Origin of the sequence: Streptomyces sp. NPDC048411 (assembly GCF_040704695.1) — a bacterium.
Classification (GTDB): Bacteria; Actinomycetota; Actinomycetes; order Streptomycetales; family Streptomycetaceae; genus Streptomyces.
The window spans coordinates 1-57671 of record NZ_JBEZKL010000022.1 but is presented as its reverse complement, the minus strand read 5'-3'; the positions used below and the strand labels follow the sequence as shown (position 1 = coordinate 57671).

Here is a 57671-nt window from a genome sequence, read left to right as displayed (position 1 = left end):
CGGCCAGGTCGTCCGCGAGCGGGCCGGCGACGAGGTGCGCGTCGCGACCAAAGTGCCGCCGAAGAACGGCACATGGCCGGCGCCCGACGGCCTTGACCCGGTCGAGACGTTCCCGGGCGAACACATCCGCGCAAGCCTGGAGACCAGTCTGCGCACCAGCGGCCTGGACCACTTCGACGTACTGCAGTTCCATGTGTGGAGTGACAACTGGGTCGGCCGTGGCGACTGGCTGGAGACGATCGCCGAACTGAAGCAGGAGGGAAAGATTCGCCTGTTCGGCGTCTCCATCAACGACCACCAGCCCGACAACGCACTCGCACTCGTGCGCAGCGGCGCCGTGGACAGCGTGCAGGTCATCTACAACGCCTTCGACCAGACGCCCGCCGACGCGCTGCTCCCGGCCTGCGAGGAGCACGGCGTCGGTGTCATCGTGCGGGTGGCCCTGGACGAGGGCGGCCTCACCGGCCGGATCACGGCGGGCACCACATTCCCCGAGGGTGACTGGCGCAACCGCTACTTCCGCGATGACCGCCCGGCACAGGTCGAACAGCGGGTGGCCGCGATCGTCGCCGACCTCGGTATCGCCCCCGATGAGATCGCCGAGACCGCGTTGCGGTTCGTGCTGAGTTCGCCGGCCGTTTCCACCGTCATCCCCGGTATGCGCACCGTACGCAACGTCGAGCGCAACACGGCCCTGAGCGACGGGCGCCCGCTCACCGCCGACCAACTCGCGGTGCTGGCCAAGCACCGTTGGCAGCGCAACTTCTACTCCTGATCCGCGGGCGGGCGTCGCCCGTCCCGGCATGCGAAGCGGCCCGCGGAAGAGTTTCCACGGGCCGGTTCGTTCATGCCCTGCCGAAGCGGTCAGTCGGCTTGGATGGCTGGCGTCGCACCGGGAAAGTCCGGCGGCACCGCCCCGGTGACCAGTCCGGCCAGGTACTCCGTCAGGGAGCACAGTGACTGCGCCTTGATCCGGTCGTCGGTGAGCTGCGCATACGATCGCGCATATGCGGCCCGTGGACCGACGGGCAGCCGAGTGCCCCTCCCGGATCGACCGCACCTCCGTCTCCGAACGCGACCTGGCCATCGCCCGTACGGCGGACGCCGTGGCCAACGAACTCGGTGTGCCCTCGTGAGGTGCGGTGTTGCGCAGCCGTTGCATCGGCCGGTGCATCGGCAGACCCACGGGGACCGCCGACACAGCCGGCTCAAGCATCGTGGGGCATGCGCCCGGAAGAGGCCCGCCGTTCGACGGCGTCCAACGCCGGGGCGATCACCTTGAAGGCGCGGTCGGTCAGCTCAGCGGGGTCCTCGGCACCCTCACTGCCGCTCCACCGTTGCAGCACGGCGCCGAATGCGGTCAGCGCCATCCCGGCGGCCATCGGCGGGTACAGATCGGTGTCGGGGTCGAGCTCCAGACGGCGCGCCAACTCCGCCGTCAGGTCGTCGCGCCACTGCGCCTGGCGCTCCAGAAAGCGTGCGTGCAGGGCGGGGGTACGCAGAATCAGCTGCACCACTCGCAGGGCCCTGTCGGATGGGTCGCCGCAGGCAGCCAGGGAGACCCAGACGGCGTGCTGCAGCGCCACGGAGGGCCGTTCCTCGATGGGGCGGGCCGCCAACTCCGCGTGCATGCCGATGCCCATGTCGGCCAGAAACTGGACAACCACGTCCTCCTTGGACGCGAAGTACCGGAAGAAGGTGCGCTTGGACACTCCGGCCGTGGCCACGATCTCGTCGATGGTGACCGCGTCGAACCCCTTCAGCGCCAGCAGCTGCAGCGCCGCTTCGGTCAGCTCGTTCGAGACGAGCTGACGTTTGCGCTGGGCCAGGCTGATTTCGGGGTGGGAACTCACCGGTCAATCGTAGCGCGATGCCGCGCATGGCACTCAGGAGCATCTTGACACCAAGTGTCACGCGCGGCAGCGTATGCCATATGACACAGGAGCAGCGCTGGACTGTCGAGCGGATCCCGGACCAGACCAAGCGGGTGTTCGTCGTCACCGGAGCCAACAGCGGCCTCGGGCTGGCGACCACCCGGGCGCTCGCCCGCCAGGGCGGGCACGTGATCCTCGCGGTGCGCGACGAGGGAAGAGGTCACCGAGCGGTCGCAGAGATCACCGCCGAGCAGCCGGGCGCCTGCCTCGAAGTGCGCCACCTCGACCTGGCCGATCTCGACTCGGTCCGCGCCTTCGCCGATCAGTTGCAAACCGACCATTCGCGGCTGGATGTGCTCGTCAACAACGCCGGTGTGATGGCGCCGCCTCGACGCTTGAGCGCACAGGGCCACGAGTTGCAGTTCGCCTGCAACCACCTCGGCCACTTCGCGCTCACCGGGTTACTGCTTGACCTGCTGGCCGTCGGGCGCGACCCCCGCGTGGTCACGGTGAGTTCGATCAACCACCGACAGGGGCGCATCCACTTCGACGACCTCGCCGGCGAGCGCAGCTACTCGCCCATGGCCTTCTACAATCAGTCGAAGTTGGCCAACGCCGTCTTCGGATGGGAGCTCCACCGGCGACTGGCCGAGGCCGGCAGCCCCGTGCGCAGCCTGCTCGCCCATCCCGGCTATACCGCCACCAACCTGCAGATGAGCACGCCGGTCGCCGTGTGGCGGGTGATATTCGGCCGCATCGGCAACCCGCTGTTCGCCCAGCCCCCGGCCCGCGGCGCGTTGCCACAGCTGTACGCAGCGACCGACCCGAATGCGGAGAGCGGTCAATTCATCGGGCCGAACGGCCTGGCCGAGCTGCGCGGCGGACCGACGCGGGTGCGGATCTCCCCTGCGGCGGCCGACGCCGAGACCGGCCGCCGTCTGTGGGAGCTGTCGGAACACTTGACCGACGTGCGGTTCGTGTTTCCGACTCCTGACTGATCAGTTGGGGTGCTCACACCGGCCCGCACGAGGAGCGGCGGCGCCGGGGCACAGTTCAACGGTGACGGTGCCGGGCTTGCGCCGTCGAGTCTGCGTACGAGGACGTTGCGCTCATCGAGGTTTTCGCTGGAGGTGCTGTCGAAGGTCCGGTCCCGGGTCGCTACACGCCGGGACCGTTCGGCCCTCGTCCCCCGCGCATGCCGGTCGCCGACCGCGTACGGGTGGCCTTCGCCTGCGTGGATCCCCGTGCCCGCTGAAGAGCCTGATGGACCGACCAGACGACGGACACCAGCGGAACAACCACCACCGCTCCGAGCACCCCCGCCGCGATCGCGCCACCGATCACCGAGAGTGCGACCACGACTGGATGCAGGCGGACTGCCCAGCTCATCACGATCGGGTGCAGCAGGTGCCCCTCGATCTGGCCGATGATGACGATCAGCGCGATGACAACGACCGCTACGAACGGGCCCTTGGACGCCAGAGCCACGACGGCAGCCGCTGCGAGAGCGATGGGTGAACCGATCAGTGGGACGAAGGCGGCGAAGAACTCCAGCAGCGCCAGCGGAATCGCCAGCGGCACCCCGAGTACGAAGAGGGCAAGTCCCACGAGTACGGAGTTGGTAGTGGCCACCACGACGATGCCGTGGGTGTATCCGGTGAACGTCCGCCACGCCGCTCGGCCCGCGATCTCCATTCGCTCCCGCGCCGTCGCCGGAAGCTGTTCACACAACCAGTCCCACTGCCGGTCGCCCGAGTGGATGAAGAAGACCGAGCAGAACAGCGCGAGAGCGAACACGGTCATCACCTCCACCAGTCGGCCCACGCCGCTGAGCGCCGTGCTGATCAGGGTGGACCGATGGCTGGACAGGTACTGTCCGATCCGGACCTGCAGGTCGCTGAGTGCCCCGGGGTTCAACCGGAACGGTGGCTTCTCCAGCCACCGCTCGATCCTGGCAAGGCCCTCGCTGAACTGCCGCTCCAGCCCGGCACGTTCTCCGGCGACCGCCTCACCGACCAGGGACAGCACGCCGAGGACCAGGACGATACTGCCGAGGAGCGTCACCGCCACCGCGAGTGGCCGCGGCATCACACGAGCCAGGAGGTCAGCCGCCGGGCGCAACAACGCGGTGACGACCAGGCCGAGGAAGACTGCTACCGCAACCTCGTGGAACCGTCCCAGCACGGAAAAGACGGCGTAGACGACAGCTCCCACGACGAGCGTCCGCCAGGCGTAGGCAGCGGCCGTCCGCAGCGCGGCGGGCACATGCAGGTCCTGCGTCGGGTCGACCGCTGCGCGCTGCGAGCCCGGGTCCCGAGGCGCGGGACCCCTGATGCCACGCATCGCCTGGCGCGACGCCGCACGGACCAGATGCCTCCGCCTTCCAGGCCGGGAGCCAGGGTCCGGATTGTCGGGCTGGAGATGCGATCGCCTGGGCATTCCTTGCTGGTACCAGACGGCGTCGCGTCCCCCCGGCTCCCGCGGCTGCACACTCGCGAAGTCACCCGACAGGCGCAGTCGCTGGTTCCCTGCGGAGATCGCAGGCTGATTGCCCGCAAAGGACGGCCACGGGTCACACAGGCGGGGCCGGGACGGAACTGCGGCGGCAGCCCGGCTGACCACACCATCGTCGGTGAACTGTCGGTCCAGGAGCCGCACTTCCGGCCGTGGTGGGCCTCCCACCAGGCCGCCGTCATGGACCCGGTCCGCATCCGGGGTGTCCCTTGCGCGTTCCGCCGGGTGGAGCAATCGACTGGTTCGGTGCCGGATGCCGACCAAGACTGGTCCCGTCAGGGTCGGCCGGTTTCCGGCCCGCCATTGGGGGAACCGACCCATCGAGCCTGAGGGAGCACCTGTGGGCCTCACGATTCTGCGAGCCGGTCAGGGCACGTGGCTGTTCCTCGTCCTCGCGAGCTGCACGCTCGTACCGCAGAGCGCTCCCGGCGCGCTGCCGGCTTCCGGGCAAGCAGCGGCGGACGTCAGGCGCGGAGTCGGTGGCATGCAGTCGGCGGAAGCGAGATGAGACCGTGCCCAGGTCCGCGCACACCCAGCTGATCGTGCTGCGGCACGCCAAGTCGGCCTGGCCGGAGGGTGTATCCGACGATGAACGTCCGCTCGCCGGGCGGGGCCGCCGGGACGCCCCGGCGGCCGGGCGGTGGCTGCGCGAGGCTCGGTGTGTGCCCGATCTGGTCATCTGCTCTACCTCCAGGCGTACCCGTGAGACATGGGAGCTTGTCGCGGCGGAACTCGGTGCGGTACCGAAGGTGGTCTTCGAGCCGCGGGTCTACGAGGCAACCGCCTCCGCCCTGCTCGATGTGGTGCGTGCGGTCCCGGAGCGACGGCGGACCGTGCTGCTGATCGGCCATCAGCCAGGCGTACAGGACCTGGTCCTGTCCCTGGCCGGAGAAGGTGACGACCAGGCACTCGCACGGGTCCACGGAAAGTTCCCGACCTCGGCCATCGCCGTGCTCCTGTTCCCGGGGCCGTGGGCCCGGCTCGGACCCGATACCGCGGCACTCACCGCCTTCGCGATTCCCCGCGGCCTGACCGTCGGGCGTTGAGCACCCCCGCCCCCAGCAGGCCGAACCAGCGCTCCGACGACGATCCGGTCGTTGACGAGGGCATGGGAGGAGCGCTGCCGATCGGCCCGCCTCGGCCTCACGCGGCCGGCCGGGGTGTGGCCACCCGGCGGAGAGGCTGAGACGCGGCCTGCCCCTCCGCGCCGTCTGCCGCCACCCGGAGGCCCTGGGCATTCCTGCCCGCGCGCTTGGCGGGTTCACCTGACGCACGCGTCCTGCTCACCAGTTGGGTGAGTGTGAGCTGCCTGGCCATGACCCCTCGGGCCGGCCGACGCCGACGGGGCTGGTGACGGGGCGTGTGGCAGCCCTCCGCCGGGGCGGGCACGTACAGGTGCTGCCGTCGGCCGGTGTCGCGGGCGAGAGCATCGCGGAGCAGGGGCAGGTGCGCGCTCACCGCTGCGAGGCAGTCGTGTTCGTCCCGGCAGGCGGGGCAGGTCGTCAGGTGGGCGCGGACCCGAGTGGTTTCGTCGGCGGCGAGGGCATTGAGTGCGTATCCGGCCAGCAGCTCACGGATCGTGCTGCATTCCTGGGGTGTGGTGAACATGGCGGGTGTCCTCTCGGTGCGGGGGCCGCGCGGTCGGTGCGGCCATGGGGTTCAGTCGCGGGCGTCATCCTGGTCCTGCTCGGTGACGTCCATGGCGGAAGTGGTCTGTTCGGCGGTGCTGTCCTGGTGGGTGCGGGTCGCCTTCGATCGGCGGGGCCTGCGCTCTGCGGGCCGGCCCGGCGCCGGGAGAGGAAGACTGTGGCTGCGAACAGCAGCGGGAAGATCCAGGAGGTTCAGCCGTGGATCGGGGATGCGGTGGGCGGGCGGCGCAGCGAATGGTGCGCGGTGCCGTGGGCGCCGGGGCCGCGGCCCGAAAGTGTGGTGATGGGCGTGTCCCTCACCATCTGCCCCCGGTGCGGGACGAACCTGTGGCGCTGTTGTGCGGCTTCGTCCTGCGCCGGTCAGGCGTCGCGTCGCTTGAGGAGCAAGGCCGCGAGGCCCAGGAGGGCCGCTGCGTATCCGGCGAACAGTGACAGACCTGTCCAGGGGGCCATCGCGGGATCGGGGACGACGGCGAGCACGGCTTGTCCGGCGTTGCTGGGCAGGTAGGGGTCGATGTGCTGAGCCCAGTCGGCCGGCAGCAGGGCGCCCAGTCCGGGCAGGACGAGCAGGATGCCCACCAGCGTGGCGATGGCTCCCGCAGAGCTGCGGATGATGGCGCCCAGGGCGACGCCGAACAGTCCGACGACAGTGAGGTAGAGGGCGGTTCCGAAAACCACACGGGCGACGCCGGGTTCGGAGAGATGCGTGTCCAGGTGAGCGGAGGACAGGACAGCCTGGCCACCGAAGAAGGCGGCGAAAGCGGCTGCGGTCATCAGGACGAGGACGACGCCGGTGAAGACGGCGGCCTTGGCCACCAGCATGGGCAGCCGCCTGGGGACGGCCGTGAGCGTGGCGTGAATCATTCCGGTGGAGTACTCACCCGTGAACACCATGACGCCGAGGACACCGATGGCCAACTGTGCGGGCCGGTACATGCCCAGGCTGACCTCGGCTCCGTTGAAGTGCGCCAGCTCCCGCGCGTCGAGGTGGCCTGCCCGCAGGTGACTGACCAGCATGCCCAACCCGACCATCGCTACCACGGCGGTCAGCAAGGTGATCGACGTGGAGCGCACGGTGCGCAGCTTGATCCATTCGGACTTGAGGACCCGCCGCAGGGTCACCTTGCCGGGGCGCGCTGCCGAGTCGAGCGGGTACGTAAGGACCGTAGTCATGACGTGCTCCTTACCTCGACCGGCTCGTCGGTGCTGTTGGCGCGGTACTCGACCGCGTCCCGGGTCAGTTCCATGAATGCCTCCTCCAGAGAGATCCTCTGGGGGGAGAGTTCGAGCAGGGTGAGCCCGTGCCCGGCGGCGACCGAGCCGATGTGGTCACTCGTCAGGCCGACTACCTCCAAGGTGTGGGGCGCGCAGGAGGTGAGGGTGACGTCCGGGCCGGCCAGCAGACGTTTCAAGCGGCCGATTTCCGGACACCGCACGCGCACCACGGTGCGGGCCGCGCCGCGGGTGAATTCCTCGACCGAGGTGTCGGCGATGAGCCGGCCACGGCCGATGACGACGAGATGTTCGGCGGTGAGCGCCATCTCGCTCATCAGATGCGACGAGACGAACACCGTGCGCCCCTCCCCCGCCAAGCTCTTGAGGAGATTTCGGATCCACCGGATGCCCTCCGGGTCGAGGCCGTTGACCGGCTCGTCGAGGATGACCGTGGCAGGGTCGCCGAGCAGCGCGCTGGCGATGCCGAGACGCTGGCCCATGCCCAGGGAGAACCCGCCGGCCCGCTTGTTGGCGACCTCGCGCAGGCCTACGAGGTCGATGACCTCGTTCACGCGCCGGCGGGGGATACCAGTGGTGGCGGCCAGGGCCAGCAGGTGGTGGTAAGCGGTGCGGCCGGTGTGGATGGCGCGGGCCTCCAGCATCGCCCCGACCTCGCGCAAGGGCGCTTCGTGCATGGCGTAGGGGCGGCCGTTGACGGTGACATGCCCCGCGGTGGGGGCGTCCAGGCCGAGGATGAGCCGCATGGTGGTGGATTTGCCGGCCCCGTTGGGACCGAGGAACCCCGTCACGATGCCGGGGCGGACCGTGAAGGACAAATCCTCGACGGCGGTTCTGTCGCCGTACCTCTTGGTCAGGCAGTGGGCTTCGATCATTGCGAAACCTCCGTTCACCACCTCACTTTCGCCCGAGGACGGCCCCTTGCGCATCGTCCCCGTGTAGCGATTCCGGGGTACCACGTCCGTGGTAGGAAGTCCGCCGGCCTACAGCGGGGACGGAACTCGGCACGTACCTGTGCCGGCGATTACGCGGATGTTGCCGAGCGAGTCGGCTCCATCGCCGGGCTGACCAGGCCACTCTGGTAGGCGATGACCACGAGCTGGGCCCGGTCACGAGCCGCCAGCTTGGTCATGGCGCGGTTGACGTGGGTTTTGGCGGTCAGCGGGCTGATGAACAGGCGATCGGCGATCTCTTCGTTCGACAGGCCCAGCGCGACGAGCGCCAGGACATCGCGTTCCCGTGGTGTCAGGCACTCCAGCCGCTCGTGGATGGCTGCCGGGCACGCTTCGGGCTGCGTCAGGAATCGCGTGATCAGCGCTCGGGCGGCAGACGGGCACAGCAGCGCTTCCCCGGCGGCGACCGTGCGGACGGCCTCGAGAAGCTCCTCGGGCCGCGCGCCCTTGCCGAGAAAGCCGCTCGCACCCGCGCGCAGCGCCTCGGCGACGTACTCGTCCTCCTCGAAGGTGGTGAGGATGAGGACCTTCACCCCTGCGAGGTCTTCCGACTCGCCGATCAGCCGCGTCGCGGCGAGGCCGTCCATCTCGGGCATGCGGATGTCCATCAGGAGCACATCCGGGTGCTGCGCATGGGCCAGCTCCACTGCCTCGCGGCCGTTGGACGCCTCGCCCACGGTCTCCATGTCGTCCGCAGCATCGAACAGCATCCTGAAGGTGCCCCTCAGCAGGGCCTGGTCATCGGCGAGCAGCACGCGGATCGTCATACCCATCTCTCCTCGGCGGTCCGTTCGTTGCCGGACCGCCCGTGGCCGTTGTGGCTCGCAGAGGCAGATCGGCAGTCACAGCGAACCCACCCTGCGGGCGGGCTCCCGCGTACAGCGTGCCCCCGACGATGGCAGCCCGCTCACGCATCCCGATCAGCCCGTGCCCCGTTCCCTGGGTCGGCTGGTGGTTCGGTCCGACGCGTCCGTCGTCCTCGATGGTGATCGTCAGCCAGTCGGGGCGGTAGTGCAGGAACAATCGGGCGTGGTCCGCGCCGGCGTGCTTGTGCACATTGGTCAGGGCCTCCTGCACGATGCGGTACGCGGCCAGGTCGACTGCCGGCGCCAGAGGTTCACTGACACCCCGCTGACTGTGCCTGACAACCAGGCCTGCGCCTTCGAACGACGCCAGCAGAGCCGGTAGCTGCGTCAGACCCGGCATCGGATCGCGCGGCGCCGCCGGATCACCCGACTGCCGTAGCAGGCCGACGGTCACGCGAAGTTCATCCAGCGCCGACCGGCTGGTGTCCCGGATGTTCTCCAGAGCGGCGAGTGTCTGCTCCGGCTGCCGCTCCGCGAGATGGACGGCGACGCCTGCCTGAGCGTTGATCAAGGCGATGTGGTGCGCGACGACGTCGTGCAGCTCCCGCGCGATCCGGACCCGCTCAGCCGCGACCCGCTGCTGTGCCTCCTGCTCACGGGTCCGCTCCGCGTTCTCCGCCCGTTCCTCCACGGCTGCCACATAGGCACGGCGTGACCGCACCGCGTCCCCGATGGCGGCCGACAGAGCCGTCCACGCCAGCATCACCGCCTTCTCCGGCTCCAGCCACGATCCCGGGGCGAACACCACGGCCGCCCCCACCAGGACGGCGGCCGTGATCGACGTCGCGGTCCAGGTGGTGCGCCGGTCGGTCTGCACCGCCACGGTGTAGACGGACACATCGACCGGGCTTGCCACCACCGGGCTCTCCCGGAATCCGAGCACCTGAAAAAGCACCCCGCAGCCGACCGCGACAGCCAGTACGCCGAATGGGTGACGGCGCCGCCACATCAACGCCGAGCAGCCGACCGCCGCCAGCACCACGCCCTGCCACCGGTACTCGATCCGGTGCTCGTCCGGCACAACAGCAGAAGCCACAACCGACAGCCCGAACAGCACGGCCGACAACAGCGCGTCCACCACGCCAGGCCTGGCTCGTGCTTCCCGCCTCCAACCGTTGATCACTGCCATCTCACCACCGTAAGCGCGGTGGCCGGGTCAGGCATCGTGTCGGTTCGGCGGGGCGGCGCCGGGCACGGCGCCGTTGACCGGGTTACGTGAGGGCTTGAAGGCCGGGACGGCGGCCTCCATCGGGGTGGCCACGCCGGTACGCTCCGGCCAGCGGCACAGGCTGCGGGCTTCTCCTTCGGCCCGGCCGGGCGCGGCCCGCCCTGTTTGCTTCCCCCCACCACGGAACCGCGGACCACGACGCCGCCTGCCCCTGACTGGCGAGCGCCACGCCAGAGGCCGGTGCGAGGCAGCGCCCCGTGCCGGTTCGAGTCCGGCCCCGGGGCGCGCCTGTCGTTTCTGACGGTTACGGGACAGGTTGTTGCTGCGTGACGCAGTGGATGCCGCCGCCTCCGGTGCCGAGGCGGTCGATGTCGAGCTGTTCGATGACTCGATCAGGGTAGAGCCGGGCCAGGGTTGCCTTCGCTGCGGCGTCTGCCTGGGTGTCACCGAAGTGGGCGCAGATGACAGCGCCGTTGCACAGGTAGAAGTTGGCGTAGGAGGCGAGGAAGTCCCGGCTGGTGGAGCGGATCTTGTTGTAGTCCGGGCCCTGGAGTTGCATCACGTCCATCGGCCGGTCGGTGGCTGTCGTCGATTCGCGCAGGATGCGGTACTGCTGACGCGCGTCCCGGGCATAGGCGTCGTTGTCGGACGCCGGCGGCATCTGGACAAGTGCTTCCCCGGGGGAAAGGAAGCGCGACGTGGCGTCGACATGGTCGTCCGTGATGTCCTGGCCGTACACGCCGTCGAACCAGATGACCTTGGAGGCGCCGTACGCTGCGCACATCGCGGTCTCGAGCCGGCTCTGCGACATTCCGGGGTTGCGGTTGCGGTTGATCAAACTGCTGCGGGTCGCCATGAGGGTGCCGTTGCCGTCCTGTTCGACAGCACCGCCCTCGCCGACCAGATCGGCGTGGGTGAACGGCACACCGGCGTATGTGGCGATCCGCTCGGCGACGAGTGCGTCCCTGGCGTGGGTCTGCTTGTTGCCCCAACCGTTGAAGTTCAGGCCGATCGCGTCCAGGCCGTCGGCGCCGTCGGTGCGGAAAACCGGGCCCGTGTCACGCATCCAGCAGTCATCGACCGGGATGGAGCTGATGACCGTGACCGAGGATCCGCACATCGACCGCGCCCTGGCGGCGCTCGCGGAGTTGGCGCACATGATGACGGGTTCGTATGTGGCGATGGTCCGGGCGATCAGTGCGATGTCCGCCTGGACTCCGCTGAGCGCGCGGCCCCAGATGGCGGTGCTGTCCGGCCAGGCCATCCAGGTGCGAGTGTGACGGACGTCCTCGACCGGGACGATGAAGGAGCCTGCCGGGGCTGTGGTCCCGCTCGGTCGGGACACGGCCCCGGCCCGTCCCTGGGCTGCCGCCGCCAGGGTCGCTCCCATTGCGGTCAGCCCTGCGGCTGCCAGGAAACTGCGCCTGCCCGGGCCCGATCCGGAGGGTCGGCCCGCTGCGTGATCGTTCACTTGTGCCTCCTGTGACGAATGTTCGCGGAGTGTCCGCAGTTGAGTGGAAAGCCTTGGAGGAGCTACTAGGGCATTTCGGCAACGCAGCGAGCGTGCGTGCCAGACGTCGCGCACCGGGCGCCCAGTTTGTGAGCTCCTCTAAGAGCCTGTCGGGTGACCTTCGATCGGAAAGCGGACGCGGTCTGGTGCGTGCGATTCCAAGGCGCCGGAAGGCTCTCGTAGCGGAGCTACTAGGGCATTTCGGCAACGCGGGAAGCGTGCGTGCCAGGGCGTGGGCGCCCGATCAGAGGTCACCCGACAGGCTCTAAGGTGGCCGAGGCGGTGACGGTCTGTCACAGAGCCCGTCGGGCTGACGCGATCCGTTCCGGGTCCCAGCCGGGATGGGGCACGGACTCAAGGAGGAGCCGGGTGTAGGGATGCTGGGGCGCGGCGAGCACCTCGGCGGTGGCGCCTGCCTCGACGACGCTGCCGTGGCGCATGACGATGACGTCGTCGGTGACGCACCGGACCACGCCGAGGTCGTGGGTGATGAACAGATAGCCGATCGACGTCTGTTGCCGGATGTCGGCCAGCAGGTTGAGGACCTGCGCCTGCACCGACACGTCGAGTGCGGCAACCGCTTCGTCCAGGACGAGAACGGCCGGCTCCACCGCGAGGGCCCGCGCGATGGCCACACGCTGGCGCTGGCCGCCCGACAGCTGCCTGGGCAGCGCGTCGGCTGCGCGTGTTCCGAGGCCCACCTGGTCGAGGAGTTCGCACACACGCCGGGCGTGGTTCATGTCGGGGAAGTGCAGGCGCAGAGTCTCGCGCAGGACCGCCTCGACGCTCGTCCTCGGATCGAGGGACAGGTAGGGGTCCTGGAAGACCATCTGGACCTCACGGGCACGGGCGAGACGCTGTGCGCGGCCCCGTACGCCACGGGGCCGGGATCGGCCCCGTACGAAGACCTCACCGGCGTCGGCTTGCTCCAGGCCCACGACGATCCGGGCGGTGGTGGTCTTGCCGGAGCCGGACTCGCCGACGATGCCGAGGGAACCGCCCACCGGCAGGGTGAAGGACACACCGTCCACGGCGCGCACTGTTCCGAAGGTGCGTCTCAGGTCCACGGTCTGCAGTACGTGCTCAGACATCGACGGCGCTCCTGTCGAGCCGGTCGCTGTGGTGGCAGGCGGCCTGGTGTCGGGGCTGCCCCGGGACGGGCTGGGGTACGGGGGTCTGCTGGTCGCAGACCTCGGTGGCGAGCGGGCAGCGGGCGGCGAAGGAGCAACCGGTCAGAACCGCGCGCAGGTCGGGAGGCTGGCCGTCGATGGCGGCGAGTCTGCCGCCGGGAGTCGTGAGACGGGGCGTGGAGGCGAGCAGGGCCGCCGTATAGGGGTGACGCGGGTGTGTGAAGAGGGTTTCCGCGGGGCCGCTCTCGGCGATCCGCCCCGCGTACATGACGGAGACGCGGTCGCTGATGGCGGCGGCGAGGTCGAGATCGTGGGTGACGAACAGCAGTCCGGTGCCGAAGCGTTCGCGCAGTTCGGCGAGGAGGGCCACGACCTCGGCCTGCGTGGTGACGTCCAGGGCGGTGGTGGGCTCATCGGCGAGCAGGAGGGCCGGGTCACCCATGAGGGCCGCTGCGATCATGACGCGCTGCAGCATGCCGCCGGAGACCTGGCTGGGGTACTTGTGCAGGGCGGAGGCGTCCAGCCCGACCGCCCGGAGCAGCTCGGTGGCCCGGGCGGTCGCGTCCACCCGGTTCATGGTCCGGGTGCGGCGGACGCTTTCGGTGAGGAAGTCACCGATGCGGCGCAGCGGGTTGATGGCGGCACGCGGATCCTGGAAGATCATGGCCACTGTGCCGGTGCGTAGGGCGCGCAGCTGATCGGTGTGCATGGTGAGCACGTCATGGCCGTTGACGCGGACGGCGCCCTCGGCGGTGGCGCCGGGCGGTAGCAGGCGTAGTGCGCTGCGGGAGGTAAGGGTCTTCCCGGAGCCGGACTCACCGACGAGGGCGACGGTCTCGCCGGCGGCGACGGTGAGGTCGACACCGTCGAGGACCGGGCGGGCGGTGCCGGGCAGGGTGATCCGCAGCCCTTGGATGTCGAGTGTGTTCATCGCTCTCTCCTGGCGACGCGGTCGGCCCAGCGTTCGCCGACCACGTTGAAGGCGACCACGGTCAGCACGATGAGGACGGAGGGCAGAATCGCGGACAGCGGGTAGCCGTACTGGATGGCGGTCTGTCCGTCGAAGACCATGCGGCCCCAGTCGGGGGTGAGCGCGGGCACGCCGAGTCCGAGGAAGGAGAGGCCGGCGAGGTCCATGAGGGCGTAGCCGAAGTTGATGGTGGACTGGGCGAGGGCGACGGGGGCGATATTGGGCAGGATGTGGCGCAGACAGATCTGAATCGGCGCATGGCCCTGGACCTGATAGGCACTGACGTAAGGGCGTTCGCGTTCCGCCAGGACCAGGGAGCGGGTCAGGCGGCTGACGTAGGGGAGGTAAGCGATGGCCAGCGCGATGACCGGGGCGAGCAGCCCCTCGCCGTAGACCGAGATGATCAAAATGGCCAGCAGCAGCCCGGGGAAGGCGAAGACCAGTTCCGTGCTGCGCGAGAGGGCGGAGTCGATCCACCCGCCTTTCCAGGCCGCGGCCGTACCGATGGCCACGCCCGCGACGGTGGAGAACACGACTACCCCGAGGGGGCCCAGCAGCGAGGTGCGGGCTCCGAGGAGCAGACGGGAGAGGGTGTCGCGGCCGGCTGCGTCCACGCCGAGGGGATGCCCGGCAGAGGGTCCGGCGAGTGCGTTGCCCAGGTCGATGCTGTTGGGGTCGTAGGGCACCGCCCAGGGGGCGAGCAACGCGGCTGCGACGACGAGGGCGACGAAGCCCAGACAGATCACGTAGAGCGGTGACCCGGCGGAGCGGATCCTGGAGAGGCCGGGCCGGCGGGTGAGGACTGCGGTCATGCGGAGGACCTCCTCGATCCGAGGGTGATCCGCGGGTCGACCAGGGGCAGCAGCAGGTCGACGATGAGGTTCACGATCATGAACAGGGCGACGATGATCAGGGAGATGGCCTGAACGGTGGGGAAGTCCTTGGTGGTGGTGGACAGTTCGAGGAGCTGGCCGATGCCTCCGATGCTGAAGGCACTCTCCACCAGGATCGTGCAGACCAGGAGCGTCGAGACGATCAGTCCGCCGGTGGTCAGGACGGTGCCCATCGAGTTGCGGAACACATGACGGCTGATCACCTGACGTTCGGGGACCCCGCGGCTGCGAGCCACCGTGACGTGCTCACTTCCGAGGGCTTCGAGCATGGCGGAGCGGGTGACCCGGGCGAGCATGCCGATCAGGTAGAGCGCGAGCGCGATTGCCGGGAGAGTCAGGTGCCAGACCATGTCACCGAAGCCCTCGCCCGCTCCACTGCTCGGGAACCAGCCGAGGCCGACGGCGAACAGGCCCTGGAGCAGGACTGCCGCGACGAAGGACGGGGTGCCGACGGCGAGCGTAGTGGTGACCAGGATCGCGGAGTCGGTGGCGCCGCCGCGCACGGCGGCGAGCCGGCCGAGCAGCAGTCCGACGACGACGACCACGACCAGCGCCATCGCGACCAGCAGCAGGGTGGTGGGAAGGCGGTCGGCCAGGAGGCGGGACACGTCGGTGCGGTAGGTGATCGAGCGCCCGAAGTCGCCCTGCATCACGTCGCCGAGCCACCGGAGGTACCGGATGAAGAACGGGTCGTCCAGGTGGTACTGGGCGTTGATCGCGGCGAGCGCCTCCGGCGAGGCCGAGCGGCCCGAAAGCAGGAAACTCGCCGGGCTGCCCGGCGCAAGGTACATCGCGCCGAAGACCACGAACGACGCACCGAGCAGAGTGGCGGCCATCTCCGCCATCCGTCGCACCGCGAATCTGACGAAGTTCACGTCGCGGCCCCCACATCGGCGGCCCACGGGTAGTACATGTACGAGATGGTCGTGGGAGCGCCTGTGATCCTCTCGTTGAGGAACACTGCTGTGGGCCACTCCGCGACCGGGATCCACAGCAGCTGCTCGGCGGCGCGCTTCTGGAGTTCGGCCTCCAACTGCAGCCGACGGTCCGGGTGGTAGACGGCGGTGGCCCGGTCGATCAGCTTGTCGTACGCCTTGTCACTGAAGCCGGCGAAGTTCAGGTAGGCGCCGGTCTTGAAGTTCGTCAGCAGGTCCAGCGGGTCGGTGATCGAGTCGTAGTAGGTGAGCGGGAACATGTCGATGCCCTCGCGCGCCTTGGGATCGGTGAACAGCGCGGTGAACGCGTTCGGCGCGATGGTCTTGAGCTGGATTCTCAGGCCGATCCGGGTGCCGGCTGCCTGGACCGCGGTGGCCAGGAGGGAGACGTCCTGGCCGATGGAGCTGGTGGCGACGGTCAGGGTCCTGCCGGTGGCGCCGGCCTCCTTGATCAGTGCCTTGGCCTTCTCGATGTCCTGGGTGGCCGGCGGCAGACTGTCGAAGGCGGCCTTCCTGGTCTGTTCCGAGGATTCGGCCCAGGCGGCACGGGTGGTGAGCGAGTTGGTGACGGTGCCGGCGCCGCCGAGGCCGGCCTTGACGAACCCGGACCGGTCGAGGGCCAGGGACAGTGCGCGGCGTACGCGGATGTCGCCGAGCGGGCCCTGCATGTCGGTGATATTGACGTTGACGGTGCTGAGGCCCTCGCCGAAGTACAGGGTGCCCGCGTCGCTGTTGCGCAGCCGGGCGTAGCTCTCGGTGGGGATCAGATATCCGCCGTCGGCTTCCCCGCTGAGCAGGGCGTTGGTACGGGCGGAAGGGTCGGTCAGGAAGCGGAACACTACTGTGCCGGACTTGGCCTTGGTGCCCCAGTAGCCGTCGAAGCGATCCAGTTCGATCGACTGGCCCTTGTTCCAGGTGCCCAGCTCGAACGGACCGGTGCAGGCGAGGCCGCCGGAGGTGCCGTAGTCCCTGCCTGCTGCCTCGACACCGGCCTTGGAGGCCACCACGCCCGCGGCGGTAGCCATGTACTGGGGGAACTGGGAGTCTGCCTTCTTGAGCTTGACGGTGACCTGGAGCGGGCCGGTCTTCTCCACGGAGGCGACGTTCTGGAACACCTGGGCCCAGGCGGCGGCGTTGTCCGGGTTCATCTGCCGGCCCAGGCTGAAGACCACGTCGTCGGCGGTCATCTCCTTGCCGTCGTGGAAGCGCACGCCCAGGCGCAGATCGTAGACCCAGGTGGTGGGGTCGGGATTCGATGCCTTTCGGGCCAGACCCGGCTCGGTGGTGAGTCCCGGTGTCCAACGCATCAGGCTCTCGCACACGTTGGAGAGGATCGTGTTCTGCGGGTAGTCGAACGCCACGGTGTAGTCCAGCGTGGGCGGCTCGGCGTAGACAGCCCAGGTGAAGGAGTCGATGTTCCCCCTGGCCCGCGGTGTTCCCGGCGACAGAGCGAAGGAGGTACCGGGGGTGTCCGCCCCGCTCCTGGGAGGGCCGGCGCAGGCCGCGAGCAAGGCGAACGAGGACAGTGCGGCGGTTGCCGCGGCGAAGCCGCCGCGCACGCCGCGGCGCCGTCTACTGGTGCAGGGTGGGGGTGGTGTGGTCATCGTGGCGCTTTCTCTCCGTTCGGCGGGGTGGCCGACGGGCCGTGGGGCCGGCCCGTCGGCCAGGTTGATTCCGGTTTCATGCGATGGGGGGCGCCAGGGGGATCTGCTGGGTGATGCAGTGGACGCCGCCGCCGCCGAATGCGATCGCGGGTGCCGGAACGCCGACGACCTTGCGGCCGGGGTAGGCCGAGGCGATCACGGCGAGGGCGTCCTCGTCCTGGGGCAGACCGGCCACCGGGACGACGACACCGCCGTTGGCGATGTAGTGGTTCAGGTAGGACACCTCGACCTGGCCGCCGGGGGCGTGGGCCAGGTCGACGAACGCCGCCTGGGGGACGTCGATGATCTCCAGCGGTCGGCCCTGGGCGTCGGTGGTGACCTCCAGCACCGCGCGGTTGGCGCGCATCCGGGCGAAGTCGGGATGCGCGGGGTCGTCAGGCAGGGAGACCACGACCTTGCCGGGGGCCGCGAAGGCGCAGACGCCGTCGACGTGACCGTCGGTCTCCGTGTCCAGCAGACCGCCGTACGGAAGCCAGATCACCTTGCTGACGCCCAGACGGGCCCTCAGCTCCGCCTCGATCTCGTCCCGGTTCATGCCGGGGTTGCGGTTGGGGTGGAGCAGGCACTGCTCGGTGGTGATCAGCGTGCCCTCGCCATCGACCGTGATCGACCCGCCCTCCAGGACCATTTCGGAGTGGATCCGCTCGATGCCGAGACGGTCCAGAAGCAGGCCGCTCACGCGGTCGTCGGCGTCGTACGGGTGGTGCTTGCCGCCCCATGCGTTGAAACGGAAGTCGACACCGGCGCGCCGACCGTCGCCGTCGAGGACGAACAGCGGGGCGGAGTCGCGGAACCACGAGTCGTCCAGCGGCAGCTCCACCACGGTGACGTCATCGCCGCAATAGGTGCGGGCATCGCCGCCGCAGCCGGGCGGGGCGACCATGGTGACGGGCTCGAACTCCGCGATGGCCCGGGCGACGTTCGCGTACTCCTCCTTCGCGGCGTCAAGGACACTGCCCCACAGGTCCGCACGGGTGGGCCAGGCCATCAGGCAGCCCTCGTGCTCGGACCATTCGGCGGGCATACGGAACGCGGTCATCACGTATCTCTCTTCTTTGAGTGGATGGAGCAGCTCTTGACTGAAAATTCAGTCAAGAATGGAGTCACAGAAAATAGAGGCGCCCGAGGGAGACCTCGTGCGCCGGCTCGGAACGCAAGGGCGCTCCGTCGAGGGTGACCAGACCGCTGCGCGCGTCGACCTGGACCTCTCCCAGGCGCGCGTTGCCGACCATGTCCGCGGGACCGATACCGCGTGTGCCGCGCACGGCAACGCGTCGACGGCGGGTGGCCAGAGCGTCATAGGGCCTGCCGGACGACCCGGACTCCGCCGCGGCGCGGCTGACGAACGCCACCGAGAGGTCCGCCGGTGCGGCCCCGTGGGCCCCGAACAGCGGTCCGAGCACGAGTGGTTCGCAGGCATCGGTAGCGGCGTTGGGGTCGCCGGTGACGCCGTAGGCGGGGAATCCGCTCTTGATGACCATCTGCGGTTTGGCACCGAAGAACGGGGGTCGCCAGAGCACGATGTCGGCCATCTTGCCGACCTCTATGGAGCCGACCTCGTGCGCGAGGCCGTGGGCGATGGCAGGGTTGATCGTCAGCTTGGCGATGTAGCGCAGGACACGCGCATTGTCGTCTCCCTCGCCGTCGCCCTCCATCGGCCCCAGCTCGGCCTTCATCTTGCCGGCCATGGCGAAGGTGCGGCGGATGGTCTCGCCGGCCCTGCCCATGCCCTGCGCGTCGGAGGAGGTGATCGCGATGGCGCCCAGGTCGTGCAGGACGTCCTCGGCCCCCATCGTCCCGGCCCTGATCCGGTCCCGGGCCATCGCCTCATCGCCGGGCAGGTCGGTCTTCAGGGCGTGGACGGAGACAATCATGCGGTAGTGCTCTTCGACGGCATCCCGGCCGAAAGGCAGGGTCGGGTTGGTGGAGGAGCCGATGACGTTCGGCACGCCCGCCATCTTCAGGACGTTCGGGACGTGGCCGCCGCCGCAGCCCTCGATGTGGAAGGCATGGATCGTACGGCCGTCCAGAACGCTCAGGGTGTCTTCCACCGACAGGCACTCGTTGAGGCCATCCGAATGCAGGGCGACCTGCACGTCGTGGTCGTCGGCCACCCGCAGCGCCGTGTCCAGCGCCCGGGTGTGTGCGCCGAGATCTTCGTGGACCTTGAAGCCGCAGGCCCCGCCCTCCGCGAGTGCCTCGACGAGGGGCGTCGGCTCGGAGGAGGAACCGCGGGCGAGAAAGCCGATGTTGACGGGCCAGGCGTCGAACGCGTTGAAGGCGTGCTTCAGTGCCCAGGGAGAGTTGACGCCGACTCCCCACATCGGCCCGAACTCCTGGCCGATGATCGTGGTGACACCGCTCGCCAGCGACGCCTCCATGATCCGCGGCGACAGCAGGTGCACGTGGGTGTCGATGGCACCCGCTGTCGCGATCAGCCCCTCCCCCGAAATGATCGTCGTCCCGGTGCCGACGACGACGTCCACGCCGTCGAGGGTGTCGGGGTTGCCCGCCCGGCCGATCGCGTGGATCCGGCCCTCGCGGATGCCGACGGACACCTTGCGGATGCCCTGCACGGCGTCGATGACCAGGACGTTGCTGATGACGACGTCGCAGGTCTCGCGTACGGCGGCGGCCTTGAGGTGCAGTCCGTCGCGGGCGGTCTTGCCGAATCCGGCCAGGAACTCGTCGCCGGGCCGCTGCGCATCGGACTCGACGCGCACGACGAGACCCGAGTCCCCGAGCCGGATCCGGTCCCCGGCGCGGGGGCCGTGCACGGTCGCGTACTCGTGCGCGTCGATGTGCCGGCTGCCCGGCGCACAGTGATCGCTGTGCCTGGTCGGCTTGCTCATGGGTTCGTTCCTTCCGGGCCGTGGACACCGTCCGCGCCGAGGTAGCCGCAGGCCGCGGCCTTGCGCAGGGCCTCTTCCTTCGCCCCCGGGGCATCGAGGGGGCCGTCGACGAGACCGGCGAAGCCGATGGCGATGCGGTCGCCGCCCATCGGCACGAGGCCGACCTCGACGGCGCCGCCGGCGTCGAACCGCGTGGAGGACCCGGTGGGCGCGGCCAGACGCATGCCGTAGGCGGCGGCACGGTCGAAGCGCAGGCGCGGGTTGGCCTCGAAGAAGTGGAAGTGGGACGTCACGCTGATCGGCACCGCGGCGGTGTTGCGTACGGTCAGCGTCGTGGCCGGCGTCGGCGCCTCCACGCTCTCCGAGGCCGGCAGCACCGCACCCGGGGCACCGTCGCGCCTGCCCCAGGCGCCGAACGGGTCACTGATGACGGCCAGGCGGGTGCCGTCGTCGAAGACGGCCTCGACCTGGATCTCGGTGACCACATCGCCGACCCCGGGCAGGATGTCGTCGGGGCCCAGTACGCTGCGGCCGCGTTCGAGGGCAGCTGCCAGTCGCAGGCCGTCACGTGCCGCCTCGCAGACTGTGTCCGCGATCAGCGCGGTCGCCTCGGGTACGTTGAGCCGCAGTCCCCGCCGATGGCGGGACCGGGCAAGCTCGGCAGCAGTGAACAGCAGCAGGCGGTCCCGCTCGGTGGGAGTCAGAGGCATGACGGCCTCCGACTGACTCTCCCGACGGCTGCGCCGGTCGCATACGTGGCGTTCATTTCCTACTTCCGGAAGGTCGGCGGACTGCCGGTACGGGGTCGCTCCGCGAGGGAGAACCGAGGGTCCGCTGGGCTTCCCCTGGCACTGCGTGGGGCGCAGGCGGTGACGGGGGTGACTGCGTGTGACTTCCTGACGGCCCCTCACCGATACGGGCGAGCGGGCCGCCGTGCTCTGCGGCGGAGCCACTGTGACACTGACTGAAAACTCAGTCAAGGGATGGCGCACGTAACAGCCGGATCCGTCACCCCTCACACGACATCCACACCTGACCGCGGAACGGCCGGAAGAAAGGAGGGGACGTGGGAACGGGTACCCCTGGCAACTAGTGCGTGTATCGGAAGTGGCCAGAGTGCTGGGCGTCGCGACTGGCGCACAACGGCGCAGCTGGAACATGCACTGTCAGTGGCATTGAGTACGGTCTGCCCATGGATCCTCAGAGGGCAGGAGACGCACGGCAGGCGTGGGGCCGGGTGACCGCGTGGCTTGAACATCATGCCCCTGATGTGTTCGCTGCTCTCGGCGGCCCGGGGAGTCAGGCGGCCATCCACAAAGCCGAACTGCGCATGGGCCTAAAACTGCCAGCGCAGCTGCGGCAGTGGCTTCTGGCTCACGACATCGATGCAGGTCGGCAGCCTCATGCCGGATCGGGGCTGGTGGCGCTGGGGTGCCCGGGCGTCCTCCCCAGTGGCGGACTCCTTCTGGGCCTCATGGACGTCGAGCGTGTCTACCGCCACAAGATGGCCATGGAGGAATTGGCACCGTCCGGAGATACTGACTACCCGTCCTGGCGCAGGGAGTGGGTGCCGATCGTCTCGGAGCTCGACGGTGTCTACGGGAAGTTCGTGAACACGAGCACCGGTACGGTGGGGTCTTGGAGCGAGGGGTCGTTCCCTGAAGACAGCGAGTACGCCTCGTTGTTCGCCTTCTTTCAGGATGTGGCTGACCAGCTTGAGGGAGTTTCATCGGGTGCCTGGGGCGGACCTGGCAGGGCCCGTGGACGCGATCCGCGTCCGGAGGATGAACCCGTACGTCTCTGGGCTCGTGCGAACGGCTACCTGGTCAATGACCGCGGACGTATCCCCGCAGCCATTCGCGAGGCGTACGAAGCATCACGGTGAGCGCCGAGTCCGAAGGTGCCGGTCACAGCCAGTCGTTGATCGCGGCGATGAGGACTGTCGCCTCGTAGCGGACTGCGAGCTTGTCGTATCTGGTGGCCACGGCCCGGTGCCTCTTGAGGCGGTTGATGCCGCAGAACACACAGCCGAAGTCGTCCTCGCGCACGCCGTTGCGCTTCTGGGGCGCTTCGCTGTCGGGCCGTAGGGTGCGCTGTGAGGCCTTGAGGTAGACGTTCAGAGAGAGGGATATGACCATGGGGGACGTGCAGTTGGTGTGGCAGCGATTGGTGGACTGGCTGGAGACGAATGCACCGGCGACTGCATCGTCGGTTCTCGCTCCCGCGACGCCGGCGGCGATCACTGCGGCAGAGAAGCGCATGGGCGTCGTCTTCCCGGTCGACCTTCGGACGTGGCTCCTGGCCTCCGGGGCCGACAATGTCCCTGTTGGTGTCACGGAGGGGGTCGTGCCCGGCAGCAACCGCGATTTGCTGGGACTCGCGGCCATGGAGCGGACGTACCACTTCAAGATGGAGATCGAGCGCGACGATCCGTCCGACGATCCGGAGTTTCCCTTCTGGCATGAGCAGTGGATTCCGATCGTCTCGGACGATGATGCTTGTTACGGCAAGTTCCTGGATGCGCGTAGCGGTCAGATCGGTTCATTCGGCGATGGGGATGCGCCATCCTTCGGAGTTCACGAATCACTGACCGTTCTGTTCAGCGAGATGGTCGTCCTCATGGAGCAGATTTCTGCGGGGGCGCAGGGCGCAACTGGACGTGTTCAGGGCGGCAGGCTGATCTGGGACTGATGATCGGCATACGCACGTAGGCCCACGGTGCCGACCGACACCACGGGCCCACTGCTGTTTCTGCTGTGCTACTGCGGCTTGGCTGCGTCCATCCGGTCCTGGTTGCCGTCAATGACTGCACTGCTTTGGATCTCCCACCGCGATTTGAACCTTCGCCGCACCGTTCGAGATCCACTTCCGAAACACACCTAAGGGCTGTCCCGTCATCCCTGGCGGATCGGCACGCGGCGTCAGGTCCGGTGCATCGCAAGGCGGAGGGGCGTCCTCATACTGGGTGCATTACGGCGTTCCGACAACGCAGCGAGGTGCCGCAGCTGTCGTCGTGTGCCCGCCAGGAATGACGGGACAGCCCTTAGCTCCGCAGCCGCGCGAGTTCCGCTTCGATGGCGCCCTGCATCAGGGCACGCGCATGGTCGACCCTGAGTCCACCGCTGAGCCAGCGCATACTCAGCCCCTCCAGCAGGGCGGTAAGCCGTTCGGCGGCCGCGGCCAGCATCGCCGCCGAGGCCATCGGCTGCACCTGGCCCAGCAGAGCGGCCACCTCCTGCACCCACACAAGGGTCGCCCTGGCGAGATCCTCACGCAGCACCGGATCGAAGACAGCACTTGCCCGCAACTCGCCCCATGCAGAGCTGTTCTCCCGCACCTCGGCCGTGTCCTGCAGTTCCAGCAGGAGGATCTGTTCGAGTTCCTCGCGGGGGCCGAGCGGTTCGGCGTCCGGGTCGCGGGCCGTGGTGTAGCGCTCGGCGCGGTCGTTGATGAACTCAAGCGTGTGGCGGAGGATCCCGGTGCGGTCCTTGAAGTGGTAGTAGATCAGCCCCGTGGACACACCCGCCTCGGCGGCGAGCTCCTCCACGCGCAGACCGCGGACCCCGCGCCGGGCGATCACCCGGGCGGCCGCTTCAAGGATCTGAGTGCTGCGAGACGCCATGAACACGAACCCTATCGGTCCGTTCCCGGGCGCATGTGCCGGGCTGCGGCCGGCTGGGCGGCACCGGCCGAAAGACCTGCCGCCGTCTCCTCGGGGTAGTCCAGGGAGTATCCCGCGGCACCGACCGGTACGAGCACCGCGAGGACAGCCGCCGACGCGATCAGGACCGTGCCAACCGCGCAGGCGGGCACGGCGCGAACCGGAGTCCGTCCGGATGACGCTCCCACCGACCCCACTCCCCCGCAGGCCGCCACGGGATGCAGAAGCGGTATCTGGTGAACGATCGTGCTACTAACCAAAGATTCAGTCAACATAAGACAGTGACCAGTCGACCTGCCAGAACGGGAGCGCACGGTGAGGGACCGCAGAACGGCCATCCTGCAAGCGGCTGCCAGAGTCATCGCACGCCAAGGGGTCAGAGGGCTGCGGATGGAGGAACTGGCAGCCGAGGCGCGAGTCTCCAAGGCCCTGATCTACTACTACTTCGAGGACCACGCCGGACTTCTGCGCCACACACTCGAGTTCATCAGCGACCGGGCCGAGCGGTACACCGGGGGACGGTCCGGTCCCGCACGCCCCTCCTCCCCACGCCGAGAGCTGGAACAGTCATTTCTGCTGGAGTTCCAGGAGGTTCCCGAGGTGCGGGAGAACAGCACCGCATGGGGCGAGCTGCGAGCCAGCGCGGTCTTCGATCCACAGCTGCAGGACGAGCTTGCCCGGGCGGGTCTGATGTGGGTCCGCGAGGTGGCGGACGCCCTCGGCCGCACCCGGACGGGAGCGCCCGACCCTGCCCTGATCGCGTCCGCCGAACGGCTGACCGCACTGCTCGAAGGGCTGAGCGCCCGCTGGTTGAGCGGCATCCTGCCACTGGGGAACGCCCGAGAGCTGATGCGCGAGGCGATCGCCGTGGAGGTGGAGCAGCTGGGCCGGCACCCGGCCCACGGCGCCCCACCCCGACCCCGCCCAGCCGTCGCGTCGCACACCCTGCGATGACCGCACGGGACCGGTGTACGCACACCGGACTGTTTGACTGAATTTCCAGTCAGTGTCAGAGTGGCGGTGCGTCCATCCCACCAGCCTTCGCGGTACTCACGCCCGAAGTACGCCTCCGCACTGCTGCCGCCTACGGGGCCCAGGCCTGCGATTCCTGCTGCGCGAGGGCTCTCCGCGCCCGGTTCATGGCCGCTGGACAGTGTTGCCAGTCCACGATCGGAGTTCACCGTGTTCCACCGTCCCCCCTCCCGTCGTACAGCCCTCCGTGCGCTTGCCGGCGTCGGCGCTCTCGCTCTTGGTGCCGCGGCCTGCGGACCTGGCGATTCGGCGGGGGCTTCCCGCGCCGGTGAGGACGTCGCGACGGACGAAGAGCGCCGGCTCGGCGCCGAGTGGGAAAGTCACACGCGTACCTTCATGTCGTGGCCCGCCCTGGAATCGGTGTGGGCGGAGGACCTGCCGTACGTACGGAAGGACATCGCGCGTGTCGCGCGCTCCATCGCGGAGTACGAGTACGTCGTGATGTTGGCCAGGCCCGATCAGCAGGCAGCGGCCCAGAAGGCATGCGGCTCCCAGGTCGAGGTCGTCCCGCTCGCTGTCGACGACCTGTGGGCACGCGACACCGTGCCCGTGTTCGTGGAGGAGGCGGGCAAGGTCGTCGGTGTCGACTTCAACTTCAATGGATGGGGCAACAAGCAGGAGCACGCGAATGACGGCCGAGTGGGCAGCACTCTGCTGCCGATGTACGGGATACCCCGTACGAAGGCGCCCCTGGTCGCCGAGGGCGGCTCCTTCGAGACCGATGGCGAGGGCACGCTGCTGATCACCGAGAGCTCGATCGTCAACAGCAACCGCAACCGGGGAAAGAACCGGGATCAGATCACGGCCGAGCTCAAGCAGACTCTGGGCGTGGACAAGGTGGTCTGGCTGGCCGGCGTACGCGGCGAAGACATCACCGACGCGCACGTGGACAGCCTCGTGCGGTTCGCCGCACCTGGTGTCGTCCTTCTGGACAGAGCTTTCCCCGGCATGCCCGCAGACTCCTGGTCGCGCGCGGCCGACCAGGCGAACTCCGTACTCACCAAGGCGACGGACGCCCGGGGTCGGCGCTTCGAGGTGATCGACCTGCCGCAGCCCGACCTCGACAGGATCACGGGAAGCGGCGACGACTTCGTGTCGAGCTACGCCAACTTCTACGTCGCCAACGACTCCGTGTTCATGCCCAGGTTCGGCGACAGGAAGGCGGACGACCGCGCGCGGGGCATCCTGCAGGAACACTTCCCCAAGCGCGACATCGTGCCCGTTCGGATCGACACCATCGCCTCCGGGGGCGGCGGGATCCACTGCTCCACACACGACCAGCCCGGCAAGCCGGCCGCCTGATCCCGCGCCCCGCCGTACGGGGCGGCTGTGGCACCGCGATCAGCCTGCCGCTGGGACAGAGCCGGGAGGGCCTGCCGATCAGGGTGGGGCAACTCGTCGCCGCGCACGGCCGGGGGGATCTGCTGCCCCAGATGGCCACCGAGCCGGAGCAGGCCGTCTCCTGGAGGGAGCGCCGACCACCGAATCCATGCGGACTGAGCCCGCCGACGCCCTCGCGGCCGTGCTCCCGCGGACGGCAGGCATGTGCCGTCTGCGAGAATGGACGCTCGCCTCTGAGCGCGGCGAAACCGCCATGCTCGTCTCGTCACAGGAGAGCACGCACTTGTCCCAGAAGCACGCGGCCCCGTCCGACAGCAGCGGCCGCAACGATCTGCAGGCCGACTGCGCGAGCTGCTTCGGGCTGTGCTGTGTCGCGCTGCCCTTCGCCCGTTCCGCCGACTTCGCGGTGGACAAGGACGCCGGGCAGCCGTGCGCGAACCTTCAGACGGACTTCCGCTGCGGCATCCACACACGTCTGCGGGAGAAGGGTTTCCAGGGCTGCACCGTGTTCGACTGCTTCGGTGCGGGCCAGAAGGTCTCGCAGGTCACCTTCGGTGGAACGGACTGGCGGCAGGCGCCGGAGACTGCCCGTCCGATGTTCGAGGTCCTGCCGGTGATGCGACAGCTCCACGAACTGCTCTGGTACGTCACCGAGGCCCTCGACCTCGCGTCGGCCCGCCCCGTCCACCCGGACCTGCGCCGGTCGCTGAAGCGCGTCGACGGCCTCACCCGGGGGGATGCCGCATCGCTCACGGACCTTGACGTGGCGGCGCTGCGCGACGATGTGAACGCTCTGCTGCTGCGGACCAGTGACCTGGTGCGGGCCGAGGTGCCCGGCCGTAAGAAGAACCACCGGGGAGCCCAGCTGATCGGGGCCAGGCTGGGCGGCGCCCGCCTGCGGGGGGCCAGTTTCCGCGGTGCCTGCCTCATCGGGGCCGACCTCAAGAAGGCCGACCTGCGCATGGCCGACCTGATCGGGGCGGACTTGCGCGGCGCCGACCTGAGCGGAGCCGACCTCACCGGGAGCATCTTCCTCACCCAGGCCCAGCTCAACGCGGCCAAGGGCGACTCGGCCACCAAGCTGCCTGCCGCCCTCACCCGTCCCGCGCACTGGTAGCCCGCGGCGGGGCCACGACGACCGCGGTCGCCACTGTGCCTGCGCCGCCCCGGGGCCGCCGGCGAGCCGGCGGCAGAGCACTCACCCTCTGCCGCCGTTCCCTGCGGTGTGCAGTGATGGTGCGTCAGCCGTGGTAGTTGATATAGCCGTTGCGGTCGGGGTCGGAGCCACTCTTGGTGTAGGCGTGGACGTCGGCCCGGCTGCCTGACGGCTTGTACAGGTAGATGGTGTCCTTGTCGTTGTTCCAGATGAAGTTGCAGTTCTGACGGTAGACGACGTTCTTGGCGTCGGAGTCGGTGCCGTGGCCTCCCCGCAGCTTTACGTAGTCACCGGGCTCGAGATAGTGGCTGGTCGAGAAGGTGAAGCGGTTGCCCGCGGCGTCCTTGACGACGTAGCCCTTGAGATTGACGGTCGCCTTCGACGAGTAGTTCTTGATCGTCAGGTACTCGTCCTTGGAGTTCCCGGTGGAGCACTTGTTGGAGTCCGGGCCCGGCGCGTCGTACTGGACACCCTTGATCTTCAGCGCCGACGAGTACTCGGCTGCCTGTGCCGGGGCAACGGCAACAACCGCGATGGCCCCGGCAGCGGCGACAGTGGATATGGCATGGCGTATGCGCATGAGGAAGTCCCCCCAATGGTGCGGATGAAGCGCCTGGAGCATACACAACCCGTGATGAAGAGATGCAGAAAACATGATGGATATGTGAAGGCAACCGTGCGGCACACGCCCCGGACCCCTCAAGTGCCTTGCGCAGCTACTGAACTGACGGCTACACACGCAGGTCGACGCCGGGCAGTCGGTCGAACGCCGGACGCCTGCTACCTGGTCCTGCCTACGGCTGTCGCGGCCCTGGCGGTCCCGGGCCGACGGCGCCCGGCCGTGGTCGTGGCCGCCCTTCTCCTCGGCTGCGCACCGTGGATCGTCGAGTACGCCCACCGTGCACGGTCACCGGTCTCGACGCGGTACCGATCGGCTACCACGCCGGCTGCGTGTCGCGACAGATCGGCGGCCACGACGGGAGTATCACAGCCGACGGTCTGCGCGCGGCAGCGCGTCGCACATCGGTCGCGGTGATCGTGGCTCCCGCGGACAGGCCACCCGCCTACGCCCGCGCCTGGCGGCCCGAATATCCGCCACCGCTGCGTGGGAGCACAGGCCTCTCCGTCTCCGTGGCACCTCCCGGACCAAGGGATGGCACCCCGTCAGAAAGGCCGTCGCCATGATGCAACTCCCGGGCGCCGGCCCGCACTCGCCACATCTGCCGTAGCAGTGCTCGGCGATCGATCCGGCCGGCGCGTGGCCTCGCAGCGGACTCAAGGCCGACGCGAGACCACGCTGAGGTCCGCCCCGGGAAGGGGGCGACCGCCGTCACACTGCCTACTGGATTCCAGGGATCTCGCGGGCCTTGAATGCGGCACGGACCGCGTCCGCCGCGCTCTTGCCGTACATGCGTTGCGCCGTCGCAATCGTCGTCAACGCGGCGTTCTGGAAGCTGGTGTCGGGCGCGAAGCCGAACTGAGCGTTGACGATGACGCGGTCGGCCACCCTGGCGCCGAGCGCCCCGCGGATGTCCAGGAGTGCGCGGGACCAGATCTCGCCGTCCGCGTGCACCTCGCCCACCCGGTCCCCGTATACCTTGTTCCCGTCGATCCGGCGCAGACAGTGCGGGGCGACGCTGTAGGCGACCGAGTCCCAGTCGGCGACGCACGCCAGGTCGGCCTTGCGGGGCCAGCCGTACCGGGCGTCCGCATGGGCGCCGACCTCGACTGCCAGGTAGTCGCCGAAGGCCTCACCGATCGCCCCGGCCTCCGGGGAGGTGCCGAAGCCGGGCACCTGGGCGTTGTGCACCGCGTGTCCGTACTCGTGAACGATCACCTCGGCGTCCTCGGCATCGTCGACGCCGCCCTTGCCGAAGCGGATCTCGGCCTTCTTGTCGGTGAAGAAGGAGTTGTCCGCACCCCACTGATTGATACGGATGGGCTGCGCGCGGTTGTTGGCGCCGGGCAGTTCGCTGCCAAAGCCGAGGCCCTGCAGGTACTCCTGTGCCTCATTGACCCAGAAGTAAGCCATGACCTGCTCGAACTGGTCGTCGTGCCGGTTGTACGTGTCGGCGTCGGCGGTCTTTGCGGGGGCGCCGGTCTCCGACCTGATGTAGGCCCACCGTCCGGAGAGTCCGCCACTGCCGTCGAGATTGCGCAACGCGGCGAGGGCATAGCTCGAGGCGGGAACTGCGTCGGCCGAGTCCTTGGCATCGGAGAGCGACTGGTCGCCCGAGGACTGGACGGGGTTGACCATGAATACCCGGGCCTGTGGTTCGGCCGGGGCGGGGACTGTGCCCGAGGCCGAGGCCGCTCCGGCCGGAGCGAGCAGAGCCACGGTGGCGGTGGCCGCGGCGATCAGGCCGCGGGGTGTGCGGCGAGTCATGTACATCCTCCCGTGCTGGGATGTGGTGCGGTGGCGTGTCGAATAGCGGGGGATGGCGTGGTGCGAGCGTGATCCTTGCGCACGGGCCCTTCTTTGGCCAGGCCCTGAACGCGTTTGCGACTCAGAGCGGCAAGGGCCCCCACCGTGCGGTGGCGCTCTGTTCGTGTGCCGAGACGGTCCGCGTCCGCGCGCCGAGAACGGCCCGAGCCGCAGCTCGGAGACGTCCGACTCCCGCGGGTCGTCGCCCTCGAACGCGCTGCGGTCGATGTGGTTACCCGCCTCGGAGCCTGTCTTGGACGGGCCCGTTCACCAGGCCTGGCCGGGCGATGACCGGGCTCGTGCAGGCGTGGTCGCGGCGACCCGCAACGGCTCACCACGCGCCGTTCCGTCCGTGCGCAGTCGCTGGGCGAGAGGCTCGCGCAATCGAACCGGTGCGGTATGCGGTTCGGTCCGGTCTCCCGGTCTCAGCTCCCTTCGTCGTCCGGCGGGGGCACAGTGATCACGGGGCAGGTTGCCCTGTGCAGCAGCCCATGCGGGACGGAGCCCAGCCGCATACCGGTGAAACCCTCCCGGCCACGGCGGCCGACGATCACAGCGAGCGCATGCTCGGAAGCCTCCGCCAACGCCTCGACAGGATGCCCCCGCAGCACCGCGTGGTTCAGGGGAACATCGCGGTAGGCACTGGACCGCCCCGCAGTTGCTTCATGCAGCTGCCTGTGACACGCCTCGAGCGCGGCGTCCTCGTCGAAAAACCCTGGCAGCCGCCGCTGCCACACCCACACCGCACGCACGGAGGCGCCTTGCGAGGCAGCGGCCTCCAAGGCGTGATCCAGCGCGGCCTCGGCCGACCGGCTGGCGTCCACCCCGACCACCAGGTACGGCGGCTCCTCCTCGGTGCGCCCGGCTTCCGGCACCACGGCCACCGGACAGGCAGCGTGCGCACTGACCGGAACGGTCGTCGAGACGGCGCTGAGCATCTCCCCCAGCCGGCCCAGCCGACGCGAGCCGAGGACCACCAGCCGCGCGTGAGCGGACCTCCGTACCAGGACCTGGGCCGGAGTGCCATCCGTGATGAAGGTCGTCACGTCAAGACCCGGCTGCCGCTCATGGGCACGAGCCGTCGCCTTGTCGAGCGCCTCGTCGCCCAGTTGGCGCAAGGCCTTGTGGTGTGCCGTCTCCTCGACGCCGCGTACGTGATGGGTCACGGGCAACACGGCGTGAACCAGATGCAGGCGCACCCCACGGCGGGCGGCTTCGTCGACGGCCCAAGCCAGGGCCGCATCGGCCGGCTCCGCGGCGTCGACGCCGAGCATGATCGGGAGTGGTTCACTGGCAGCTGTCATGGCTTCCTCCACCTGTCTGCGTGCGCGGGGCAGCAGTCGTGGGCTGCGGCCGCAGCTCATACCTGCACGGTACGCACATGGACGGCGAGGCGGAGGGCCGAGCGCCCCCGTTCAGAGAGCTGTTCTCCAGGGCAAGGGCGAGCTCCAGGGACCTTCGGACCCCCGGTGCGGACTGTTCGGCCCCCTGCGATCGGGAGCGTGGCGCGGTGGACTGGACATGTCGTAACCGCAGGACCGAGGAGGTCTGGGCATGGCTGTCATCGCACGCAAGCAGAAGTTCCCGTTCCCGGATCTGCCGGACTGGTTCGAGGCCTTCCCCACCCGATTCACCATGCCGGCGATGGCCGATCTGTACACCATGAGGATCGAGGAGTTCACCGAGGAGGGCCGGTACGTCATTCGAGCGGAACTCCCGGGCATCGAGGCCAAGGATCTGGACGTCACGGTCGAGGACGGCAACCTCACCATCAGGGCCGAGCGCACCGAGCGCGAGGTGGACAAGCATCGCAGCGAGATCCGCTACGGATCCCTGACCCGCAGTGTCACCCTGCCCAAGAGCGCGGACGAGAACGACGTCCGTGCCGAATACGTCGACGGCATGCTGACCGTCAGCGTCGGTCTCGGCGAGGAGAAGGCGGAGGCGAAGCACATCGAAATCAAGCACGCCACGTGACCCGCACCGGGTGGTCGCCCGGACGGACATGCGCTGCCGTCCGTCCGGGCGACCACGTCGGGCACGGTCGTGGGCCCCGCCGCAACACGTCCTCCCACACGGTCACGGCCGTCGCCGAGTCCGCGGCAGGAAGCGTCGACGGCGAGAGGACCATCGTCGGCAGACGATGGTTCGTGGCCGAGAACCGCTTGCAGGCAGCCGTGCCTCCAGGCCCTCGCCGCGGTCACACGTACAGTCGAGCCATCAGCGCCGAACCAAGCCCATCCGGCCCTCCCGCGTGGCCCTGGCAGCCTGTAGGATCCGGCGCCCGCTTCCGGCAGGCCGGTCTCCCGGTGCGTCGGCTCCCCCGGTGAGACGCCACCCCTTCATCACACGTTTCCTCGCCACGCCCTGCCGCGGCCGCCATGTCGGCTTGCGTCCAGCCCAGTGGCTCCGTCCCGAGCACCGAGCGCAGGAACGGCACATGAAGGGCCGCCCGAGCCGATACGGGTCCCTGTTCGCGCGGTGATGGGCGCCCGCGCGTCTGTCGACCGGCCCACCTTCAGTGCGCGCTCCGGGAGGATTCCCCCTGCCGTTCCTTCCCCACCATCCTCAGCTGGGCAAGGACTTCGGCTCCCCGCCCGAGGCACCGAAAGCCTCGGGCGGTAGAAGCGCGGCATAAAAGGAGTGTAAAGATTGCCGGACCACGGCAATGTCATGCCCGGCGCTCGCGTGTCAACATCCGTTCGCCGGCAGGGCGCGAGCGGGGAGAGGGGCGGTGAGCGCACATGACCTGGTTTCCGGGGCTCGGCACCGCAGGGGTCGCGCTTCTCGTCCTGTCTCTCGTCTTCGATGGGGTGCTCAAGGAGCCACCTCTGGCGTATGACGGTCCGAAGCAGCAGTAACCAGGGAACCTGCCGCCGCTCGGCGGCTTCGCAGAGATGGGGTACGAGCCGTGTTCACTTGGCTCTGGCTGGTCTTCTGGTCGGCGTTCGCGCTGCCCTTGGCCGTCGCCTCGTTGAGAGGCTGGGCGCCCCGGTGGATCCGCCGTTCGACCAGTCCATGGGGCATTCGCGTGCGCGGGGTCGCTCTGCTGGTCATCTGGGCCGCCGGCACGGTCGGTCCACTGCTGCACTTGAGCGGTCTGGGCACCGAAGACTTCGGACTCCTCGCCACCGTCGTGCAGGTCGGCCTGTTGCTGTTCGCGGCCGGACTCATCGGCGGATCACAGCTCGGTGAGCGGTTCCACCGGCGCGAGATGCGGCGCCGGGCGGTCGATGACACGCGAAGCCGGGGAGAGACAGATGCCTGAGCCACTCCCGGCGACGCACACGACCACCGCTGTCGAGATGGACGCCACCGCCGAAGGACTCGCCGAACGTCGCCGTCGCGCCCGCGGATGGGTCTGGGCCGGGCTCGCGGCCGTGATCGTCGGGCTGTCCGTCGGGCCGGCCGCCGACGAGGCAGGTGTCGGCTGGGTGAGCGACGTCGCCGTAGCCTGCGTCGGAGGCGGTCCGGTCGCCGTGGTCGTGGGCATGGTGGCGCTCATCAACTGCCGCCGCATGCGGCGCGCGCTCACGCGCCGTCCCTGGATCGCATGCCCCGCCGTGACCGTCCCGACCCGTCAGGGCGCTCCGCGAGTGGTACTGCGGGACCCTGTCGGCGACGGTCTCGTGCTGTTGTCGGTACGCACCGTGCAGCAGCGCCATCACCTGGCCAGCCCCGGTCGCAACGGTGTGCTGTGGTGGTGCGGCGACGCTCGGACCGGCGGAGTCCTCGCCCAGCCGGGCGGCGCACACCTCCTGTGGGCACGCCCCGTCCACACCGACCGCACCCGTCGCGACGAATTGAAGATCGCTGAACAACGAGGACTCCTCCACAGACCGACGCCGGTGCAGCCACAGACCGCCCTGAGCGATGAACTCGACCGCCCCCAGGAACCGGACCTGACTTACGGAACCATGGCGGAAGCGGCCTACCGACAGGCGATTCCGGAGGAAAAGGGCGCCGGCCCGCGCCATGAGGCCGACATCCGGGTCGTGCCCTGGTGGCGCGTACGCTCACTGCTGGAGATATCCCAGCTCTGGCCGACCGTGCTCAACGCGGCTTTCGCGATCGGGATGACGGTGGCCTGGTGGCTGCTCGGCAGGGATCCGGTCATCTCGATGCCGCTGATCTTCGCGGCCCTGTCCGCATTCAACGCGCTCCGGTTCGGCCACCGCATGCTCGACGGGATACCCGCGGTCAAGGCCCTCGCGCTCGCTGCCCGAGCGCCCGTTCCCGTTCCCAAACGCTATGTCCTCCTGCCCGGCCCCGACGACGGGTTCGTCCTGGTGCTCTTTCCCGCGCGCGGAGGCCCGGACGATGCACCGGAAGCGTTCATGGAGGTCAACCCCCCGGGTACGCCCAAGCACCCCACGCACGGGATGCCGCCGCCGGCCGGGGCCGCGGAGCTGCACGGCTGGCAGGACAGCGGCCCCACTGTCGTCCCTTGGATCGAGGGCCGTCCTCTGTGGCCGCGGCACCAGTACGAGACCGTGAACCTCAACAACCCGCAGGACCGGGACCACTTGGCCGCCCTGGTCGGTGGCGGGGGCGCGGACACGTGAGCGAAACGGCCGCAACTCCCCGGTCCACGCCGTGAGCTCACGCGTAGCCGAATGCATGACGCCGGGCGCGCCAAGGGTGCTCGTCGTGGACGACGGGCAGGTTGCCAGGGCCGGCCCGGCGGCGGCCGACCGCACGGTCGGGGCCCAGGGGTGCCCGGAAGGATTCGGATTCGGCCTCAATGGACGGGTCCGCACCGCAACGACCGCGGACGATCCTCTGTCGCCGGGCGCCGCAGTGCCTCCCACTGCGCTGCGGCGCCGTCCAGCAGCATCTCCAGGGCCGTGGGATAGGCGCTGTCGAGCATGCGGGTCGCCAGGAGGGGCGCCGCCTCGGCGATCCGGGGGTGAGTGGTGCGCGGCAGTCGGGCGTACGTCGAGCGCCACATGTCCTCGTCGGCGCTGAGACTTTCGCGTGGCAGGGCCAGCGAGGCGGCGTCGAGCGCGGCGAAGGCCAGGGTCTGGTCGATGAAGGCCTGGTAGATCCGTACCGTGTCCGGCAATGGGAACCCCGCCGTGCGGAGTATGTCAAGGATGGCCTCGTCGGCCGCCAGCTCGTTGGCCCGGCCGGTGACCCGGTTCGCGGTCAGCAGAGCCGCCTGCGGATGCCCGAGGTACGCGGCGTGGATGCGCAATCCGAGGCCGCGCAGATCCGACCGCCACTCCCCCGTGGGCCTCCAGCCCTGCAGCGCCTGCCCGATGAGGGCATCGCCGATGGCAAGGGTCAGATCGTCCATGCTGCGGAAGTACCGGTAGAGGGTGCTGGGGTCGGCGTCCAGGGCCAGGCCGAGACGGCGGGCGGTGAGTCCCGTGCTGCCGTGCTCACGCAGCATCCGCAGGGCGGTCTCGACGATCAGTTGCTCGGACAGCACGGTGCCGCTCCTGGTGGGACGGCGGCGCCGCCGTTTCTCCTCGGGCACCACCGTTTTCGCCATCGCCGCCTCCTCGCCCGGCCCTTATGCCAACACCATTGACCTTACCCGAGCACCCGGCGTTTGATCTCCCGGCAGGGGCGTCGCACCTCCGGTCCGCGCGGGCACGCCCCATCTCCACAGAGAGGAAGTCCGTGTCATGCGTGTTCTGCTTGTGGGAGCCGGCGGTGTGGGCACCGCGATCACCCGGATCGCGGCCCGACGCTCGTTCTTCGACGAGATGATCGTGGCCGACTACGACCTGAGCCGGGCCGAAGCGGCGGTCGCTGCACTCGCGGGCGCCACAGGCCGCTTCCGTGCCGAGCACGTCGACGCCTCCGACCAGGCGGCGGTGACGGCGCTGCTGACGCGACACGGGTGCGACGTCCTGCTCAATGCCACCGACCCGCGGTTCGTGATGCCCCTCTTCCAGGCGGCATTCGCGGCCGGCGCAACCTATCTCGACATGGCGATGTCTCTGTCGCGCCCGCACCCCGAGCGGCCGTACGAGGAGTGCGGGGTCATGCTCGGCGACACGCAGTTCGCGCACGCCGCCGACTGGGAGAAGGCGGGCGCGCTGGCTCTCGTCGGCATGGGTGTGGAGCCAGGGCTGTCCGATGTCTTCGCACGGTACGCGGCCGACGAACTCTTCGACGAGATCGAGGAGATCGGCATCCGCGACGGTGCGAACCTCACCGTCGACGGCTACGAGTTCGCCCCCTCCTTCAGCATCTGGACCACTATCGAGGAGTGCCTCAATCCGCCGGTCGTCTACGAAGCGGACCGCGGCTGGTTCACCACCGCGCCCTTCAGCGAGCCGGAGGTGTTCGACTTCCCCGAGGGCATCGGCCCGGTCGAGTGCGTGAACGTGGAGCACGAGGAGGTGCTGCTTGTCCCCCGTTGGATCGACGCACGGCGCGTGACCTTCAAGTACGGCCTGGGCGAGGAGTTCATCCAGACCCTCAGGACGCTGCACCTCCTGGGCCTGGACCGGACCGACCCGGTGACCGTGCCGAGCGCCGCGGGCCCGGTGGGTGTGTCGCCCCGGGACGTCGTGGCCGCCTGCCTGCCGGACCCGGCGACGCTGGGCGAGCGCATGCACGGCAAAACCTGCGCGGGCACCTGGGTGCGCGGCACCAAGGACGGCGAGCCGCGCGAGGTCTACCTCTACCACGTGGTCGACAACCAGTGGTCGATGGCCGAGTACGGCTCCCAGGCAGTGGTGTGGCAGACGGCCGTCAACCCGGTCGTCGCCCTCGAACTCCTGGCCACGGGCGCGTGGACCGGCTCGGGAGTCCTCGGCCCGGAGGCCTTCCCCGCGCGCCCCTTCCTGGACCTGCTCAGCGCGTACGGCTCTCCGTGGGGCGTGCGGGAGCAGTGACCGCCCTCGGCTCACCAGGGGATCGGACGTCCCCCCTCGGTGAGGGCGAGCGTCGGACAGCCGATCCGATCGCCGCTGTCGGGGCACTCCCCGTTGTCGGCGTCGGCCAGGAGCACCGTCAGGGAGGGTCACCGCGAGATCGTCGCTTGCGCGGTGACCCTCCCGGCCTGCGCGCCTCCCGGCCGTGGAGTCCCGGAGCCGGGCGGGCGACTGCACGGCCCCGGGGCCCGGGCGATCAAGCTCACAGGGGCCATGGGCTGTCCCGCGATCCCTGACGGGCGCACGACGACCGCTACGGCACCTCGCCGCGTTGTGGGAACGTCCGAATACAACCCGTATGCGGATGCCCCTCCGCCGTGCGATGCACCGCATCCGACGCCGCGCGCTGGTCCGCCAGGGAATCCGGGACACCCCTTACGGCCTCCCCCGCGATAGGGAGTGGGGGAGGCCGTTAGGCGATCACCATCAGGAGGTCGCCCGCCTCGACCTGCTGCACGGAGGTGATGGCCAGACGGTCCACCGCTCCGGCGACCGGAGCGGTGATGGCGGCCTCCATCTTCATCGCCTCGATCGTCGCGATGGTCGCTCCCGTCTCGACCCGGTCTCCGGCTGCGACCGACAGAGTCACCACCCCGGCGAACGGTGCGGCCACGTGTTTCGGGTCGGACCTGTCGGCCTTCTCCGCGGCCGGCAGTTCCGAAGCCACCGAGCGGTCACGCACGGGGATCGGCCGGAGCTGGCCGTTGAGGGTGGCCATCACGGTGCGCATGCCGCGCTCATCCGCTTCACCGATCGCCTCCAGTGCGATGAGGAGCCGCACCCCGGGCTCGAGGTCCACCTCATGCTCCTCCCCCGGCAGCAGACCGTAGAAGAAGTCCTTGCTCGGCAGGACTCCGGTGTCGCCGTAGGCGTCCCGATGCGCCTCGAACTCCTTCGCCGGACCGGGGAACAGCAGCCGGTTGAGAGTGGCCCGCCGGTCCTTTTCCAGTCCGTCGCGGTCCCCGGCGGACAGTTCGGCGACCGGCCTGGGCGCGGCGCGGCCCTTGAGGGCCTTGCTACGGAAAGGCTCCGGCCAGCCGCCGGGCGGGTCGCCCAACTCGCCGCGCAGGAAACCGATCACGGAGTCCGGGATGTCGTACGCGCCGGGCTCCGCGGCGAACCGCTCGGGTGGGACGCCCGCGCCGACGAGGTGCAGGGCGAGGTCGCCGACCACTTTGGACGACGGTGTGACCTTGACCAGGCGACCGAGCATGCGGTCGGCCGCGGCATACATCGCCTCAATGTCCTCGAACCTGTCGCCGAGGCCCAACTCCCGCGCCTGGACACGCAGGTTGGACAGCTGACCGCCGGGGATCCCGTGGTCGTACACGCGCCCGGTGGGCGAGGCCGGCCCGGCCTCGAACGGCGCGTAGATCCTGCGCACGATCTCCCAGTACGGTTCGAGGTCGCCGACCGCCCGCAGGCTCAGCCCGGTCGGCCGCTCGGAGTGGTCGGTGGCCGCGACGATCGCCGACAGCGAGGGCTGCGAGGTGGTGCCCGCCATCGAGGCCACCGCTCCGTCCACGGCGTCGGCGCCCGCGTTGATCGCGGCCAGGTAGGTGGCCAGCTGGCCGCCGGCCGTGTCGTGGGTGTGGAGGTGGACGGGCAGCTCGAACTCCCTGCGCAGCGCGGTCACCAGTTTCGCGGCGGCGGGAGCCCGGAGCAGCCCCGCCATGTCCTTGATCGCCAGGACGTGCGCGCCGGCCTCGACGATCTGCTCGGCGAGCCGGAGGTAGTAGTCGAGGGTGTAGAGCTCCTCGGCCGGGTCGGACAGGTCCGAGGTGTAGCACAGGGCCACCTCGGCAACGGCCGATCCGGTCTCGCGTACGGCGTCGATCGCCGGCCGCATCCGGCCGACGTCGTTGAGCGCGTCGAAGATGCGGAAGATGTCGATGCCGGTCCGGGTGGCCTCCTCGACGAAGGCGGTGGTGACCTCCGCGGGGTACGGGGTGTAGCCGACCGTATTGCGGCCACGCAGCAGCATCTGCAGGCAGATGTTGGGCACCGCCTCACGCAGGCGGGCCAGGCGATCCCAGGGGTCCTCGGCCAGGAAGCGCAGCGCCACGTCGTAGGTGGCGCCGCCCCAACACTCCAGCGAGAGCAGCTGCGGCAGAGTCCGGGCCACGGCCGGGGCAACGGCGAGCAGATCCTTCGTCCGCACCCGGGTGGCCAGCAGGGACTGGTGGGCGTCCCGGAAGGTGGTGTCGGTGACGGCCACCGCGGGTGATTCCCGCAGGCGCCGCGCGAAGCCCTCCGGCCCCAGCTCGGTCAGCTGCTGCTTCGACCCGGCGGGCGGTACGCCGTTCGCGATATCCGGCAGTTTGGTCGTGGGGTCGATCAGGTGCGGGCGCTCGCCGTGCGGCTTGTTGACCGTGACGTCGGCGAGGTAGGTGAGCAGGCGGGTACCGCGGTCGGCGGAGTGGCGCGAGGTCAGCAGATGCGGGCGCTCCTCGATGAACGACGTGGTGACCCGGCCCTCCTGGAAGTCCGGGTCGTCGAGAACCGCCTGCAGGAACGGAATGTTCGTGGCCACGCCGCGGATGCGGAACTCGGCCACCGCGCGCCGGGCCCGTCGCACCGCGGTGGCGAAGTCCCGGCCCCGGCAGGTCAGTTTCACCAGCATGGAGTCGAAGTGGGCGCTGATCTCGGAGCCGACGAAGGCGGTGCCGCCGTCCAGCCGGATGCCTGAGCCGCCCGGCGAACGGTACGCGCTGATGGTGCCGGTGTCCGGCCGGAACCCGTTGGCCGGGTCCTCGCTGGTGATCCGGCACTGCAGTGCGGCACCCCGCAGGTAGATCCTGTCCTGCGCGAGACCGAGGTCGGCCAGGGTCTCGCCGGCGGCGAGGCGCAGTTGCGCCTGGACCAGGTCGACGTCGGTGACCTCCTCGGTCACCGTGTGCTCGACCTGGATGCGCGGGTTCATCTCGATGAAGACGTGGTTGCCTTCCGGGTCGAGCAGGAACTCGACGGTGCCGGCGTTGCGGTAGCCGATGCTGCGCGCGAAGGCGACCGCGTCGGCGCAGATGCGGTCCCGGATCGCGGGGTCGAGGTTGGGCGCCGGGGCCAGTTCGAGGACCTTCTGATGGCGCCGCTGCACCGAGCAGTCCCGCTCGAACAGGTGGATGACGTCGCCGTCTCCGTCGGCGAGAATCTGCACTTCGATGTGGCGGGGGTCGACGACGGCCTTCTCCAGGAACACCGTGGCGTCGCCGAAGGCGGACTCGGCCTCGCGGGACGCCGCCGCGATGGCCTCGCGCAGGTGCGCGGCGTCGTCCACTCGCCGCATTCCGCGCCCGCCGCCTCCGGCAACCGCCTTGACGAACAACGGGAAGCCGATCTCCTCCGCGGCCGCCGCCAGCTCGTCCACGTCGGTCGACGGCTGCGACGACCCCAGGACCGGCACACCCGCCGCACGCGCTGCGGCGACCGCGCGCGCCTTGTTGCCGGTCAGTTCCAGCACCCCGACGCTGGGACCGATGAACGTGATTCCGGCGGCCTCGCAGGCCCGGGCCAGATCCGGATTCTCGGACAGGAAGCCGTACCCGGGGTAAACGGCGTCCGCCCCGGCCCTGCGTGCCGCGCCCACGATCTCCTCGACCGACAGGTAGGCGCGCACCGGGTGCCCCCTCCGGCCGATCTCATAGGCCTCGTCGGCCTTGAGACGATGCAGCGAGCCGCGGTCCTCGTACGGGAACACCGCCGCCGTTCCCGCGCCCAGCTCGTAGGCGGCGCGGAATGCGCGGACGGCGATCTCACCACGGTTCGCGACAAGTACCTTCCGGAACATGCGCAGTCCCTTCCTGACGTTCGCGACGTGCGCGCCCGACGGGCGCCCTCCTAACTGATGCCCTGTCTATACCCGTACAAGAGCAGCCCGGGCCGAATCACCACCGGCCGGTCGCTCTTCAGCAGGCTCGCGAAGGTCATCATTGAGCGGTCGGGTATGCCTCGGCTCGGTGTGCGCGGTGCTGATCAGCCACGTCCAGCGACCTGCCGCCTGCGGGGCGGGATCTCCGGGTGGTTCCGGCCGAGTGTCTGCCTGACCATGCGGAAGGTGTGTTCGGGCGCGACGCTGCGCAGGAATGCCTGTCGGCGCCGGTCACGGCGTACGCTGGACCGCCGCGCTCGCGCAGCATCGAAGGTTCTCCGCCTTCAACGGCACCGACCACGCCACCCGCAAGGAGCGGGGCAGCATGATCCGCCGCTACATCGTCTGGCGAATCCGCCCTGCCGACGACCGGCGTCCACGCGCCGTGGCCGGCAGGGCGAACGTTCCTGATGCGGGACTACGGCTTGTCCCGTGTCAGCATCGGCAGCAGCAGAGCAGCTGACCAGCTGAAGTGGGGCGAGTTGAGTGGGGCTCCCGTCGTCGGGTCGTAGTTCTCCATGATCGGCCCGTTGCCGGTGAGGCCCGACGCATGGGTGAGGAGTTGATCCGTCAGAGCGTTCGCTTCCTTGACGTAGCCGTAGCGGCGCAGGCCGTCGCGGGCAAAGTAGGCCTGGTCGAACCACACGGGGCCGCGCCAGTACGCCGTCGGCGAGAAGTAGGGGGAGCTCTTCGAAACGGTCGGGAACGGGACGGTCGTCGCGAACTCCCCCGGGTCCATCAGCTTGTCGCGCACGGCGCGGGCCTGCGTCCTGGACGCGGTGCCGGTCCACAGCGGGACCGCGCCCTCGATGCCACGGCCGCGGGCCGTGAGCGGCGCGCCGCTGCCCAGCGCGGTGTCGTGGAACCAGCCGTCAGTGGGGTCGTACATCGTCGTGCGGACGGCGGAGGAGGTCGCGGCGGACCGCTGCTTCCACCGCTCGGCGTCGGCGCCGCGGCCGAGCGCGCCCGCGATGCGCGCCAAGTGGCCCTGGTCAGCGGCGAGATAGGAGTTGAGGTCGACGGACTCCTGGTTGAGGGAGTAGCCGAGGAGCGTTCCGTCGGCCGCGCGGTTGGCGACGACGTTCGCGCCGAGGGCGGCGTCGAAGCGGGGCGCGTTGTCCATGCCACTCTCCCAGGCAGCGGCGAGGCGCCGTTCCTCGGGCGAGTTGTTGGCGGGGTCGACGGTGGCACCGTACTCGGCGAGGCCGTTGTGGTCGTGGTCGCGGTTGCGGTACCACCAGGCCTGGTAGGCGGCGAGCTTCGGGTACATCTCACGAAGGAAGGCCTTGTCGCCCGTCTTCGCGTACACCTCCCACACGGCCCAGGCTGCCAGCGGGGGCTTGGAGTTGCGCTCGTTCCAGTTGCCGCCGCCGCGCGAGGGGTCGTTGTAGAAGATGACGTCGGGGATCATCCCGGCGTCCTGCGGGCGCGTCGCGGAGTCCGACGTGATCTGCCAGTCGAACATGGAGCGGATCTGCGACTCGGCCAGATCGGGCGCGAAGCGGGCCGTGCCCACGGCCTGCTTCCAGGTGTCCCAGGCCCAGATTCCGCCGGTGAACCACTTGTAGGAGATCGACGGCGTGATCCCGTCGTGCTTGATCTGCCCTGCCGCGCTGCGCCAGTTGGTGACGAGGGTCTCCAGGGACTTCACGGCGGCGCGCCGCCGGTCCGCCGGCACGTTCCGGGTCACTCCGGCGACGTAGCCGTGCCAGCGTGCGTCGCTCGCCGAGACGACCGACGCCGGGTGGTCGAGGACGTCCCGCACCGTCGCCTTCTCGCGGGTTCTCTCGGCGACGGTGAAGGTGTAGGACTCGGTCCAGTCGAAGCTGTGCGAGCGACCCGGCGCAAGGGTCACCGGCTCGGTGGCCTCGGTGCGGTACGTGTCGCCGTCCACTGTGGTGCGGACGCGGTCCTTGTGGGTGACCTCGAAGCGTTCCGTGCCGTCGGTGAGGTACTCCCAGGTCTCACGGACCTTGGTGAAGTCGACGCCGACGCCCGAGCGGGTGGCCGTCAACGAGGGCGCGTCGCGCATCGGTCTGTCGGCGGGCCGCAGCAGGCTGCCCGTCCAGTCGGCGCCCAGCGTGCGGGGCGCCGAGCCGGTATTGCGGACCTGGGCGCGCACCAGGGCGCTGCGGTCGGTCGCGAAGCGGAGTTCGAGGGTGAAGCGCAGTCCGTGGCCGAGGTCGTACGACTGGAGGAGCCGGCCGGGCAATGACGTGAACCGGGGTGTGCCGCCGCCGGCCAGGTCGAGAGTGCGGCCGTTTTCGGTGAGGCGGATACGGCTGAAGGACTTACTGAGCCACCAGGGGTATTCCTGGGCGATGTAGAGGGGCCCGGAGAAGCCGCCGTACGCGTCCTTGTCACCGGCTTTCGGCAGGGCGTAGGCATGCCAGGCCCCTTGGTCGGCGAAAACGGTGACAGGGTTGTTGTCCTCGTCGTCGCCGGGCAGGGCTGCGGCCGGGGTGCCGTGCAGGTCGAGCACGTCGGCGTACGGGGACGCCGGCGCCGGGTGCTCATGGGCGGAGGCCGCTTGCGGCACGGCGAGGGCGCCGCCGGCAAGAAGGAGTGCGGTCAGAGCTCTCAGGGGCCGGTTTCCGGTCACTTCTGGGTCCCTCCAGGGGAGTCGGTGGCGATGCGCAGGACCGCGGCACCGAGCGGGCCGAGGCGTACGTGGTCACGGACGGTCGTCCCGGTGAGCAGATCGGTGCCGCCTGCGGCGTAGGCGCCGGTCAATGGCGTCCGTGTGTCGTGGTCCGTGTGGTTGAGGACGAAGAGGTACGTGCCCTGCTCGCCGGTCCGGACGGTGGACTCGACTCCCTCGGGGACGTCGAGCACGGGCCGCACACCGGCCTCCAGCAGGGCTGCGTCGAGCACGGCGCCGATGCCGTCGCCGAGGTGAGCACTCGCGTACCAGGCGGTGCCGCTGCCGTAGGGGTGGCGGGTGACGGCGGGGCGGCCGGTCAGCTCTCCGGCCGCGTACACGTCGACGACCTCGGTCTCCGGGCCCTCGGTCTCGATCCACTCGCTCCAGAGGGTGGCCTCGGCGCCGGAGGCCAGCGGCACCGCCTCGCCGTCGGGGATCGGCCAGAACTCGTCGACGCTCACGCCGAGTACGTCTCTCAGCGGTCCGGGCGGACCCCCGTCGTGGATGTGATCGTCGCCGTCGACGACGCCGCTGAAGGGTCCGCACACGAAGTGGCCGCCTCCCCGGACGTACGCGGCGATGCGTTCGGCGTTCTCGCCGCGCAGCAGGTGGAGGTTGGGCGCGAGAGCCGCCCGATAGCCGTCGAGGTCGGCGTGCGGGGGCACGAACTCGGCGGTGACTGCGCGGGCGTGGAGCGCCGCATACCAGGGGCGCAGGAGGTCGCGCCAGCGCATGCGGGCCGAGGGGTGGTCATCGGCCTCGAGGGCCCACCAGGAGTCCCAGTCGAGGACGATCGCCACGTCCGCGGGGGTGGTGGCGCCGGTGACCTCGCCGAGCCGGGCGAGTTCGGCGCCGAAGCGGACGGTCTCGCGCCAGCCGCGGGAGTCTGTGCCGCGGTGCGGAAACAGTGCGCTGTGGTATTTTTCGGCGCCCGCGCGGGAGGCACGCCACTGGAAGTACATGATGCCGTCAGCGCCGCGGGCCAGGGCCTGGAGGGACCAGAGGCGTTGCAGGCCGGACTTCTTGGGGACGTTGACCGGGCGCCAGCTGACCGCGGACGGCGCCTGTTCGAGGAGAAGCCAGGGGCGGCCGCCCTTGAGCGAGCGCATCAGGTCGTAGTTGAGGGCGGCGTTGACGTGGGCGTGCGGGTCGGCAGGGTCCGGGTAGGCGTCGTCGGATACGAGGTCCTCGTGCTCGGCCCACTTCCAGTAGTCGAGTGCCTTGAACATCGACATGAAGTTGGTGGTGGCCGGGATGTCCGGGCTCAGCTCGCTCAGGACGCCGCGCTCGGCGCGGTGGCAGTCCAGGAGTGCGTCGGAGCAGAAGCGCCGCCAGTCGAGGAGCTGCGTCGGGTTGACCGGTCCGGGCGCGGTGCGCGGGGGTTCGATCTCGGCGTACGTGCCGTAGCGCTGCGCCCAGAAGGCCGTGCCCCAGGCGTGGTTGAGGGAGTCGATCGTGCCGTAGCGGTCGGTGAGCCAGGTACGGAAGTGATCGGCGGAGCGGGCGCAGAAGCACTCGGTGACATGGTCCCCGTACTCGTTGTGGATGTGCCACAGGGCGACCGCCGGGTGATGTGCGTAGCGTTCGACGAGGGTGCGGGTCAGGCGCACGGCGGCGGCGCGGTACACCGGCGAGGACGGGCAATAGTGCTGGCGCGAGCCGAATTCGAGACGTACGCCGTCGGCCGTGACCGGCAGGATCTCGGGGTGGGAGCGCACGAGCCAGGCGGGGGGTGACGCGGTCGCGGTGGCCAGGTCGACGGCGACACCGTGCCGGTGACGAGCCCGTCCCAGCCCTTCTCGAAGTCGACGAGTCCCTTGTCGTGCAGGGTCTTCATCAGCGTCATGGCCTGCACGGCCTCGGGGGTGTCGACGGCGACCCGGCCGCCCTTGAAGTAGGACTGCCCCTGCTGCTGGAACAGCATCGGCAGGATGCCCGCGTCGGTGGAGTCCATGATGAGCAGCTTGCGGCCGGTGGCCTTCTTGATCCGTACACCCGCCGCCACGTAGTCGTCCCAGGTCAGCAGAGACTTGGGGTCGACTCCGGCGGCACGGAAGTGGTCCGTTCGGTAATACAGCGCGCAGGGGCCGATGTCCCAGGGCAGGGCGAGGACGGCGCCCCCCTTGCCGGTGACGGTGCGCCACGCGGCGCGGTCGAAGTCGCCGCCGTAGCGGCCGCCGAGGCTCGTCAGGTCGTAGAAGCCGCTCGGGAAGTTGCCTGTGTAGCGCGGCATGTAGCTGCCCTCGACCGTGAGGACGTCGGCGAGGCCCGAGCCGCCGCGCAAGCCGACGGTGATCTTGTCGTAGGCGTTGTCGTATCCGATGTCGACGACATCGACGGTGGTGCCGGGGTGGCGCTCCTCGAAGGTGCGGGCCAGACGCTTCATGGCCTTGGCGGCCACGTCCCACGACCAGACAGTGATCTTTCCGCTGACCTTGCCCTTCTTGTCACCCTCCTTGCCGCTGATGCCGCGGGCGCCTCCGCCGCCCGCACCTCCTATGGCGCACGCGCTGACCAGGGACGTTGCCGCGGTTGCCAGACCTGTGGCCAGAACAACCCGTCGGGTGGGTCTCGTTGACACTCTTGCCTCCTGGAGCCTGAATGCCTAATGCTGTATTCAGAACACTGAATGACAGAGCTCGCCGTCAAGAGGCGTACACCCAAAGACTTTTGCTGCTGTGGTTCACACTTCCGTCGGCTCACGCGAAAGGCGCGGCATGACGTCACCCCAGGAATCCGCCCCCTCTTACGTTCACCCCTACATCCCGAACGCGGTCCCCGCCGTGCGGCAGGCGATGCTCGAGGAAATCGGCGCGGCGAGCGTCGAGGACTTCTACGCCGACATCCCGGACTCCATCCGGCTGCACCGCCCCCTCGACCTGCCGACCCCGCTGCGCTCGGAGGCCGAACTCATCCGCCACATGGATGAGTTGCTCGGCCGCAACACCTCGACTCGGCAGGTGCTCAGCTTCCTCGGCTCCGGCTGCTACCGGCACCACGTACCGGCGGTCGTGGACGAGGTGGTCAACCGCAGCGAGTTCCTCACGGCGTATGCGGGCGAGCCCTACGAGGACCACGGCCGGTTCCAGGCACTGTGGGAGTACCAGTCGATGATGGCCGAGCTGCTCGATGTCGAGGTCGTCAACGTCCCGGTGTACGACGGCTTTCAGGCCTCGGGAACCGCGCTGCGGATGGCCGGCCGGATCACGGGCCGCCGCCGCGTGGTCGTCGCCACAGCCGTCGACGACGACAAGCTCTCCCGGATATGCGACTACGTACGCCCCGACCACGACGTGACGGTCGTGCCCGTCGACCCGGACACCGGCTGCGCCGACCTCGCCGCCGTACGCGCCGCGCTCACCGCTGGCGACACAGCCGCCGTGTACGCGGACTCACCCTCCGCGCTCGGCATCGTCGACGAGGCGCTGCCCCGTCTCACCGAACTCGCCCACGAGTACGGGGCGTTGTACGTCGTGGGCTGCAATCCGCTCACACTCGGCGTGCTCGCACCGCCCTCCGCGTACGGCGCGGACATCGCGTGCGGCGACATCCAGCCGCTCGGCCTCCACCAGAGCTTCGGCGGCGGCAACGCGGGCTTCATCGCCACGCGCGACGAGGAGACGCTGGTCGCCGAATACCCGTCACGCCTGTTCGGTCTCGTGCCGACGACCGTCGAGGGCGAGTACGGCTTCGGCGACGTCGCCTACGAGCGGACGTCGTTCGCACTGCGCGAGGAGGGCAAGGAGTGGGTCGGCACGGCCGCCGCGCTGCACGGCATCGGCGCCGGGGTCTATCTCGCGCTGATGGGACCGCAGGGCATGCGGGAGATCGGCGACACGATCCTCGCGCTCACCGCGTACGCCCGCCGACGCCTCGCCGAGGTGCCGGGCATCGAGGTCCCGTACGGCAACGCCCTGCACTTCGCCGACTTCACCGTCCGCTACACGGGCAACAGGACCGCCGCCGAGATCCGCGCCGACCTCAAGGAACGGGGCATCTTCGGCGGCACACCGACCGGCACGCACGAGGCCGCGTACTGCGTCACCGAAGTCCACACCAAGGCCGACATCGACCGACTCGCCGCAACCCTCGAGGAGATCGTCAAGTGAGCGCCCCGCACACACCCGTGTCCGTCTCCCCCGAGGAGGCCCGCGTCGCCGACAAGCCGCGCCTCCGCCGTTTCCAGCAGGCCTCCTGGGACGAGAAACTGATCTTCGAGCTGGGTTCGCCGGGCGAACGAGGCATTCTCGTACCGGCGGCCGATCCGTCGGTCGACCAGGTGGAGATACCCGCCGCACTGCGCCGCGCAACGCCGCCCGCCCTGCCGGAAATGTCCCAACAGCAGGTCCTGCGACACTACTTGCGCCTGTCGCAGGAAAACCTGGGCGCGGACCTCAACATCGACGTCGGCCAGGGCACCTGCACCATGAAATACAGCCCCAAGGTCAACGACCAGTTCGTCCGCGACCCGCGGATCGCCGCGCTGCATCCGCTCCAGGACGAGGACACCGTGCAGGGCGTCCTCGGGATCATTCACAGCCTGGAGCAGCTCCTGAAGGAGATCTCTGGCATGGACCGGGTCTCGCTCCAGCCGGGCGCGGGCTCCGCGGCGATATACACGAACATCGCCATGATCCGCGCCTACTTCGCCGCGCGCGGCGAGCTGGAGCAGCGCGACGAGGTGATCACGACGATCTTCTCCCACCCGTCGAACGCGGCCTGTGCGAAGACGGCCGGCTTCAAGGTCATCACCCTCCACCCGGACGCCGACGGCTACCCGGACATCGAAGCGCTCAAGGCGGCGGTCGGCCCGCGCACGGCGGCCCTCCTCATCACCAACCCCGAGGACACGGGCATCTACAACCCGCACATCGAAGACTTCGTACGAATCGTGCACGAGGCGGGCGGACTGTGCTCGTACGATCAGGCCAACGCCAACGGCATCCTCGGCATCACGCGGGCACGGGACGCGGGCTTCGACCTGTGCCACTTCAACCTGCACAAGACGTTCTCGACACCGCACGCGTGCGGCGGTCCGGCGGCCGGTGCGTGCGCGGTCACCGCGGACCTCGCCCCGTATCTGCCGCGCCCCACGGTCGAGTTCGACGGGTCCGCGTACCGGCTCGACGACGACCGGCCCGATTCGGTCGGCAAGATGCGGCCGTTCTACGGTGTCGTGCCGAACCTGGTCCGCGCCTACGCGTGGATCATGTCGCTCGGCGCGGAGGGTCTGCGGGCCGCCGCCGAGACGGCGGTCCTGAACAACAACTACCTCCTCCACAAGGTCCGGCAGATCCCCGGCGTCTCGATCCCCTACGCGGCCGGGCGCCCACGCGTCGAGCAGGTCCGCTACAGCTGGGAGAAGCTTCACGAGGACACCGGCCTGCACTCCGAGGACATCGGCCTGCGCGCCGCGGACTTCGGCACCCACTACTGGACGAGCCACCACCCGTACGTCGTGCCCGAACCCATGACACTGGAGCCGACCGAGTCCTACACGCGAGCCGACCTCGACGAGTACGCGGCGATCCTCGCAGAAATCGCCCGCGAGGCCTACGAGGACCCGGAGACCGTACGCACGGCGCCGCACCGCTCGACCATCCACCGCGTACGCCCTGAGGCCCTCGACGACCCTGCGACCTGGGCGGTCTCCTGGCGCGCCTACCGCCGCAAGGTTCTCGGTGAGGCGACCCGTTGACCCGGCTGCCCAGGATCGGCCTGGTGGTCAACCCGGTCGCCGGCCTCGGTGGCCGGGTCGGCCTCGGCGGCACCGACGGCCCCGAGCGCGCCCGCGTGGCACTCTCACTGGGGGCGCGCCCTCTGGCCGGGGGGCGCGCGGTGGCCGCGCTGGGTGAACTGGCGCTGCGACTGGGTGAGTTGGCGGTGTCGGGGCGCACCCGCCAAGTGCCCGGCGCCCCCGGCCCCGGCGAACAGGTGAACCTGCGCGCCAGTTCGGCGACCCGTGTCCCGGACGGGCGCCGCGACGGGTCGGCAGGCGCGGCGCACGCTCCGTCCGACGTCCCGGGCGGCGCGCCCACAGGCGCGCTCCACGCACCCGACGGCATGGCCGAACTCCCTGCGCATCCCGCGCCGGACACGCTCAACGGCCGGCCCGGTGGCGCGCCGCCTCCCAGCACGGCCTGCCCGCCCCCGGGCTCCCGCATCCTCGTCGTGACGGCCGCCGGCTCCCTGGGCGCCGACTCCGTCGCCTCCGCCGGGCTTCCCGCGCGGGTCGTGTACGCGGCCGAGGACGGTCGGGACACCTCGGCCGCGGACACGACAGCCGCGGTGCGCGCCGTCGTCGCCGAAGGCGTCGATCTACTCCTCTTCGCCGGGGGCGACGGCACCGCCCGGGACGTGCTCGCCGCTCTCGGGGACGCGCCCTGCCCCGTCCTCGGCGTGCCGACCGGTGTGAAGATGCACTCGGCCGTCTTCGCCGTCAGCCCGCGCGCCGCAGGTGAGGTCGCCGCTGCGTGGATCGCCCGCAACGGCGCCGTACGGCTGCGGGACGCCGAGGTGATGGACCGCGACGAGGATGCTCTGAGCGAAGGCCGCGTCACATCCCGGCTCTTCGGCTGGCTCCCCGTCCCCGACGTGCCGGTACGCGTGCAACAGCGCAAGACCGGCAGCACCGCCACCGCGCCGGGGGCGGTCGGCGGCATCGCGGCCGACGTTGCCGAGCGTGTCGGCGACGGGCTGCTGGTACTCGGCCCCGGAAGCACCACCCGCGCCGTCGCGGCCGCGCTCGGCGCGGATGTCACCCTCACTGGGGTCGACGTGCTCAGCCTGCGCACCAGTCAGCCGCCGCGCGTCGTGGCCCGCGACGCCGCCGAGGACACCCTCCTCGCGCTCGGTCCGGCCTGGATCGCGCTCTCCCCCATCGGTGGCCAGGGATTCCTCCTCGGCCGCGGTAACCAGCAGATCTCGCCCCGGGTCCTGCGCGCGGCGGGCGGCCGCGATCATCTGCTCGTGCTGTGCACCGAACAGAAACTGTCCGCGCTCGGCGGCCGCCCCCTCCTCCTCGACACCGGCGACGACGCGCTCGATGCGGAACTCTCCGGCCACATCCCCGTCATCACCGGCAGGCGGCGTACGTCGCTGTACCGGCTCGCGACCTGACCCGACACCCATGGAACCCGTACCTCCACGTCCCAGAAGGAGCCCAAGATGATCTCTCTTGACGGCAAGCGCGCCCTCGTGACCGGTGGCGGAGCCGGTATCGGCCGCGCCACCGCCCAGGTCCTCGCCGAACTCGGCGCCCGCGTGGTGATCGCAGACATCGACACGGAAGGCGGCGAACAGACGGCGAAGGACACCGGAGGAACGTTCGTACGCTGCGACGTGTCCCGGCGCGAGGACTGCGAGGCCGTCGTGCACACGGCGCAGGAGCGGTTCGGCGGCGTCGACGTACTCTTCAACAACGCCGGCATCATCCGCCGCTCCACGGTCTGTGAGATCACCGAGGACGACTGGGACCTGGTGATGGCCGTGAACATCCGCTCGGTGATGCTGATGAGCCGCCTCGTGATCCCGGGGATGGCGGCCCGGGGCGGCGGCTCCATCGTCAACACCGGGTCCGGCTGGGGCATCCGCGGCGGCGGCCGAGCCGTCTCGTACTGCGCGTCGAAGGGTGCCGTCGTCAACATGACCCGCGCCATGGCCATCGACCACGGCCCCGACAACATCCGCGTGAACTGCGTCTGCCCCGGTGACACGGCGACCGGGATGCTCGCCGAGGAGGCCCGCCAGCTCGGCGAAAGCTCCGACGCGTTCTACGCCGATGCGGCCGACCGTCCGCTCGGCCGCATCGGACAGCCCCGGGACATCGCCCAGACCGTGGCGTTCCTCGCCTCGGACGCCTCGGCGTTCCTGAGCGGGGCAATCATCCCGGTCGACGGCGCCGGTACCGCGTGACCCGCCGGTAGCGGATAATCGACCGCACCGAAGGGGAGGGCAGCCGCACATGCCAATCGAAAACCGCCCGCTGCGCGAACAGGTCAAGGAGGAACTGATCAAGCGCCTCGGGCGCGGCACGATCGCGACCACCGAACCGATCAACGAGGGACAGCTCGCCACCGAGCTCGGCGTCAGCCGTACTCCGCTGCGCGAGGCCCTGATCACGCTGGAGCGTGAAGGCGTCATCACCAGTGAGCGCGGCAAGGGCTTCCGCTTCACACCACTCAGCGCACAGGAGTTCCGTGACCTGTCCGCGATCGTCGCGACCCTGGAGGCGCTGGCCCTGGAGTCCAGCGACCCCGAGTACCTGGCGGCGACGGCTCCCCGGCTGCTGGAGGAGGCGCGCGCTTTCTCGGCCCCGCAGGCACCGCACGACGTCATAGAGCGGTACGACGACGCGTGGCACGACCTGCTCCTGTCGGGCTGCACGAACGACCGCCTGATGAAGCTGATCACCTCCCTGAAGGTGACGATGCACCGCTACGAGCGGGTGGCCCTGGGCGACCAGGACATCCTGGAACGTTCCGCGGTGGAGCACGAGCGGATCGCCGAGTGCCTCCAGCGCGGCAACCTCGACGCGGCGGTCGCGGCGCTCAGGGACAACTGGAACAGCGGAATGCACCGGATCCTGGAACACCTCAAGGACTGACGCCGTGCGGCGAGTCCCTGGTGGAGCCGTGGTGCGGGTCGGGCCCTGGGCTTGACCCGCACCGTCCATTCGGGGTCCGATCACCGTGGATCGGACGTGAGGAGCCGGCTGGGCCAGTACTTCGAGAACCCGAGTCCGGTCAACGGTCAGCCGTTCACGGATATCGCCCGAGGCACCGAGGCGGACGCGGAGCGCGCCCCGGACACGGCGCACGCTGCCGCGCCCGCCCGGGGCCGTACGTCGCCCACCGCGCACGCCGCCCGGCTCAGCCGGCGAACTGGGCCATCCACGCCTCGACTTCGTCCGCGGCGCGCGGCAGCCCGGCCGACAGGTTCTCGTGGCCGCCGTCGGTGACGACCAGGTCGTCCTCGATCCGGACGCCGATGCCGCGCCATTCCTCGGGCACGGTCAGATCGTCCGCCTGGAAGTACAGGCCTGGCTCGACGGTGAGCACCATGCCCGGCTCCAACACGCCGTCGACGTACTCCTCGTTCCGGGCCATCGCGCAGTCATGGACGTCCAGACCGAGCATGTGGCCGGTTCCGGCCATGGTGAAGCGGCGCTGCAGGCCGAGTTCGTACGCGCGGTCGACGGGGCCGTCGATGAAGCCCCACTCGACCAGCTTCGCCGCCAGGTAGCGCTGGGACGCCTCGTGGAAGTCGCGGTACTGGGCGCCCGGCTTGACGGCGGCCATGCCAGCCTCCTGGGCCTCGTACACCGCGTCGTAGACCTTGCGCTGCACGGGCGTGAAGGTCCCGCTGATCGGAAGGGTGCGCGTGACGTCGGCGGTGTAGAGGGTGTGCGTCTCCACGCCCGCGTCGAGCAGGAGCAGGTCGCCGGGGCGCACCGGGCCGTCGTTCTCCGTCCAGTGCATGATCGTGGCGTGCTCGCCCGCCGCGCAGATCGATCCGTAGCCGACGGAGTTGCCCTCCAGGCGTGCACGGCGGAAGAACGTGCCCTCGATCCACCGCTCGGACGAAGCGATCGCCCGGGAGAGCTCGCCGACGACGTCGGTGAATCCGCGCACGGTGGAGTCCACGGCCTTGCGCATCTCGGCCAGCTCCCACGCATCCTTGACCAGGCGGAGATCGCTGAGCGCCTCTTCCAGTTCGGCGTCGCGCTGCTCGTCGGTGGTGACGGCAGCCTCCAGGGCCGGGTCGATGTCGCGGACGATCCGGGTCGGCGCGCCGGAGGCGGCGGCCAAATCGTCGGCCGCCGTGCGGACGTCTCGGCAGGGCAGACCGAGCACGAGCTCCGACTCGGCGAGGGAGCGGCGCCGGCCCATCCACAGTTCGGCGGTGTAGCCGAGCCAGAACTCGTCTGTGTCCCTGCTGTCCCGCGGCAGCTGATAGCAGTAGGCGTCGTGGCCGCCGTCCGCGCGGGGTTCGAGGACGAGCGCGCCGTCCCGGGCCTGGTCCCCGGTCATGTGCACATAGCCCGAGTACGGCCGGAACGGGTAGGTGTCGTCGTTCGAGCGGACCTTGAGTTTCCCCGAAGGGATCACCAGGCGTTCGCCGGGAAAACGCGCGGAGAGCGCGGCGCGGCGGCGGGCCGCGTACGGAGCCTGCTCGCTGAGCTGCAGACCGTGCCGCTCGGTGTCCGCCCACCCCGTCCGCATCAGGGCGGACAGTTCCTCGGAGATCCCTTGGTAGAGACCGTTCTTTCGACCTTTCGCCACTTCATACACCTTCTTCTGGGTGGGTTCCTCAGCGGCAAGGGGTAGGGAGGCGCGTTCGGACAGGCCGAACTCCCTCCTGGTGCAGCCCCAGGCGCACTCGCTGCCACCGGTCGTCGGCGGCTACCGGACGGTACCCCGCACCGCGCTCACCGGGTGCCGAAGACTGCCACTGGCACAGATCGGCCACCGGACATCCGAACCGCCCGCCCGGAACGAACGGGAGCCGTCGATAATGCCTGACATGGCGAACGCAAAACTCAGCGAAGCTCTTCGGCTTCTGGGGATCGATCACGAGGCAGGCCGGCTCTATATGGCCCTGCTGGAGCTGGCGCCCGCTCCGCTGAGCGAGGTCGGGGCCGCGGCAGCTCTGGACGGCGCGGAACTCGCCGCGACGTACGGCGAACTGGTCGACGCAGGCCTGGCCAGTGCCGCCGTGGAGGGCCGCGACGTGGTGGCCCCGGTTCCGCCCGGCGCAGGGCTGGAGATCCTCGGCCGGCACCGGGCGGCCGAGCTCGACGAGTCGCGCATCACCGTCGGGGGCGCGTTCGAGTCGTTCCGGCGGCAGCGGCTCGCCGCGTACAACAACGATCTCGTCGAAGTCGTCACCGGGGAAGCCATCGGTCCCAGGATGCGCCAAGCCTGGGCCAGTGCCCGCGAAGAGATCCGGCAGTTCGACTCACCGCCGTACTTCCCCCTCTCCGGCGCCACCGACGATTCACTGGCCACCCTCGCCCGCGGTGTGACGCAGCGTGTCGTGTACTCGCGGGAGTCGCTGGAGCATCCGGGCCAGCTGGAGGCAGTCATCGAACCGTGCATCGAGGCCGGTGAGCAGGCCAGGGTACTGCCGTCGGTGCCGGTCAAGCTCGTGATCATCGACGACGCGTACGCGCTCGTGTCGTTGTCGATCAAGGAGGCCGATGTGCACAACACCATGCTGGTCGTGCAGCCGTGCGGGCTGCTCTCCGCGCTCGTGGCACTGTTCGAGCAGGCATGGCAGAACGCACTGCCCTTCCACGGCCGCACCGTCCGGCCGGGCGGCCTGCTGCCCGCCGACCGCCGCCTGCTGTGGCTCCTTGCCGGTGGTGCGAGCGACGAGGTCATCGCCCGGGAGATCGGAATCAGCCGCCGCACACTGTTCCGCCGAGTGCAGATCCTGATGGCCCGGCTGGGTGCCACGAGCCGGTTCCAGATGGCTCTGCAGGCGCAACGTTGCGGGTGGCTGTGACCGGGGCATGCCCGTCTGCCCCGACCGGGGACGACGGGGCAAAGCTTGCCGGGCGGGCGCCGGAACTCGGCCGGGTAACTACGGGGGCACAGAAGCCTTCTTGAGCGTCTGGATCATCATCTGTCCAGCAAGACGACGCCACCGGACCCGGGGCACATCAGAGCCTCCACCGATCCCGAAGCGGTTCACTCATCGCTCGAAGGTGCCGTACACGGTTGCCCGTGCGATTGCGTGTGTGAACAGGAGGAAGTCCATGAGGGCAGGTGTCGTCGTCTCAGACACCTCCAGTTTTTCGACATCGACGGCATGCACCACGAGGAAGTAGCGGTCCGGGCCGTTGCCGGGGGGCGTCGCCGGACCGAGGTACCTTCTGTAGCCGGCATCGTTGGTCAGCGTCACCGCGTCGGCCGGCAGATCGCTGCCGTCTCCCGCTCCGGCCGGCAGGTCAGTTACGGAGGCCGGAAGGTTGGCCACGGCCCAATGCCAGAAGCCTGAGGCGGTGGGTACGTCAGGGTCGAACATCGCCACTGTGAAACTGCGCGTCTCCTCGGGAAACCCGGACCAGCTCAGCTGCGGCGAGATGTCCGATCCACCCGCTCCCAAGATGCCGCTCACCTGCTCCAGGGCCAGCGGCTCACCGTTGGCCACCGACTCCGAGGTCACCGAGAAGCTCCTGATCGGCGGCATGAAATCGTAGGGACCATAGGGTTTGATCACGACAATCCCTCGCATTCGCAGGCATGCTTTCGTGCTCTGCGGCCGGTCCCACGGCTGGCCGTGCTCCCCGCACGGCAGGCGCCAAGACGCCCGCTGAACTGCGTCGGTCACGAGTCAGGACACGCGGTCCGCGCCCCCCAGCGACCGAGACGATACTCACCGTGACATGCGTCGCGGGCAGGGGCCGCACCTACTAGGGCCTGTTCTGAGTTCCCCGTCGTCCGCGCGAAGCACGGGCGCAGCGGTGGTCGGTGCGGCGAGCGTGCGTGCCGGGCGTCGGGGCGCAGGCGGGGAACTCAGAACAGGCCCGAGGTCCACTGGGTCTGCTGCTGTGGCAGGATTTGCCGAATTGGCGCTTCACCGGCGCGAGCACTGCCGCCTTCGGCGAAGGAGACACGCGGCGGCGCAAGCCCGCCTCAGCGCGCCTATGCCGCCGCCGTACAACGACGTATCCAGCGCGGCACTCCCATGCACCAAGGGTAGGTTCCGGACGGGAACCGGGCCACCGCGTGGCTGTGGGAGGTACCAGCGATGCCACCACCGCTGCGCCACGCCGCCACTGCTCACAGCGCTCAACCTGCCGGCCGGCGCAGGACTTGCAGCAGGCTGCTGTCGGCAGGGCCTGCGATAGCACCCCAATTCAACTGACCTTCGGTCAGCGACCGGACTGCTGCTATTCGGCGGGGATCGACGGCTCGGTCGTACCTGGATTCCGGAGACGTCAGTGAGGCACGCGCGGTGCCCAACCCGCTGCGGCCTGCCACCTCTTGTCGCCCTCCGTTCTCCAGATGCGTGGCAGCGGCAATCGCAGGAACCTGGTGATATCCGAAGCGGAGCGGCGGCCGCGGTGACCGCTGATGCATCCGGAGCCCTCCGGCTCTGCACCGGCCCGCATCGCTGCTTGCCAGCGAAAGCGAGGCACCCCTATGCAGATGCAAGCAGCCCGGATGCACGGATACAAAGAACCCCTTCGAATCGAAGAGGTTTCCGCGCCCGACCCCGCGCCGGAGGAGATTCTGCTGAAGGTCGCGGCGACCGGAATGTGCCGGAGCGACTACCAGCTCCTCGACGGCTATTTCAAGGGCCCGTTCCCCGTGGACCTCCCCTTCATCCCCGGTCACGAGGTTACCGGCCGAGTAGCCGGCCTGGGCAGCGCCGTACCGAAATCGGTGGGCTACTCGGAGGGCGACATGGTCGTCGTGAATCCCAGTTGGGGAGACGGCACTTGTCGGCAGTGCCGCGAAGGCAACGAACAGTTGTGCAGCGGCAACGGCAGGTGGGTGGGCTTCGGCCCTCCCGGAGGCTTTGCCGAGTACATGGCCGTGGAGTCCCGCCACGCCATTCCGGTCTCAGAGAGCGCCGCGAAAGCACCCGAGCTGCTCGCCCCGATGACCGACGCGGGCATGACGCCCTACCGAGGGATGAAGAAGATCCGGGACACGGGCAAGCTTGGCCCCGGCCGCATCGTCGCCATCACGGGCATCGGCGGCCTGGGCAGCTACGGGGTCCAGTACGCGAAGCTGCTCGGAAGCGGCGCGACCGTGGTGGCGCTCGCGCGCAAGGACAGCAAACTGGACGTGGCGAAGGAGAACGGCGCGGACTACGGGATCAACGTCCGCGACAAGTCCACCGAGACCATCCAGGACGAACTGGAAGCGCTCACCGGCCGCAGGACGCTCGATGCCATCCTGGACTGCGTCGGCAGCAACGCGTCCATCTCGATGGGGTTCGACCTGCTGGGCCCGGAGGGGGTACTGGCGGCCGTGGGCCTCATGAGCAACCACGTCGAGCACAAACAGTTCCCCTTCGTGGGGATGGAACTGTCCTACCTCGGTTCCTTCTGGGGCAACCACATGGATCTCGTCGAGGTGCTCTCTCTCGCCGAAGCCGGCCTCGTCAAGCACAACGTCACCAAAGTCAAGCTCGAAGACATCAACGAGAACATGGAAGCCCTCGGCCGCGGCGACGTCGTCGGCCGCCAGGTCATCGTCTTTGAATGACGACCGCGCGGTAGGCGCGACCAGCGGCAGGTCGCTGGTCGGCGGGCGGGACTGTATGCCGCGCTGTCGCTCCTGCTCGCGGCGTTCGGCGTTGGCGAGCCGCCGCCGGGGCCGGGGCACCGCGCGAGGAGCGCGCCGACGAGGCCCTCGTCCGGGCCCTCGTCGGCACCGGTCTTCAAGGAGGACGTTGCCGACATGAAGGCCGTCGTAATGGC

Annotated in this window: 48 protein-coding genes and 2 pseudogenes (1 of these 50 running past the window's edge); 21 read left to right on the top strand and 29 right to left on the bottom strand. The window is 69.6% G+C overall.

Going from position 1 to position 57671, the window contains the following annotated elements; genetic code table 11:
- Together AB0915_RS11290 and AB0915_RS11285 are read left to right on the top strand one after the other, a co-directional pair.
- Nucleotides 1-775: the 3' portion of an aldo/keto reductase gene (locus AB0915_RS11290; RefSeq protein ID WP_366690854.1), read on the top strand. Its footprint begins 191 nt before the window's first position; 775 of the gene's 966 nt are visible here — the last part of the coding sequence; its start codon lies off the left edge, out of view; its stop codon occupies nucleotides 773-775.
- Between the two features lie 232 nt (nucleotides 776-1007).
- Nucleotides 1008-1136: a hypothetical protein gene (locus AB0915_RS11285; protein ID WP_366690836.1), complete on the top strand. Its 129-nt coding sequence runs from the start codon at nucleotides 1008-1010 to the stop codon at nucleotides 1134-1136.
- Between the two features lie 72 nt (nucleotides 1137-1208).
- Here AB0915_RS11285 and AB0915_RS11280 read toward each other — a convergent pair whose 3' ends face one another.
- Complete coding sequence (locus tag AB0915_RS11280) at nucleotides 1209-1853, bottom strand: TetR family transcriptional regulator (RefSeq protein WP_366690835.1); 645 nt, start codon at nucleotides 1851-1853, stop codon at nucleotides 1209-1211.
- Between the two features lie 80 nt (nucleotides 1854-1933).
- Between AB0915_RS11280 and AB0915_RS11275 the strand changes: the two genes are divergently transcribed.
- Complete coding sequence (locus AB0915_RS11275) at nucleotides 1934-2872, top strand: oxidoreductase (protein WP_366690834.1); 939 nt, start codon at nucleotides 1934-1936, stop codon at nucleotides 2870-2872.
- Between the two features lie 160 nt (nucleotides 2873-3032).
- Here AB0915_RS11275 and AB0915_RS11270 read toward each other — a convergent pair whose 3' ends face one another.
- Entirely contained in the window at nucleotides 3033-4217 is a 1185-nt protein-coding gene (locus tag AB0915_RS11270) for an AI-2E family transporter (protein WP_366690833.1), read from the bottom strand.
- Between the two features lie 683 nt (nucleotides 4218-4900).
- Here AB0915_RS11270 and AB0915_RS11265 point away from each other — a divergent pair.
- On the top strand, nucleotides 4901-5434 hold the full coding sequence (locus tag AB0915_RS11265) for a histidine phosphatase family protein (RefSeq protein WP_366690832.1): 534 nt from the start codon (nucleotides 4901-4903) through the stop codon (nucleotides 5432-5434).
- 97 nt (nucleotides 5435-5531) lie between these two features.
- Here AB0915_RS11265 and AB0915_RS11260 read toward each other — a convergent pair whose 3' ends face one another.
- The 14 genes from AB0915_RS11260 to ureA form a co-directional block, all read right to left on the bottom strand.
- Nucleotides 5532-5996: a zf-HC2 domain-containing protein gene (locus tag AB0915_RS11260; protein WP_366690831.1), complete on the bottom strand. Its 465-nt coding sequence runs from the start codon at nucleotides 5994-5996 to the stop codon at nucleotides 5532-5534.
- Between the two features lie 401 nt (nucleotides 5997-6397).
- Nucleotides 6398-7210, bottom strand: a complete 813-nt coding sequence (locus AB0915_RS11255; RefSeq protein WP_366690830.1) for an ABC transporter permease — start codon at nucleotides 7208-7210, stop codon at nucleotides 6398-6400.
- Nucleotides 7207-8145, bottom strand: coding sequence for an ATP-binding cassette domain-containing protein (locus tag AB0915_RS11250; protein ID WP_366690829.1), 939 nt, complete (start codon nucleotides 8143-8145; stop codon nucleotides 7207-7209). The genes AB0915_RS11255 and AB0915_RS11250 overlap by 4 nt, the downstream gene beginning before the upstream one ends.
- A 149-nt stretch (nucleotides 8146-8294) precedes the next feature.
- Nucleotides 8295-8990: a response regulator transcription factor gene (locus AB0915_RS11245; protein WP_366690828.1), complete on the bottom strand. Its 696-nt coding sequence runs from the start codon at nucleotides 8988-8990 to the stop codon at nucleotides 8295-8297.
- The gene (locus AB0915_RS11240) at nucleotides 8962-10218 is read right to left on the bottom strand and encodes a sensor histidine kinase (protein WP_366690827.1); all 1257 of its coding nucleotides are present in this window, start codon (nucleotides 10216-10218) and stop codon (nucleotides 8962-8964) included. The genes AB0915_RS11245 and AB0915_RS11240 overlap by 29 nt, the downstream gene beginning before the upstream one ends.
- A gap of 343 nt (nucleotides 10219-10561) precedes the next feature.
- Nucleotides 10562-11521 (bottom strand): agmatine deiminase family protein, encoded by a 960-nt coding sequence (locus AB0915_RS11235; protein ID WP_366690853.1) that lies wholly within the window; start codon nucleotides 11519-11521, stop codon nucleotides 10562-10564.
- 539 nt (nucleotides 11522-12060) lie between these two features.
- The gene (locus tag AB0915_RS11230; protein ID WP_366690826.1) at nucleotides 12061-12858 is read right to left on the bottom strand and encodes an ABC transporter ATP-binding protein; all 798 of its coding nucleotides are present in this window, start codon (nucleotides 12856-12858) and stop codon (nucleotides 12061-12063) included.
- Nucleotides 12851-13828, bottom strand: coding sequence for an ABC transporter ATP-binding protein (locus AB0915_RS11225; protein ID WP_366690825.1), 978 nt, complete (start codon nucleotides 13826-13828; stop codon nucleotides 12851-12853). The genes AB0915_RS11230 and AB0915_RS11225 overlap by 8 nt, the downstream gene beginning before the upstream one ends.
- Complete coding sequence (locus AB0915_RS11220) at nucleotides 13825-14679, bottom strand: ABC transporter permease (protein ID WP_366690824.1); 855 nt, start codon at nucleotides 14677-14679, stop codon at nucleotides 13825-13827. Before AB0915_RS11220 ends, AB0915_RS11225 begins: the two co-directional genes overlap by 4 nt.
- The gene (locus tag AB0915_RS11215; RefSeq protein WP_366690823.1) at nucleotides 14676-15635 is read right to left on the bottom strand and encodes an ABC transporter permease; all 960 of its coding nucleotides are present in this window, start codon (nucleotides 15633-15635) and stop codon (nucleotides 14676-14678) included. Before AB0915_RS11215 ends, AB0915_RS11220 begins: the two co-directional genes overlap by 4 nt.
- Nucleotides 15632-17299, bottom strand: a complete 1668-nt coding sequence (locus tag AB0915_RS11210; protein ID WP_366690822.1) for an ABC transporter substrate-binding protein — start codon at nucleotides 17297-17299, stop codon at nucleotides 15632-15634. Before AB0915_RS11210 ends, AB0915_RS11215 begins: the two co-directional genes overlap by 4 nt.
- Before the next feature lie 76 nt (nucleotides 17300-17375).
- On the bottom strand, nucleotides 17376-18398 hold the full coding sequence (locus AB0915_RS11205; RefSeq protein WP_366690821.1) for an agmatine deiminase family protein: 1023 nt from the start codon (nucleotides 18396-18398) through the stop codon (nucleotides 17376-17378).
- Nucleotides 18399-18462: 64 nt separating this feature from the next.
- On the bottom strand, nucleotides 18463-20211 hold the full coding sequence (locus AB0915_RS11200; RefSeq protein WP_366690820.1) for an urease subunit alpha: 1749 nt from the start codon (nucleotides 20209-20211) through the stop codon (nucleotides 18463-18465).
- Nucleotides 20208-20921 carry an urease subunit gamma gene (gene ureA / locus AB0915_RS11195; protein WP_366690819.1) on the bottom strand — a complete coding sequence of 238 codons (714 nt, stop codon included), beginning with the start codon at nucleotides 20919-20921 and terminating at the stop codon, nucleotides 20208-20210. Before ureA ends, AB0915_RS11200 begins: the two co-directional genes overlap by 4 nt.
- A 482-nt stretch (nucleotides 20922-21403) precedes the next feature.
- Here ureA and AB0915_RS11190 point away from each other — a divergent pair.
- Nucleotides 21404-21874, top strand: a pseudogene (locus tag AB0915_RS11190) (SMI1/KNR4 family protein); the annotation flags it as partial.
- A 39-nt stretch (nucleotides 21875-21913) separates the two neighbouring features.
- Nucleotides 21914-22096: a histone-like nucleoid-structuring protein Lsr2 gene (locus tag AB0915_RS11185; RefSeq protein WP_366690852.1), complete on the top strand. Its 183-nt coding sequence runs from the start codon at nucleotides 21914-21916 to the stop codon at nucleotides 22094-22096.
- Nucleotides 22097-22118: 22 nt separating this feature from the next.
- Here AB0915_RS11185 and AB0915_RS11180 read toward each other — a convergent pair.
- Nucleotides 22119-22220, bottom strand: a pseudogene (locus tag AB0915_RS11180) (IS5/IS1182 family transposase); the annotation flags it as partial.
- Between the two features lie 127 nt (nucleotides 22221-22347).
- On the opposite strand from AB0915_RS11180, the gene AB0915_RS11175 reads away from it, so the two are divergent.
- Entirely contained in the window at nucleotides 22348-22902 is a 555-nt protein-coding gene (locus AB0915_RS11175; protein ID WP_366690818.1) for an SMI1/KNR4 family protein, read from the top strand.
- A gap of 352 nt (nucleotides 22903-23254) precedes the next feature.
- Here AB0915_RS11175 and AB0915_RS11170 read toward each other — a convergent pair whose 3' ends face one another.
- Nucleotides 23255-23833: a helix-turn-helix domain-containing protein gene (locus AB0915_RS11170; protein WP_366690817.1), complete on the bottom strand. Its 579-nt coding sequence runs from the start codon at nucleotides 23831-23833 to the stop codon at nucleotides 23255-23257.
- A gap of 11 nt (nucleotides 23834-23844) precedes the next feature.
- Nucleotides 23845-24060 (bottom strand): hypothetical protein, encoded by a 216-nt coding sequence (locus tag AB0915_RS11165; RefSeq protein WP_366690816.1) that lies wholly within the window; start codon nucleotides 24058-24060, stop codon nucleotides 23845-23847.
- A 127-nt stretch (nucleotides 24061-24187) separates the two neighbouring features.
- Between AB0915_RS11165 and AB0915_RS11160 the strand changes: the two genes are divergently transcribed.
- The 3 genes from AB0915_RS11160 (at nucleotide 24188) to AB0915_RS11150 (ending at nucleotide 27362) form a co-directional block, all read left to right on the top strand.
- Nucleotides 24188-24826 carry a helix-turn-helix domain-containing protein gene (locus AB0915_RS11160; protein WP_366690815.1) on the top strand — a complete coding sequence of 213 codons (639 nt, stop codon included), beginning with the start codon at nucleotides 24188-24190 and terminating at the stop codon, nucleotides 24824-24826.
- A 228-nt stretch (nucleotides 24827-25054) separates the two neighbouring features.
- Entirely contained in the window at nucleotides 25055-26206 is a 1152-nt protein-coding gene (locus tag AB0915_RS11155; RefSeq protein ID WP_366690814.1) for an agmatine deiminase family protein, read from the top strand.
- A 322-nt stretch (nucleotides 26207-26528) separates the two neighbouring features.
- Nucleotides 26529-27362 (top strand): pentapeptide repeat-containing protein, encoded by an 834-nt coding sequence (locus AB0915_RS11150; protein ID WP_366690851.1) that lies wholly within the window; start codon nucleotides 26529-26531, stop codon nucleotides 27360-27362.
- Nucleotides 27363-27486: 124 nt separating this feature from the next.
- Here AB0915_RS11150 and AB0915_RS11145 read toward each other — a convergent pair whose 3' ends face one another.
- From AB0915_RS11145 to AB0915_RS11135, 3 genes are all read right to left on the bottom strand, one after another.
- Nucleotides 27487-27981 carry a lamin tail domain-containing protein gene (locus AB0915_RS11145; protein WP_366690813.1) on the bottom strand — a complete coding sequence of 165 codons (495 nt, stop codon included), beginning with the start codon at nucleotides 27979-27981 and terminating at the stop codon, nucleotides 27487-27489.
- A 759-nt stretch (nucleotides 27982-28740) separates the two neighbouring features.
- Nucleotides 28741-29787, bottom strand: a complete 1047-nt coding sequence (locus AB0915_RS11140; RefSeq protein ID WP_366690812.1) for a M36 family metallopeptidase — start codon at nucleotides 29785-29787, stop codon at nucleotides 28741-28743.
- A gap of 464 nt (nucleotides 29788-30251) precedes the next feature.
- Nucleotides 30252-31100, bottom strand: a complete 849-nt coding sequence (locus tag AB0915_RS11135) for a universal stress protein (RefSeq protein ID WP_366690811.1) — start codon at nucleotides 31098-31100, stop codon at nucleotides 30252-30254.
- A gap of 280 nt (nucleotides 31101-31380) precedes the next feature.
- On the opposite strand from AB0915_RS11135, the gene AB0915_RS11130 reads away from it, so the two are divergent.
- The 3 genes from AB0915_RS11130 (at nucleotide 31381) to AB0915_RS11120 (ending at nucleotide 34391) form a co-directional block, all read left to right on the top strand.
- On the top strand, nucleotides 31381-31803 hold the full coding sequence (locus tag AB0915_RS11130) for an Hsp20/alpha crystallin family protein (protein ID WP_366690810.1): 423 nt from the start codon (nucleotides 31381-31383) through the stop codon (nucleotides 31801-31803).
- A gap of 934 nt (nucleotides 31804-32737) precedes the next feature.
- Nucleotides 32738-33094, top strand: coding sequence for a hypothetical protein (locus AB0915_RS11125; RefSeq protein WP_366690809.1), 357 nt, complete (start codon nucleotides 32738-32740; stop codon nucleotides 33092-33094).
- Nucleotides 33087-34391 carry a hypothetical protein gene (locus AB0915_RS11120; protein ID WP_366690808.1) on the top strand — a complete coding sequence of 435 codons (1305 nt, stop codon included), beginning with the start codon at nucleotides 33087-33089 and terminating at the stop codon, nucleotides 34389-34391. Before AB0915_RS11125 ends, AB0915_RS11120 begins: the two co-directional genes overlap by 8 nt.
- Before the next feature lie 176 nt (nucleotides 34392-34567).
- Here the strand turns inward: AB0915_RS11120 and AB0915_RS11115 are convergent, their stop codons facing one another.
- Nucleotides 34568-35323, bottom strand: coding sequence for a TetR/AcrR family transcriptional regulator (locus AB0915_RS11115; protein ID WP_366690807.1), 756 nt, complete (start codon nucleotides 35321-35323; stop codon nucleotides 34568-34570).
- Nucleotides 35324-35459: 136 nt separating this feature from the next.
- Between AB0915_RS11115 and AB0915_RS11110 the strand changes: the two genes are divergently transcribed.
- Nucleotides 35460-36680 carry a saccharopine dehydrogenase C-terminal domain-containing protein gene (locus tag AB0915_RS11110; protein ID WP_366690806.1) on the top strand — a complete coding sequence of 407 codons (1221 nt, stop codon included), beginning with the start codon at nucleotides 35460-35462 and terminating at the stop codon, nucleotides 36678-36680.
- Between the two features lie 451 nt (nucleotides 36681-37131).
- Here the strand turns inward: AB0915_RS11110 and AB0915_RS11105 are convergent, their stop codons facing one another.
- The 4 genes from AB0915_RS11105 to AB0915_RS11090 all read right to left on the bottom strand — a co-directional run bounded on the left by AB0915_RS11105 (nucleotide 37132) and on the right by AB0915_RS11090 (nucleotide 45812).
- Nucleotides 37132-40506, bottom strand: a complete 3375-nt coding sequence (locus AB0915_RS11105) for a pyruvate carboxylase (protein ID WP_366690805.1) — start codon at nucleotides 40504-40506, stop codon at nucleotides 37132-37134.
- A gap of 499 nt (nucleotides 40507-41005) precedes the next feature.
- On the bottom strand, nucleotides 41006-43189 hold the full coding sequence (locus AB0915_RS11100) for a trehalase family glycosidase (protein ID WP_366690804.1): 2184 nt from the start codon (nucleotides 43187-43189) through the stop codon (nucleotides 41006-41008).
- Nucleotides 43186-44949: a beta-galactosidase gene (locus tag AB0915_RS11095; protein ID WP_366690803.1), complete on the bottom strand. Its 1764-nt coding sequence runs from the start codon at nucleotides 44947-44949 to the stop codon at nucleotides 43186-43188. The genes AB0915_RS11100 and AB0915_RS11095 overlap by 4 nt, the downstream gene beginning before the upstream one ends.
- Nucleotides 44832-45812 carry an extracellular solute-binding protein gene (locus AB0915_RS11090; protein ID WP_366690802.1) on the bottom strand — a complete coding sequence of 327 codons (981 nt, stop codon included), beginning with the start codon at nucleotides 45810-45812 and terminating at the stop codon, nucleotides 44832-44834. The genes AB0915_RS11095 and AB0915_RS11090 overlap by 118 nt, the downstream gene beginning before the upstream one ends.
- A gap of 136 nt (nucleotides 45813-45948) precedes the next feature.
- Here AB0915_RS11090 and gcvPA point away from each other — a divergent pair, with 136 nt between their 5' ends.
- The 5 genes from gcvPA to AB0915_RS11065 are packed head-to-tail and all read left to right on the top strand — an operon-like array spanning nucleotide 45949 to nucleotide 51836.
- Entirely contained in the window at nucleotides 45949-47340 is a 1392-nt protein-coding gene (gene gcvPA, locus AB0915_RS11085; protein WP_366690801.1) for an aminomethyl-transferring glycine dehydrogenase subunit GcvPA, read from the top strand.
- Nucleotides 47337-48929, top strand: coding sequence for an aminomethyl-transferring glycine dehydrogenase subunit GcvPB (gcvPB, locus tag AB0915_RS11080; protein WP_366690800.1), 1593 nt, complete (start codon nucleotides 47337-47339; stop codon nucleotides 48927-48929). Before gcvPA ends, gcvPB begins: the two co-directional genes overlap by 4 nt.
- Nucleotides 48926-50350, top strand: a complete 1425-nt coding sequence (locus tag AB0915_RS11075; RefSeq protein WP_366690799.1) for an NAD(+)/NADH kinase — start codon at nucleotides 48926-48928, stop codon at nucleotides 50348-50350. Before gcvPB ends, AB0915_RS11075 begins: the two co-directional genes overlap by 4 nt.
- Nucleotides 50351-50398: 48 nt before the next feature.
- Complete coding sequence (locus AB0915_RS11070; RefSeq protein ID WP_366690798.1) at nucleotides 50399-51145, top strand: SDR family oxidoreductase; 747 nt, start codon at nucleotides 50399-50401, stop codon at nucleotides 51143-51145.
- A 49-nt stretch (nucleotides 51146-51194) separates the two neighbouring features.
- A complete protein-coding gene (locus AB0915_RS11065; RefSeq protein WP_366690797.1) occupies nucleotides 51195-51836 on the top strand; it encodes a GntR family transcriptional regulator in 642 nt (213 codons plus the stop codon).
- A 265-nt stretch (nucleotides 51837-52101) separates the two neighbouring features.
- On the opposite strand, the gene AB0915_RS11060 is transcribed toward AB0915_RS11065, so the two are convergent.
- Nucleotides 52102-53514: an aminopeptidase P family protein gene (locus tag AB0915_RS11060; RefSeq protein WP_366690796.1), complete on the bottom strand. Its 1413-nt coding sequence runs from the start codon at nucleotides 53512-53514 to the stop codon at nucleotides 52102-52104.
- Nucleotides 53515-53755: 241 nt separating this feature from the next.
- On the opposite strand from AB0915_RS11060, the gene AB0915_RS11055 reads away from it, so the two are divergent.
- A complete protein-coding gene (locus AB0915_RS11055; RefSeq protein WP_366690795.1) occupies nucleotides 53756-54739 on the top strand; it encodes a LuxR family transcriptional regulator in 984 nt (327 codons plus the stop codon).
- Between the two features lie 189 nt (nucleotides 54740-54928).
- Here AB0915_RS11055 and AB0915_RS11050 read toward each other — a convergent pair whose 3' ends face one another.
- The gene (locus tag AB0915_RS11050) at nucleotides 54929-55456 is read right to left on the bottom strand and encodes a YbhB/YbcL family Raf kinase inhibitor-like protein (protein WP_366690794.1); all 528 of its coding nucleotides are present in this window, start codon (nucleotides 55454-55456) and stop codon (nucleotides 54929-54931) included.
- 947 nt (nucleotides 55457-56403) lie between these two features.
- Between AB0915_RS11050 and AB0915_RS11045 the strand changes: the two genes are divergently transcribed.
- Nucleotides 56404-57456, top strand: a complete 1053-nt coding sequence (locus AB0915_RS11045) for an NAD(P)-dependent alcohol dehydrogenase (protein WP_366690793.1) — start codon at nucleotides 56404-56406, stop codon at nucleotides 57454-57456.
- The last annotated feature ends 215 nt before the right edge of the window (nucleotides 57457-57671 follow it).

Coding starts and splice junctions, on each gene's coding strand:
- AB0915_RS11120 (WP_366690808.1), top strand. CDS start 33,087: ATGCCTGAGCCACTCCCGGCGACGCACACGACCACCGCTGTCGAGATG.
- AB0915_RS11285 (WP_366690836.1), top strand. CDS start 1,008: ATGCGGCCCGTGGACCGACGGGCAGCCGAGTGCCCCTCCCGGATCGAC.
- AB0915_RS11230 (WP_366690826.1), bottom strand. CDS start 12,858: ATGTCTGAGCACGTACTGCAGACCGTGGACCTGAGACGCACCTTCGGA.
- AB0915_RS11235 (WP_366690853.1), bottom strand. CDS start 11,521: ATGGCCTGGCCGGACAGCACCGCCATCTGGGGCCGCGCGCTCAGCGGA.
- AB0915_RS11210 (WP_366690822.1), bottom strand. CDS start 17,299: ATGACCACACCACCCCCACCCTGCACCAGTAGACGGCGCCGCGGCGTG.
- AB0915_RS11205 (WP_366690821.1), bottom strand. CDS start 18,398: ATGACCGCGTTCCGTATGCCCGCCGAATGGTCCGAGCACGAGGGCTGC.
- AB0915_RS11200 (WP_366690820.1), bottom strand. CDS start 20,211: ATGAGCAAGCCGACCAGGCACAGCGATCACTGTGCGCCGGGCAGCCGG.
- AB0915_RS11110 (WP_366690806.1), top strand. CDS start 35,460: ATGCGTGTTCTGCTTGTGGGAGCCGGCGGTGTGGGCACCGCGATCACC.
- AB0915_RS11175 (WP_366690818.1), top strand. CDS start 22,348: ATGGGGGACGTGCAGTTGGTGTGGCAGCGATTGGTGGACTGGCTGGAG.
- AB0915_RS11105 (WP_366690805.1), bottom strand. CDS start 40,506: ATGTTCCGGAAGGTACTTGTCGCGAACCGTGGTGAGATCGCCGTCCGC.
- AB0915_RS11270 (WP_366690833.1), bottom strand. CDS start 4,217: ATGCGTGGCATCAGGGGTCCCGCGCCTCGGGACCCGGGCTCGCAGCGC.
- AB0915_RS11070 (WP_366690798.1), top strand. CDS start 50,399: ATGATCTCTCTTGACGGCAAGCGCGCCCTCGTGACCGGTGGCGGAGCC.
- AB0915_RS11275 (WP_366690834.1), top strand. CDS start 1,934: ATGACACAGGAGCAGCGCTGGACTGTCGAGCGGATCCCGGACCAGACC.
- AB0915_RS11250 (WP_366690829.1), bottom strand. CDS start 8,145: ATGATCGAAGCCCACTGCCTGACCAAGAGGTACGGCGACAGAACCGCC.
- AB0915_RS11130 (WP_366690810.1), top strand. CDS start 31,381: ATGGCTGTCATCGCACGCAAGCAGAAGTTCCCGTTCCCGGATCTGCCG.
- AB0915_RS11255 (WP_366690830.1), bottom strand. CDS start 7,210: ATGACTACGGTCCTTACGTACCCGCTCGACTCGGCAGCGCGCCCCGGC.
- AB0915_RS11170 (WP_366690817.1), bottom strand. CDS start 23,833: ATGGCGTCTCGCAGCACTCAGATCCTTGAAGCGGCCGCCCGGGTGATC.
- AB0915_RS11115 (WP_366690807.1), bottom strand. CDS start 35,323: ATGGCGAAAACGGTGGTGCCCGAGGAGAAACGGCGGCGCCGCCGTCCC.
- ureA (WP_366690819.1), bottom strand. CDS start 20,921: ATGCCTCTGACTCCCACCGAGCGGGACCGCCTGCTGCTGTTCACTGCT.
- AB0915_RS11140 (WP_366690812.1), bottom strand. CDS start 29,787: ATGACTCGCCGCACACCCCGCGGCCTGATCGCCGCGGCCACCGCCACC.
- AB0915_RS11135 (WP_366690811.1), bottom strand. CDS start 31,100: ATGCTCGGCGTCGACGCCGCGGAGCCGGCCGATGCGGCCCTGGCTTGG.
- AB0915_RS11225 (WP_366690825.1), bottom strand. CDS start 13,828: ATGAACACACTCGACATCCAAGGGCTGCGGATCACCCTGCCCGGCACC.
- AB0915_RS11260 (WP_366690831.1), bottom strand. CDS start 5,996: ATGTTCACCACACCCCAGGAATGCAGCACGATCCGTGAGCTGCTGGCC.
- AB0915_RS11045 (WP_366690793.1), top strand. CDS start 56,404: ATGCACGGATACAAAGAACCCCTTCGAATCGAAGAGGTTTCCGCGCCC.
- AB0915_RS11245 (WP_366690828.1), bottom strand. CDS start 8,990: ATGACGATCCGCGTGCTGCTCGCCGATGACCAGGCCCTGCTGAGGGGC.
- AB0915_RS11065 (WP_366690797.1), top strand. CDS start 51,195: ATGCCAATCGAAAACCGCCCGCTGCGCGAACAGGTCAAGGAGGAACTG.
- AB0915_RS11145 (WP_366690813.1), bottom strand. CDS start 27,981: ATGCGCATACGCCATGCCATATCCACTGTCGCCGCTGCCGGGGCCATC.
- gcvPA (WP_366690801.1), top strand. CDS start 45,949: ATGACGTCACCCCAGGAATCCGCCCCCTCTTACGTTCACCCCTACATC.
- AB0915_RS11240 (WP_366690827.1), bottom strand. CDS start 10,218: ATGGCAGTGATCAACGGTTGGAGGCGGGAAGCACGAGCCAGGCCTGGC.
- AB0915_RS11055 (WP_366690795.1), top strand. CDS start 53,756: ATGGCGAACGCAAAACTCAGCGAAGCTCTTCGGCTTCTGGGGATCGAT.
- AB0915_RS11220 (WP_366690824.1), bottom strand. CDS start 14,679: ATGACCGCAGTCCTCACCCGCCGGCCCGGCCTCTCCAGGATCCGCTCC.